Source organism: Arthrobacter sp. SIMBA_036 (genome assembly GCF_046535135.1).
Taxonomy (GTDB): Bacteria; Actinomycetota; Actinomycetes; order Actinomycetales; family Micrococcaceae; genus Arthrobacter.
The window spans coordinates 284014-341684 of record NZ_JAWRXG010000001.1; the positions used below are offsets into that span (position 1 = coordinate 284014).

Below are 57671 nucleotides of genomic sequence, written 5' to 3' on the forward strand. Positions count from 1 at the left end.
CAAGTTCGCGGGCTGCTACCACGGCCACCTTGACGGACTCCTCGCAGCGGCAGGCTCAGGCGTGGCCACCCTGGCGCTGCCCGGTTCGGCCGGCGTTACGGAAGCCACCGCAGCTGAAACCCTTGTACTGCCGTACAACGATCTCGCTGCCGTCGAGGCCGCCTTCGCCACGCACGGGAGCAACATCGCTGCCGTGATCACTGAGGCCGCTCCGGCCAACATGGGTGTGGTGACACCGGGGGACGGGTTCAACGCCGGCCTCTCCCGGATTACCACCGAACACGGCGCCCTCCTCATCCTGGACGAGGTCCTCACCGGATTCCGTACCGGCTATGCGGGCTACTGGGGCCTGACCGGCCGCCAGGAAGGCTGGGCTCCTGACCTGCTCACCTTCGGCAAGGTCATCGGCGGCGGAATGCCGACGGCGGCACTTGGCGGCCGTGCCGACGTCATGGACTACCTCGCGCCCGTGGGCCCTGTGTACCAGGCGGGTACGTTGTCAGGGAACCCGGTGGCCATGGCCGCGGGAGTGGCGACCCTCACGCATGCCACGCCGGAGGTCTACGATTTCGTCGATGCCCGCTCCGTGGAACTCGCCGACGCCCTGACCGGCGCACTCGACGCGGCAGGAGTGGACCACTCCATCCAGCGGGCCGGGAACCTCTTCTCAGTGGCCTTCGGCACGTCCACCCACGGTGTGCACAACTACGATGATGCGCAGGCCCAGGAGACGTTCCGGTACGCGCCGTTCTTCCACTCCATGCTGGACTCGGGTGTTTACCTCCCTCCGTCGGTTTTCGAAGCCTGGTTCCTCTCAGCCGCCCACGACGACGCTGCGATGAACCGCATCGTCGAAGCTTTGCCGGCGGCGGCACAGGCTGCTGCGGCCGCCACTGCCTAGCCTTCTCCTCGCCCCGGGCACCGGCTGATCCGGCCCTGCCCGGGGCAGCTTCGGTTCCCGGGGGGTAGGCTCGTAGGTGGAAACCCGACCCCAACGAAATTCACGGTTTACCATGCTCAAGACTATGTCCATTGCTTCCCTTGGCGTGAGAGTCGCTGCAGCTGGTGTCCTTTTGGCGATGGCTACGGGATGTTCAAGCAGCCCCGATAAACCCGGCCAGTCGCCGTCGGAGGTCCGCTCCTCAACGGGCCCAAGCAGCACCCCGCCGGCGTCGCCAAGCGCTACGCCGACGGTTAGTTCAACGCCATCTGCCGCCCCGTCGACCCCTGCGCCGGTGGCCCCTGTGGCTCCGCCGCCAAGCACGCCCACTGTGGCGGAGCAACACCTCGCCGCCTTGAGCCTCGAGCAACGGGTGGGCCAACTTTTCATGGTGGCAGCCAAAGCCACGGGCCCCGACCCGGCAACCTTCGATGCCCTGAAGCGCTACCACGTGGGCAATGTGTATCTGAGCGGTCGCAGCACTGCCGGCGCGGCCGCCGCTGCTTCGGTTGTCTCCTCCTTGACCGGCACTGTCGGCACTGACACAACAGGAGGGCTGCCGCTCTTCGTCGCCACCGACCAGGAAGGCGGCTTGGTTCAGGTTCTTTCCGGTCCCGGCTTCTCCACCATGCCCCCGGCGTTGGGGCAAGCAGGGGCCGGCCCGGCGAAGCTCAGGTCAAACGCGGCCGTCTGGGGCAAGGAGCTTCGCGGCGTTGGGGTGAACGTGAACCTCGCTCCGGTCCTGGACACTGTTACCAGTCCGGACTTTGCCCCCTCGAACGCGCCAATTGGGCACTTCCAAAGGGAATACGGATTCGATCCGTCACAAGTTTCTGGACTGGGAAACGCCTTTGCCCAGGGCATGAAGGATGCAGGAGTCATGCCGGTGGTCAAGCACTACCCAGGGCTGGGAAGGGTGGTACCCAACACCGATGTCAGCAGCAACGTCCATGATTCGGTGACCACGCGTACGGATCCCGATCTCGCTCCTTTCAACGCTGCGATCACCTCCGGCGCCCAGTGGGTCATGCTTTCCAACGCCTACTACGACCGCATTGACCCAGCCAACATCGCTCCTTTCTCCCCGGACATCATCCAAACGATGCTCCGCGGCGATGCCGGATTTACCGGGATCGTCCTATCCGATGATTTGTGCAGCGCGGGGCAGCTGAGGCCGTGGGGCGTGGCGGATCGCGCCCTGAAGTTCTTCGGCGCAGGTGGAACCATGCTGGTCTGCGCCGAGCCCTCCAGCATTCCGGTCATGCAGCAAGCGGTGGTGCAGAGGGCCCAGGCCGATCCCACGTTCCGGGCAAAGGTGGACGCCGCGGCGTTGACGGTGCTGCGCGTGAAATCAGGTAAATAGGCTCTTCGGAAAAGCAGCAGGCCCCGCCCTCCAAAGCTCACATACGTGAAGAGTTGGGATGGCGGGGCCTGCTGCGTGGTTGGATTTACCCTAAAGCACGTCCGACAGGAATCCTTGAAGCCGTTCTGTCCGGGGGCTGTTGAACAGCTGTTCCGGCGGACCGGATTCCACTACCACGCCGGCATCCATGAACGTTACGACGTCGGACACGTTGCGTGAGAAGCCCATCTCGTGGGTCACTACCACCATGGTCATTCCGCCCTTGGCAAGGTCGGTCATGAGGGCCAGGACGCCTTTGACGAGTTCCGGATCCAATGCCGAGGTCGCTTCGTCAAAGAACATGACCTCCGGCCGCATCGCCAAGGCACGCGCGATGGCTACACGTTGCTGCTGACCGCCGGACAACGTGGCCGGCCGCGCGTCGGCCTTGTGCTTCAGCCCGACGAGGTCCAGTTGCTCAAGGGCCTCATTCCGGGCCTGATCCTTGGACATGCCGCGGATCTTACGCAACGCCAGGGAGACGTTCTCCGCAACCGTCTTATGGGGAAAGAGGTTGAACTGCTGGAACACCATGCCGATCCGTCGGCGCAACTCGTCGGGGTTGTCCTTGAGCACAGATTGACCATCAAGCAGAATGTCGCCTTGGTCAGGCTCAATCAATCGATTCATGACACGGAGCAGCGTGGACTTTCCCGACCCCGAAGGGCCGATCACGGACGCCGTCGTGCCTTTCTCCACATGGAGGTCGATGCCACGCAGAACGTGGTTGGTACCGAACGAGAGGTGGATGTTCTTGGCCGTCAACGAACCGGACGTGAATTCACTCAAGACTGGGCTCCTTTTCCAACAACGGCTGCTGCGTCATCGGGTTCCTTCTTCTCCGGCCGTCCCACACGCATGCGGGCGTCGATCCAGTTCACGAAATGCGTCAGCGGGACGGTCAGAACCAGGTAGAACAGGGCAGCAGCAACATATGGAGACAGGTTTCCGCTGTTCGCCGCCGAGTCCTTGCCAATCTGGAAGATCTCACGTTCGGACGCCAACAAGCCAAGCATGAACACCAGGGACGATTCCTTGATCAACGCGATGAACTGGTTGACAAGTGCCGGCAGCACGCGGCGAATGCCCTGAGGCACCACCACCAGCCGCATCGAAGGACCGTAACCGAATCCCAAGGCACGTGTGGCCTCGAGCTGGCCCTTGTCCACGCTCTGGATACCCGAGCGGAAGATCTCGCCGATGTAGGCGCCTGACATCAAGGACAAGGCCGCGATGGCCATGGGATAGGGGCTCGTGGAACCAGTGAGCTGCCTCATGATCGGGCTGAAACCGAATCCGATCACCAAGATGGTGAGAACCGGCGGGAGGCCACGGAGGATGTCCGTGTAAACGCGCGCAACCCACCGGGCAGGTGCGTTCCGGGAAATCCCCATCAGGGCGAGCACCATGCCAATGGCCGTGCCTATGATGCCTGAAATCACAGCCAGCACGAGCGTGTTGGGTAGGCCAACGGTGAACATCTTGGGGATGACCTGGCCCATCGCCTCCCAGTCGAAGAAGGTTTTGGCTAATTGGTTGAGGATATCCATGGAACGTCCGGGTTACTTGGCGGGGAGCTGGACGGCCTTGCTGCCCGGCTTCCAGCCTTGGGGAGTCTGCTCGGCGGCCGTGGGGCGGTCCTTGTACCACTGGGACGTCAGCTTCGCCCACGTGCCATCCGCGATGACAGCGTCCAAGCCCGAGTTCAGGGCATCGATCAAAGGCTGGTTGTCCTTGTTCACGGCATACGCGGTGAAGTTCTGGGTATTGACAACCTTCTCGGCGATCTTGGTGTTGTCGCCGGACTTGACCTGTCCTTCAGCCTGCTGGGACGGTGCGACCCAAGCGTCGATCTGGCCGTTCTTCACGTTGCCGTAAACGGTGTTGTAATCGGGGTAGCGGACCGGTTCGAGCTTGAGGGTGTTGGTGACGTAGTCGTCCTGGACCGTACCTTGAACGACGCCGATGCGCAGACCCTCTTTAAGGTCTTTGAAGCCGGTTACCTTTGAATCGTTCTTGGTCACTACGGCCATGTAGCCAAAGTCGTAACCGTTGGTGAACCCGACTGTCTTGCGGCGGGCGTCGGTGGTGGAGATCGAGGAGGAGCCGACGTCGAACTGCTTGTTCGCCACTTGCGACAGGAGAGCCGAGAAGTCGGTGGAAGCGAACTCGACCTTGAGTCCGAGCTTGGCGCCGATTGCCCGGAGGAGCTCGTTGTCGTAGCCGGTGAACTTTCCGGAAGGATCGATGAAGATGTTCGGCGGGGCGTCAGACAACGTCCCTACCCTCAGGGTTCCATCGGTGATCAGGCCAAGCTTGGACTTATCGATCTTGTCCAACGGTGTCACGCTGGCGGTGGTGAATTTGTCAAGGGTCTTCTGGTCGCTACCGGCGAGGGCGTCGGTGGGGGAACCGCTCGGCTGTGAGGCTCCGCCGCCGCATGCTGCGAGGGAGAGCACCAAGGCTGCGGCCACCGGGGCGGCAGAGAGCCACTTAAAGGCTTTGAATTTCATGAAGAAATCACTTTCATCGGGTCACGGAGACGTTCGGCAGGGGGCCAGGAAAGTGGCTGCCGCGAAGGTTGGGCTGCGTCGCTGGGCTTCAACCTGCCAAACTTAATTATGACATCAGGGCCCAGCGGGCCCCCGAATCGAACAAATGAGTGCCTTCACTCAGTAATGCCGAATGATCCGCTGCCTGCGCGGCGTTTTGCCTAGTAGTCATTCCGACTTGCGGTCTCACCGCGGAATCCCGCCCATAACAAACTGAGCTTGGCGTTCCCTGACCCTACTGTGACTTACGTCGCAACGGGTGAACGCGCTGCGGCCTGGAAACTGCGCCCTGGAACCCGTGGCCCTAGAAGCCGCCCCGGCCCGCATCTTCCGGCGGTAAAACAGGCCACTGGCCTTCGATCACTGCTGTGGGCTTGCTGCGCCGCAGGTACTGTTGGAAATCAGCGGCTTGGCTCGCTGCCCAGTCCACCTGCAGGTGGTGGAGTTTTGAGGCGGGCATCTGCAACGTAGGAAACTTGCCTGCCATTGCGTCCAACACCCGCAACGTGGCGAGGGCATCGGCAGCGGAAGTATGCGCGTTGTCCAAGTCCACCCCGTACTCTTCGCACAGGGCGGTGAGGGTGCGCTTGCCCTTGCGGTAGCGGTCCACTTGCTTGTTCATGACATAGGGATCCAGCACCGGGAACCGGCTCAGCTGCGGGACGCCGTGGCGCGCCGATTCAGCTGCAAGCACGGTGAAATCATAACTGGCGTTGAAGGCGATGACCGGGGTTCCGGCGTCGAACAATTCCTGCAGGACTGCTGCAACTTCCCGGGTGACCTCAGCAGCCGGACGGCCATCAGCCCGGGCCATCTCGGTGGTTATCCCGTGAACTTCACTGGCCTCTGCCGGGATTTCGACGCCCGGATCAGCCAGCCACTCATGCTCGGAGATGAGTTCCCCCTGCTGATCCACAACAGTGATGGAGGCAGTGACGATCCGCGCTGAGCGGGAGTTCTTTCCCGTGGTCTCGAGGTCGAAGGCGGCGCGGGGGAGGGTATTCCAGGAACTCATATTTTTACGCTACCGGCCGGCTCCGACAGTATTGGGCACGACACTCCCTCAGGACACGACCTGGTCTGTTGAAGCGGTAGGTTGGACTGATGCGCATGGAGTACGTCACAGCGGCCCTCGCTGTCGTGGATCTCGTTCCGGCCGGTGCTGCGGTCGCTTATGGCGACGTCGCCGAACTTCTGGGCGCCGGCGGTCCTCGGCAAGTGGGTGCCGTGATGAGCCACTACGGGAGTTCGGGCCCGTGGTGGCGGGTCCTGCGCGCCAGCGGGGAGGCGCCGCCCGGTCACGAGGCGGAAGCGCTCAAGCATTACCTTGCTGAGTCCACGCCACTTCTTGGCTCCTATCAAGCGTTCCTCAGGACAGGCGAAGGCCGTTGGCGGGTCGACTTGACGGCCGCGCGGTGGGCTCCAAGTGAAGCCGACTTCGACTACCTCGATGTGATCTCCGACCAGTTGCAGCGTCAGCTCCATAAATTGTCAGTGCCGGATGATGAAATGACTGTGTGACCGCGACTCCTGCCAAACCCCGCTCCGCATCGGCATCATTGCGTCTGCTTCCGCCGCGCGAAACAAGCTTCGTGGCACCTGTCCTTTCCCCGGATCAGCGTGCCGTGGTTTCGCTCGGTCGGGGGAGCGGACCAATACTTGTCCCCGGTGGCCCCGGAACCGGCAAGTCGACCGTCTTGGTTGAAACCGCCGTGCGCCGGGTGCATCACGAGGGCGTGGACCCGGAGAGGATTCTCATCCTCGCTCCTGGCCGCCATGCTGCGGCGGCGCTTCGGGACACCTTTACCGGACGGTTGGATCGCAGCCTCAGTACCACGCCGGCACGTACCTGGGCGTCGTACGCGTTTGACGTCATCCGCCGCGCCAAGGCGGAGGGCGTCCTGCCGTTGCCTCGGCCACCCAAGCTACTCTCGGGCCCGGAACAGGACCTCATCATCAAGGAACTGCTCGAGGGGCACGTCAGGTCCGGGAATCAGTTGCCGTGGCCGGCGGACCTGGCCGCAGCCTTGCCCACACGTGGATTCCGGCATGAGATCCGCGAGCTTTTTGATCGAATTATCGAGTCGGGACGGACCGCGGAAGACCTTGTGGGGCTTGCCTATGAATGCGGACGTCCCGATTGGATGGCCGCGGCCGAGCTCTACAGCGAGTACAGGGACGTCTTGGATCTGCGCATGCCCGAAGCCTTCGACCCCGCCGGAATCATCACCACGGCCCGTCAGATTTTCCAGGATTCTCCCGCTTTTCTTGCCGCAGAAAGGGAGCGACTGCAGCTGATTCTGGTCGATGACGCCCAGGAGTCGAACCCGGCGGTATTCGAGCTCTTGGCCGACATCGCCGAGGGCAAAGACGCGGTGGTCACCTTCTCGCCGGACACTGTGGTGCAAGGCTTTCGCGGCGCCCGCCCGGATTTGGTAGCCGAACTGCCATCCCTTCTGGGAGGGAAGAAAGAATCAGTAACGCACTGTCCGCTATGGAACACCCACCGGCACTCGCCGGCGGTGGCAGAGGCGTGGGTGAGGGTGGCGGCCCGCACCTCCCAGCGCTTGGGCGGGCAACTCGCCAGGAGGCTGGAACAGCCAGCTGCCGGCGACGGGGACGCTGACCGCACTTATGGAGGAGCGGTGGAAGGACACGTCCTGCCATCGCCTGTCCATGAGTTGCGTTATGTCGCCCAGCGCATTCTCGAAGCGCAGTTGCGCGAAGGCCGGGAGTTCAGCGACATCGCCGTTATTGTGCGCAACGGCGGCCTGATTTCCCAACTCCAGCGCTACCTCGCGGGCCAAGGCATTCCGGTCCGGGTTCCTGTTGCCGACTCTGCGGTGCGGGATGAAGTCGCGGTCCGGCCCCTCCTCGAAGCCTTTGCCATCGCACTGGATCCGGACAAGTTGACCCCTGAGCTGGCGGTTTCACTTCTGACTTCCCGGATCGGAGGATCCACAGCAATCGAGTTGCGCAGGCTCCGGCAGTCGCTGAGGAGCGAGGAACTCCTCGGAGGTGGGGGTCGATCCAGCGATGTTTTGTTGGTCGAGGCCCTGCTCCAGCCTGGAGCCTTGGCCTCCCTGGGCATAGAAGGCACGTCCGCGCGCAGGTTGGCTCGAGTGATCGCCGCCGGAGTGGAGGCCGTAGGGAGGCCGGGCGCAAATGCGGAATCAGTCCTGTGGGCCCTGTGGCAGGCGACAGGTTTGTCTTCCCGATGGGCGGAGGCGGCCATCGACGGCGGTCCAGCCGGCGCCCGCGCAGACCGCGACCTCGACGCCATGATGGCCCTCTTCCATACAGCCGAGCGGTTTGTGGACCAGCTGCCCGGCTCAGGGCCGGAACAATTCCTGGACTACTTACTGAACCAGGAATTGCCCATGGATACCCTTGCGGCGAGAGCCCAGCTGGAATCGTGCGTTGAGATCATGACACCGGCCAGCGCCGCTGGCCGGGAATGGCCCGTGGTTATCATCGCCGGTCTTCAGGAAGGCGTGTGGCCGAACACTCGGTTGCGGGGAGAACTCTTGGGCAGCACTTTGTACGCGGATGCCGTGGAACACGGGGTGGAACACGCCCTCCAGCGCGGCCCGTTGAGCAGGTTGCGTGATATCCGTTATGACGAGCTCAGGAGTTTTTCAACGGCGGTCTCCCGGGCGCGTCAGGTTCTCATCTGCACGGCAGTATCCTCCGAGGATGAACAGCCCTCGGCATTCCTTGACTACGTAGCCCCGTTGGGACCAAGGGAGTACCAGCGGGACTACACCCCCGTGGACAGGCCCATGACCCTGCGTGCCCTTGTCGCTGAGCTGCGGCAACACGTCCAGTCAGCGACCGGTGCTGCCGCCAGCGAACCCGGAACGGCGTGGGAGGCTGCGCGCGTGCTGGGCCGCCTTGCCACCGCCGAACCGCCGGTACCTGGAGCTGATCCGGACACGTGGTGGGGTTTATTGGACCTTAGCTCAAGGGAACCGGTGGTACCCGTGGGAGGAACAGTTTCCGTATCTCCGTCCAAGGTCGAGACGGTGCACAAGTCCCCCTTGGATTGGTTTGTCCAAGCCGCAGGTGGAGAGGCTGCCACCGATTTCGCGCGTAGCTTGGGCAACCTGGTCCACAGCATTGCCCAAGAACTTCCTGAGGCCTCGGGCTCCGAGTATGTTTCCGAGCTGGTGAAGAGGTGGCACACACTGGGGATGAAGGACAACTGGGAAGGAAAGCTTGATTTCCAGCGGGCCGAGCTCATGGTCCGCAAGCTTGCCTCATACGTGATCATGATGCGCAGTGAGGGCAGGAGCTTGCTTGCCGTTGAACAGGACTTCCAAGTCCAGCTTCCCGATGTCACCGTCCACGGCGACGTCACTACCCACGGCGATGGCACCGTCTACGGCGACGCCAGTGCCCACGGCGATGCCACCGCCCACTGCGATACCACTGGAACGGATGAAAGCGCGGAAGTAGCCGCCCGCCATGCAGTCCTTCGGGGCCAAGTGGATCGTCTCGAAATCGACTCCGAAGGCCGGCTGGTGATCGTCGACCTGAAAACCGGCAAGCGCCAGCCCGGCAAGTCCGAGGTCGCCAGGCACCCGCAACTGGGCGCATACCAAGCTGCCGTTCTGATGGGCGCCTTCCGCGATGCCGTGGCCGGGGAATCCGGGCCAGAGGCAGTCACGCTTCCCACCGACGTCGCCCCAGGCGGTGCTGTCTTGGCCCAGTTGGGAACCAAAGCCAAGAGTCCCTCCGTCCAGCAGCAGGAACCGTTGGACCCCAGCGAGAACTGGGCCCAGGACCTTGTGACGGAGGCCGCGACTTTGATGGCTGGCGCCACCTTTGAGGCCCGTCACGACCCCGGCAAAGCAGGATACGGCGGTCATGGGTGTCGGTTGCCCGATATTTGCCCGCTGTGCGCACGAGGAAAGCAGATCACCGAATGAGTACCGAACTCCTGGCCGGCGTCGAAGGCGGACATGGCGATGCCGGTGGCCTTCCAGAGCCGCGGTTTTCGCCGTCGGACGTTGCGGACATGCTGGGCGAGAAGAACCGCCCGACGCCGGAACAGGCTCGGATTATCGCCTCACCCCTTTCTCCGCGCTTGGTCATCGCCGGTGCCGGTTCCGGTAAGACGGCCACCATGGCTGACCGTGTGGTGTGGCTCGTCGCCAACGGCTGGGTGCGTCCGGAGGAAGTCCTCGGTGTCACATTCACGCGCAAGGCTGCCGGTGAACTTGCCAGCAGGATCCGTTCCAAGCTCGCCACTCTTCAGCGGGTAGCGTCCGACGGCGGGGCTGCCATGGGGTTTCCGGGCGGGCTTCTGAGTGCTGACGACCTCGAACCCAAGGTTTCCACTTATCACTCCTACGCAAGCGCCATAGTTTCTGACCACGGCCTTCGACTCGGCATAGAACGCGACGTTGTTTTGCTCGGTGGCGCACAGTCATGGCAGTTGGCAAGCGAAGTCGTTGAATCCTACGACGGCGAGTACGAGCACTTCACGGTGGCGAAATCCACCTTGGTCAATGCCGTCCTGCAGTTGGCCGGCGAATGCGCGGAGCACCTTCAAGAGCCGGAAGGGGTGCGCAACTGGGTGCTGGAACGCGTTCAGGCTTTTGAACAGCTTCCCTATATGGCAGGGGCCCGGAAGAACCCAACGCAGGGTGCTGCGGACCTCGTGTCCATGTTGCGGACCCGTGCCAGCGTCGCGGACATGGTGGTTCGCTACCAAAGCGAAAAGAGGCGGCGTGGGGTGCTCGACTTTGGGGACTTGGTGGCTCTGGCTGCGCGGATCGCCAATGACGTTCCTTTGGCTGCCAGCACTGAAAGGGCCCGCTACAAGGTGGTGCTGCTGGACGAATTCCAAGACACGTCCCATGCTCAACTTGTCCTGTTTTCCCGGCTTTTCGGCCAGGGACATGCTGTTACGGCAGTCGGTGATCCAAACCAGTCAATCTACGGATTCCGGGGCGCCTCGGCAGGACAACTCTTTCACTTCGTTCAGGAATTCCCTGTGCGGCAGGTCGATGCCGAGGCCGGAACCGAGACGTACGCCGTGGCTCCGACCTCATACCTGACCACGGCATGGCGCAACGGCAGGAACATACTGGCCGCGGCCAACACCATCGCATCGCCGCTTAACCGCACCAGTACGCTGGCCGGACCGGCTGGTGAGCGGGGATCCGGGGATACCGTTTCTGTTCCTCCGTTGGTACCGAGCCCGGTGGCTGTGGAGGGGCGCGTGGTGATCGGCCGTTTCGGTACGGACGAAGACGAAGCAGCCGCAATTGCCCGCGATGTCCGCCGATACCGCCGGACCGTTTTCGAGGAAGAAAAAGATGGGTCAGCGGTCAGGCCCACCATGGCGGTGCTGTGCCGGCGTCGGGCGCAAATGGAGTGCATCCGCCGAGAATTCGAGCTTCAGGGCATCCCTTACGAGATCGTCGGTTTGGGCGGATTGCTGGACACACCGGAGATTGTGGACCTGGTGGCGACCCTGCGGGTTCTGGCGGATCCCGGCCGCTCAGATGCGCTGATGAGGCTTTTGGCCGGGGCCCGATGGCGAATCGGGACAGCGGATCTTATGGCTTTCGCGGATTGGTCCCGTCACTTGGCCCGCCGCCGCGCCGTCGCAGGAGGTTCCGTAGACGGTCCCGCTAACGAAGCGGGTGCTGGCGTGGAAGCCGTCACGCTGGAAAGTGACATCACCGATTCTGCAAGCCTCGTGGAGGCTCTTGACGTCCTCCCCAAAAAAGGCTGGTCGTCAGGACACGGCAGGTCTTTGAGCGACGCCGCCTTGGAGCGCCTCAGCAAGCTATCTTCCGAGCTGAGGTTCCTTCGAAGCTACATCGGAGACGATCTCAGTACCCTCCTGGGAGAGGTTGAGCGGGCAATGCTCTTGGACATCGAGGTCGCTTCCAAGCCCGGCATCAGTATTCATCAGGCTCGTCGGAACCTGGATGCGTTCCAAGATGCTGCAGCGGGTTTCCTGCAAACTTCGCAGCGCATTGACCTGCTGGCGTTCCTCTCGTGGTTGGAAGCAGCGGCCTCCGAAGAAGGCGGCCTGGATGTCGCCCCTGCAGAAACCAACCGCGAAGCTGTCCAGTTGCTGACAGTCCATGCCTCTAAGGGCTTGGAATGGGATGTCGTCTTTGTTCCCGGGATGAACTCGGGCTCCTTTCCCAGCAACAGGGACTCGCGCTGGAGCAGTGGCTCGGCTGCCTTGCCGTGGCCATTGAGAGGCGATCGAGCCGATCTCCCGCAATGGGATCTTGACCAGCCGGACCAGAAAGGGTGGTTGGACGCCGAAAAGGACTTCAAGTCGCGGGTCCAGGCTCATGGGGAAGCGGAAGAACGCAGACTTGCGTATGTCGCTTATACAAGGGCGAAACACGTTCTGTGGGTCTCGAGTGCGGCGTGGAACGGGTCGCGCTCCGGAATGGCCGAGCTATCTCCGTTCATTTCGGAACTAGCTCCGCTGACAGTTCAAGGCGATGGCCGCGACTCCGTGCTCCCGGCCTCCGACGGGAGCGCCGAGATTCACGCGGACTCGGTTGCTGAAGAAGCCCTGCCGGAATCCAGCCCGCTGACGACAATCCATGAAGTCGCCACCTTCCCATACGACCCCCTTGAGGGTCCGTCGGATCCCCGGACAGGGGCACGCCTGAGGCTCCTGCCTGGTCGTAGGGCCGCCATGGACAGCGGAGCAGCGATGGTCCGGGCTTTCATGGACGGGACGGTGCCGGACGCTCCCGTCGGTGGGCAATTTCCTGCAGTTACTGAGCGTTGGTCCCAAGAAGCAGAGCTGTTGTTGGATCGGCAGAGACAGGGCAGGGCAACCCAGGACGTTCACTTGCCCAGCCACGTCTCCGCTTCACTCTTCGTCGAACTTGGCGCAAACGCCGGAGACGTACTGTCCCGGCTTCGCAGGCCGGTTCCCCGCGAACCCGGGATCTCGGCGCGCAAGGGGACCGCATTCCACGCATGGGTCGAAGAGTTTTTCGGCACCACGGGCATGCTTGACCTCGATGAGGCACCGGGTTCGGACTCACACATTGATGAAGCCTACGGACTCGAGGAGATGGTCGCTTCCTTCAAGGAATCCGAGTGGGCCCAGCGCGCCCCCGTTTACGTCGAAGTACCCGTAGAGACCAAGATCGGGGACATCGTAGTTCGCGGCCGCATCGACGCCGTGTTCCAAGATGCCGACGGCCGCTGGCAGCTCATCGACTGGAAGACCGGACGACGACCCTCCGGGCAACAGCTCACGGAGCGAGCTGTGCAGTTGGCCGTGTACCGGCTGGCGTGGGCCCGGCTAAGGAAGGTTCCCCTTGAAGATGTCAGCGCCGCCTTCTACTACGTTGCAGAAGGATCGCTGGTGCGGCCGCACGACCTCGGCGGCGCCGATGAGCTCGAGCGGATCGTTTCCCAAGCACTGAGTAACAACGGTTAGGGAGGTCAGGAGTCTTTCGTGGCCTCGGTGCTCTTGACATCTTTTAGCTGCACAACGTTAATCGCGGCCGTGGAGGTCGAATCCTGGCTGCTGGTGCCGGCATCGGGCTCGCTGGCAGCCTCGTCAACGTCACCAGCCTCGTCAACGTCACCAGCCTCGTCAGCAACTACCGGCTCGTCCGGTATGGCTGCCACGGAAACTGCAGGGCCGACGTCGGAAATCGGGACAACCGTGACTGTCGGTTGCTGGGGAGGCGCCGCGGCGGCGTCCTCGGCAGCCTGCCGGTCCGCCTCCTCAGCTGCAGCACGCGCAGCCGCTTCGCGCTGTTCCTGCTTCTCGATATCTGCGGCCAATGATTGAAGCATCGATTCAGCTTCCGACGTCATCCCCTCGTGGCCCGCCGCCATGGCTTTGACCAGGTATTGTGCCAGCGCGAACTCGGCGAGCAGCGCGGCCCTTCGGAGCAAGTGTGAATCCGGTGTCTCGCGGCGGGCCTCGGTGTAGTGATTGAGCACGTCCTGGATGAAGGCTGATTCGTTGGACGCCACAAGCCAGGCAAAGTCATCCGCTGGGTCGCCGATCCGCAGATCGGTCCAGCCGGTAACCGCAGTCACTGTGTCGTCCTGCACCATCAGGTTGTCCTCATGGAGGTCCCCATGCACCACCGAGGTGTTGAAGCGCCACAGCGCCACATCTTCCATGGCGTGTTCCCACCGGCGTAGAAGGGTCGCCGGAATTTTGCCTGTTGTCGCCGCCTGGTCGAGCTCGTTGAGTTTCCGCTGGCGGAACTCGTTGGCTGAGTAACTGGGAAGGTCGGCATTGATCACCAAGGAGAGCGGCAGATCGTGAATTGCAGCCAGCGCCGAGCCGATTTCCTTGGCCAGGGCAGCGCTGCCCGCCGAAAGGTCCTCAATGGAGAACAACGAGCCCTGCAGGTGCGCATACACAAAGGTGGTGAGCTCGCCCTGGCGTACTGTCCCGGCGATGGTGGGGAGATGGAAAGGAAGCTCTGCCCGGATCGCGGGACTGAAAGCCCGCAGAACCATGAACTCCGTTTCCAACCGCGTGCTCGCTTCGGGATGGCGCGGGGAGCGGACGCGCCAGCGTTTCCCGTCGGCGTCGAGCAGGAGCGCCGAGTCGAAGTCGGCGTCGTCGTCGGGGGAGTAGGCTGTGCCAGTGGGCGCCAAGCCGGGCACTGCCGCGGTTGCGACGGCAGCTAGTTCAAGCGGAGTTCTTCTCACGCCTTCCACGGTAGGGTGGCTGGCGCCTGTGGCCATGATGCAGTGCGGCGAGTCTCCAGATCCGCAGGAAATCTACCGTGCCCACCCACAGAAGAACGCACGGAATGCCTTGGATATGTCCACAAGCCTTAGGCTGCCCAAATGTTTTTTGACGGTGGTAATCAGTACGGTAGGTATATGAGCTATACGGAACCATCGGCATTGGCAAACCACCTGACGGACACCGTTCTTCCCGTGCCCCCGGCCGTGGTGGATCGGGGGTCGGCTGTCAGGATGAAGCCGGGCATGGTGTCGGAGCTCATTTCGTCGGGAACGGCCAAAGCTGTGCTGATCTCCCAGCGTAAAGCGGTGGTTACTGCGGGCGGCCTGTGGTTTGGCGAGGCAGCAGAGCTGTGGGAGTCGCTGGCAGCCGCAGGGCGCGAGGCCATCTATCTGGGCAGAACTTTGCTGCCTTCGTCATTGGCGGTCGGTACGCCGGTGCTGTTGTTCACGGTCGCCGAGCCGGTTGCCCCGGGTACCGCAACACTACCTGCCCATGCCGAGTGGGCGGGTTTCCGCGAGGTCGCCGGACGTCTGGACGCCACTGACACGGCCTTGTTCATCGAGGCCAGCGCCATTTCCAACTGGCATGCCACGCACCGGCATTGCCCTCTGTGCGGTAGCCCTACGGAGGTCGAATCCGGCGGTTGGGTGCGACGATGCCCCCAAGACAACTCAGAACATTATCCGCGAACGGATCCGGCGATCATCGTTACCGTGGTGGGCCCTGACGGCCGCCTTCTCCTTGGCGGCGGAGGTCCGGTCGATGCCAAAAACTATTCGACGCTGGCCGGGTTCGTTGAACCAGGTGAGTCCCTGGAACAAGCGGTGGTCCGTGAAATAGGCGAAGAAGTCGGAGTCCGTGTCACCGCATGCCAGTACTTGGGCTCACAGTCCTGGCCTTTTCCGGCGTCCCTCATGTTGGGATTCACAGCAACAACGGAGGACACCGTCGCCAAACCCGACGGTGTTGAAGTTACGCGGGCCCGCTGGTTCAGCCGTGAGGAGCTGCAAGCTGCCGTCTTGAGCGGGGAAATCACCATCTCGACGCGGTTGTCCATTGCGCGTTCACTGATCGAGCACTGGTATGGCGGCGTCATTGAAGACCTTCAGCCGTGACGGAAGAAACGTTCGACGCCGGGAGCTCGCTTGAGGAGCGCATCCTGGGAAGCCTTGATGAAGAACAACGTGAGGTAGCCAGCACCCTGACGGGTCCGCTATGCGTACTTGCGGGGGCGGGCACCGGGAAGACGCGTGCCATCACCCACCGGATTGCGTACGGCGTCCACTCCGGCGTCTATAGTCCGCAACGGTTGCTGGCAGTGACCTTTACTGCGCGGGCGGCGGCCGAGATGCGGAGTCGGCTGAGGGACCTCGGTGTGGCGGCGGTTCAGGCCCGCACGTTCCACGCGGCCGCTTTGCGGCAGTTGCAGTTTTTCTGGCCACAGGCCATCGGCGGAACGTTGCCAAGCCTTTTGGACCACAAAGCCACCATGATTGCAGAAGCCTCCCGCCGGCTTCGGCTCAGCACTGATCGGGCATCGATCAGGGACCTCGCTGCCGAGATCGAATGGGCCAAGGTGTCCATGCTCACCCCGGCCAACTACTTGGAGAATGCGGTGGGCAGGGGAACTCCCGGTGGGTTCGACCTCACTGCCGTGGCGAGGGTGTTCCAAGCCTATGAAGACCTCAAGACCGATCGGAACGTCATCGACTTTGAGGACGTTCTCCTCATCACCGTGGGAATCCTTCAGGAGGACCCAAAAGTCGCAGCGACGGTGCGGGAGCAGTACCGGCACTTCGTCGTGGACGAATACCAGGATGTGTCGCCGCTGCAGCAACGGCTTCTGGACCTGTGGTTGGGCGGGAGGGACGAGCTTTGCGTAGTGGGCGACGCCTCCCAGACGATCTATTCCTTCACGGGAGCGTCACCAAAACACTTGCTCGGTTTCAAAAATCAGTTTCCTAACGCTACCGTGGTCAAACTTGTCCGCGACTACCGTTCCACCCCGCAAGTGGTGAAGCTGGCCAACGAGCTCCTCGGCTCGCGTCGTAGCGGCGGACCTGTGGCGGATGCTGCATGGGCGGCTCCCCTGAAGCTCGTGGCTCAGCGGCCGTCGGGCCCGGCACCCAGATTCATGGAGTGCCCGGACGATGAGGCGGAGGCTGCCGTCGTCGCCGGACGAATTCAGGAACTTCTCACCGCGGGTGTCAAGGCGAGCGAGATTGCGATCCTGTTCCGCACCAACGGACAGTCCGGAGCTTACGAGCAAGCTTTGGCCTCTGCGGGCATCGGTTATCAACTTCGGGGTGGTGAAAGGTTCTTCGCCCGGAAAGAAGTGCGTGATGCCATCTTGCAGTTGCGCGCGGCAACCAGGGCAGTAGCTGAGGGGCCCTCAGTGCCCCTGGGGCAGATCGTCCGTGACATTGTGGCCTCATTGGGTTACACCGATGCTGCGCCGCATAGCGGGGGAGCGCTACGGGAGCGGTGGGAATCGCTGGCCGCACTGGTTGCCTTGGCAGACGAGCTTGCCGTTCACCGGGGAGAATCCTTCACGCTCGCCGAATTCGTCAATGAGCTCCAGGAACGTTCCTTGGCACAGCACGCGCCAACTGTCCAGGGAATCACCCTCGCTTCGCTGCACTCCGCGAAAGGCCTCGAATGGGATGCCGTGTTCTTGGTTGGCCTCAGCGAGGGACTTATGCCGATCTCCTTCGCTGATACGCCCGAGGACGTTGACGAGGAACGGCGGCTGCTTTACGTGGGCATCACCCGCGCACGCGAGCACTTGAACCTCTCATGGTCCACCGCCCGCACGCCGGGCGGCCGTGCAAACCGGAAGCCCTCCCGGTTCCTGGAAGGACTGCGGCCGGACTCCGTCGCATCTGCCAGCGCTCGCAGTAAAACAGGGCCAGTGCGTCCAAAAGCTGCCACCCCGGCCTCATGCAGGGTCTGCGGGAGCATGCTCGCAACGGGTGCGGAGCGCAAGATTGGGCGTTGCAACCAATGCCCACCCAGCTATGAGGAGCAGACATTTGATGCCTTGCGGCAGTGGCGCAAGGACGTAGCGCAAGCTGCCGAGGTTCCCGCCTACGTTGTGTTTACGGATGCGACCCTGACTGCAATTGCTGAGGCGCGGCCCTCGTCGCTGGAGGAACTTGCGGGCCTGGCCGGTGTTGGCTCTTCCAAGCTTGAACGCTACGGCGAGGCCGTCTTGGAAGTTCTCAGCGAAAGCGCTGTCCTCTGATGGCCCGATCAACCAGCTCAGACTCACCCGTTCACCAGCTGACAGAGGATGGTGCACCCGTCGTCGTGCGTCGCTCTGCGCGACGACGCCGGACCGTAGCGGCCTTCTGGGAGGACGGCAAAGCGGTGGTCGCTATTCCGGCCAGTTTCACTCGGACCCAGGAACGGGAATGGGTGGGACGCATGCTGGCCAAGTTGAAGAAGCAGGGTCAAGGGGCCGGTGGGCGCGGCAAACGTCGTCCGGCCACCGATGAAGCCCTCGCTGAGCAGGCAACACTGCTGTCGCGGACTTACCTCGGCGGCCGCGCAATGCCGACGTCGGTACGTTGGGTTGGCAACCAGAACTCACGCTGGGGTTCGGCTACACCGGCTGATGGCAGCATCAGGTTATCGAGCAAGCTCCAGCCAATGCCGCAGTGGGTGATCGACTACGTCCTCGTCCACGAGCTGGCGCACCTCCTGGTGGCCGGTCATAACGCCGACTTTTGGAAGTTGGTTGAGGCTTACCCTGAAACCCAGCGCGCCAAAGCTTTCCTGGACGGAGTAGCTTACGCAACATCCCGGGGCCTCGGACCGGACCCCGGCACCGAGGCACCTACTCCCGAGCCTCCAGCACCACACTGAAGGCCGGGCCCCGAGTACCTCGTGCCAGGGCGAAAATGCCTAGTTGGCCGGCGGTTCGGGGTCAGTCCCGGATTCGGGCTCGCCCTTTTTTCCGTCGTCGCCTGAGCCGTCGTCGCCTGAGCCGTCGTCGCCTGAGCCGTCGTCGCCCGGTTCGGACGTTGTTTCAAAACCGCCGCTCAGCAGCTTTTGCAGGGCATCGTCAACTTCACCGTCGCTGGCTTCGGCGAGACGGCGTCGTTCCGAGAACCCCTTGGGATCGTCGAGGTCGGCACCTGTCGGCAGCAGATCCGGGTGGTGCCAGATAGCGTCCCGGCCTTCGATTCCACGCTCTTCCTTCAGGGTTGCCCACAACGTGGCGGCTTCCCTGAGTCGCCGCGGACGCAATTCCAAGCCCACCAAGGACGAGAATGCATGTTCGGCCGGTCCACCGGTTGCCCGACGACGGCGAACGGTCTCCCGCAACGCTGTGGCCGACGGCATCACCCGTGCCGTGGCTTCGGCTGTCAACTCATCCACCCAGCCTTCAACGAGGGCAAGGGCGGTTTCGAGCTTCTCCAGGGCAGCTGTCTGCACAGGGGTGCGTTCAGGCATGAACACGCCGTGGGACAGGGCCTCCTGAATGCCCTCCGGGTTGCTGGGATCCAGGTCCCGGGCAAGGTCTTCGATCCTCGACATGTCTATGTGGATGCCGCGCGCGTAGGCTTCGATCGCGCCCAGCAGATGGCCGCGAAGCCAGGGGACCTGTACAAACAACCGGGCGTGCGCGGCTTCGCGCACGGCAAGGAAAAGCCGGACATCGTTCTCCGGCAGGCTCAGGCCTTCTCCGAACTTCGCGACATTGGTGGGCAGCAAAGCCATTTCAAGGTCGGCCAGCGGAACGCCGATGTCTGTGCTGCTCACAACTTCCGCGGAAAGCGCGCCGATAGCTTGCCCCAGCTGCATCCCGAAGATGGCCCCGCCCATGTTCTGCAGCATGGACGATGCGCCGCCCATCATGGACTTCATTTCCTCAGGCATCTGCTGGGAAAGGGCTTCGGAAAGCGCGTTGGCGATACTGTTTGCCACGGGCTCGGTCAAACGCTTCCACGTGCCCAGAGTGGCTTCTACCCACTCAGCACGGGACCACGCCCGGCCAATGAGTCCGGTGGCGGAGAGATCCGTGACAGGATCCAGCCACAGCTCGGCAAGCCTCAGCGCCTCATCGATCTCCTTGGACTGGTGGGCGCTGACCGATGGATCGCTGCCCGACGCTGCCACACGGCGGGCGTTATCGTGGGCGAGCTGCCAATTTACAGGTCCTTCGGAGGTGGAACTCATCATTGCTTGGACCTGCGAGAACATTTGCTGAAGCAGTTGGGGATCGTTTGGCAGGCCGGCGGCCTTGGCCAGTTCGGCGGGATCGATGTTGCCCATCCCTTGTCCGCCCATCAGATTCTGCAGCATTTCGGCCAGCGGATCTTTGGGCGTGTCATCATCTTCTGACGGGTTGTTCGGGTTGGAAGTCATGGTGTCGCCGATCGTCGAACTGGCTGGTGATCCCTTTCACCGTACCCCGATGGGGGAGGGCTGTCTGCCCGGTTGGCGCAACGTTCGCTGTAGGCAAAGCAGCCTCCGAACTGGGGGACCGCGTAGTGTGGATGTCTGGTGCATCCTCGTCGTAGCGCCCCGGTACCAACGTCGCTGTGACGGCACAGAAAGGCCCCCATGCTTACATCGCCCCATTCAGAAGGCTCCGTGGATCCGCGCCAAGTGAACGACGCCGGTCCCGCCACAGATGCCACGGCACCTTCGCGTGACGTCAGGTACTCGATCATGGTCATCTCAGGGCTTTTGGCCTTGGGCCTCGGCGTTGGCGCTGCTGCCTTGCCGGTGCCTTACGTCGTGGAGTCAGCGGGGCCTGTTTTCAATACCTTGGGTAAAGATGGAGACAAGCCAGTCATTTCCGTTACCGGCCACGAGTCCTTCCCCGCCAAGGGAGACCTTGACTTGACCACGGTGGTCACCACAGGCGGTCCGCAAAGTCCCGCGACGATCCTGGATGTCTTTCGGGGTTGGCTGGATCCTTCCAAGGCCGTGTACCCCGAGGAATTGATTTATCCCAAGGGAAGCACTGCGCAGGACACCGCCAAGCAGGGGCAGGTTGACATGGCGACCTCCCAGGAAAACGCGGTCGCGGCAGCGTTGCGCCAACTGAAGATCCCGTTTGAGCAACGGCTTACCGTGGCTGGACTCTCCGATTCGTCACCCTCGGCGGGAAAGATCCAAGAAAGCGACCGCCTTGTTTCCATCAACGGAAAACCGGTGACGTCCTTGGCCGCAATACAAGCTGAACTCGGCGCCGGGGCAGGCGCTCCGGCAGTCGTCGTCGTGGACCGTGGCGGTAAGTCAGTGACTGCGACCATAACGCCGACCAAGAACCCTTCAGGCACGTACATACTGGGCGTGCTCCTGGCCAGCGGGTTCACTTTCCCCTTCAACGTCAACATCTCCCTGAACAATGTCGGCGGTCCCAGTGCAGGGATGATGTTTGCCCTGGGCATCATCGATACCCTCACGCCGGGTGACCTTACCGGCGGAAAGCACATTGCCGGCACAGGGACCATAACTCCCGACGGCGCAGTGGGAGCCATCGGTGGCATCGCCCAGAAGATGATCGGGGCCAAGCAGCAGGGAGCCACTCTTTTCCTCGCTCCGGCGGCTAACTGCGGGGACGTCGTGGGCCACATTCCAAACGGATTGCAGGTAGTTAAGGTTGAAACTCTGGCGGAGGCGACGGCCGCAGTAAAACAGTTTGCATCGGGAGGGGACGTTAAAGGACTTCCGACCTGCACAAACAACTAGACTGACCGTGGAACTTAGCTCGACTGCCACTCGTGGCACATATGACGGACTCTGCCAGGTTTCAACGGGCCGGGGATGTTAAGCACGCGCATACCGATTGTTCACTGACGACCCCAATGAGGTACAGAGTTTGTCTCGTCCCGCCAGCTCCAACCCGTCCGGAAGATCGCCGCTGAGACGGGGAGTCCTGACTCCCACGCTGATCGTGGTGGCGGTCGTCGTCGTCGGGTTCATCTTCTTCGCCAACGTGTGGACTGATGTCCTGTGGTACCAGCAGCTTGGCTTTTTCGAAGTGTACCTACGCGAAAACCTGGCCAAGATCATCACGTTCCTGATCGGGTTTGCGTTGATGTTCGCCGGTGTCTACTTCGCCATCCGCATCGCCTACAAAGCCCGGCCGGTCTACGCCCCGGACTCTGAAGCGCGCGAGAACCTCAACAGGTACCAAGCGCAGCTCGAGCCGGTGCGGCGCGTGGTGATGATCGGGCTCCCCATCCTCTTTGGCCTGTTCGCCGGAAGCGCGGCAGCAAGCCAGTGGCAAAAGGCCTTGCTGTTCTTCAACCAAGTGCCGTTCGGCCAGACCGATCCCCAGTTCAACCTCGACATCAGTTTCTATTTGATGTCACTTCCGTTCTTGGGATTCGTGACGGGCTTCCTCATCAGCATTGCCATCGTTGCTGGCATCGCCGGTATCTTGACGCACTACCTCTACGGCAGCATCCGCCTTTTGGAACGGGGCATCTTCACCAGCCGCGCCGCCCAGATCCATGTCGCGGTGATTGGGGCGGTTTTCCTTGTCCTGTTGGGCATCAACTTCTGGCTGGACAGGTACACAACGGTTCAGAGCTCTTCCGGTCACTGGGCCGGCGCGCTCTACACGGATGTCAATGCGGTTGTTCCCACCAAGGCAATCCTCGCTGTAGCTGCAGGTTTAGTGGCCATACTTTTCATTATCGCGGCCGTCGTTGGCCGCTGGCGCCTTCCTGTCATCGGAACGGCGATGTTGGTCATTACCGCAATTTTGGCCGGCGGTGTCTATCCGTGGGTCATCCAGCAGTTCCAGGTCCGGCCTTCGGAGAACACGCTGGAAAAGGAATACATCGGCCGCAACATCAACATGACGCGCTCCGCCTACGGCTTGGACAAGATCGACGTGTCGGCCTACAACGCGACGACGAACGCCACGAGTGGTGCGCTGGCGAAGGACGCGCAAACTGCGGCCAACATCCGGCTCTTGGACCCGAACCTCATTTCGTCCGCCTTTTCGCAGCTTGAACAGTATCGCCCCTATTACCAGTTTCCGCAGACCTTGAATGTGGACCGCTACACCGTGGGCGGGAAGGTCCAGGACACCGTCATTGCGGTCCGTGAACTGAACCCGGATGGCCTTAGCGCCAACCAGCAAACGTGGGTAAACCGCCACATCGTCTACACACATGGCTACGGCGTAGTTGCGGCTAAAGGCAACAAGTTCACCGTCGACGGCAAACCGGACTTCCTCGAGTCCGGCATCCCCTCCACGGGAGTTCTCGGTACGGACACCTCCTACGAGCCGCGCATCTACTTCGGCGAGAACTCGCCTGATTACTCCATCGTCGGAGGGCCGGAGGGTGCTCAACAGCGTGAGCAGGACCGGCCGGCCGGCAGCGGAGACACGCAGTACACCTTTAAAGGAAATGGTGGGCCGAGCGTAGGGAACTGGCTGAACCGGGTGCTGTATTCCATCAAGTTCCAGTCCTCGGACCTCTTGTTGTCGGACGGCGTTAACGACAAGTCCCAGATCTTGTACGACCGGAATCCGCGCGAACGCGTAGAGAAGCTTGCTCCCTTCCTCACCATCGATGGCAATGCCTATCCGGCTGTCGTGGACGGACGGGTGAAGTGGATCGTTGATGGCTACACCACCAGTCAGTACTTCCCGTACTCCCAGCCTCAGCAGTTGCAAAACGCGACGGCGGACTCCCTCACCACTTCGGGCCGAACAGTCGCTTTGCCCAACAGTTCGGTGAACTACATCCGGAACTCGGTCAAAGCCACTGTCGACGCCTATGACGGCTCGGTGACCCTTTACGCTTGGGACGACCAGGATCCACTCCTCAAGGCGTGGCAGAAGATTTTCCCGAACGTCATCAAACCCTATTCTGAGATGTCCGGCGATCTCATGAGCCACGTGCGGTACCCGGAGGACCTGTTCAAAGTCCAGCGCGAACTGCTGGGCCGCTATCACGTCACCAATCCGGACAGCTTCTACCAGAACAACGATGCCTGGAGCGTACCGAACGATCCCACAGTGTCCGAGGCAGTCAAGCAGCCGCCCTTCTACATGTCACTGCAGATGCCGGACCAGACCAAGCCTGCCTTCCAATTGACCTCTTCCTTCATTCCCCAAACGGTCAATGGCAACGCCAGGAACATCTTGTACGGCTTCCTCGCCGCAGATTCCGACGCCGGCAACGTCAAGGGCGTAAAGGCTGATACCTACGGCAAGCTCAGGCTCCTGCAACTTCCTACGGACACTCAGGTTCCGGGGCCGGGGCAGGCGCAAAACAAGTTCAACTCCGATCCCACCGTCTCTCAGGCACTGAACCTTTTGCGCCAAGGTGCATCGGATGTGCTGAATGGAAACCTCCTGACGTTGCCTGTAGGTGGAGGCCTCCTCTATGTCCAACCTGTCTATTTGAAGTCGACGGGGGAAACCTCGTACCCCACCCTTCAAAGGGTGCTGGTTGCTTTCGGTGACAAGATCGGCTTCGCGCCAACGCTCGACGCGGCGTTGGACCAGCTGTTTGGGGGAGATTCCGGCGCTAAGGCGGGGGACTCGGCAAACAATGGGCAAACAACCACGTCGCCGCCTGCCACGACCACCACGACTCCGCCGGCAAACACCACCGATGCCAAGGCCGAGCTCAAGGCCGCGTTGGATGATGCCAACAAGGCTATCCAGGATGGCCAGGCTGCCTTGGCCAAGGGCGACTTTGCTGGTTACGGGACCCAGCAGGCTAACCTGTCCGCAGCGCTGAAGAAGGCCATTGATGCCGAGACGCGTTTGGGTGTAACGCCCAGTACCCCGGCGACCCAAGGCGCCACCCCGAGCCCTACGCCTTCGCCCTCACCGAGCGGCTAAGCCACGGGCGGGTGAGCTGGGCCGGTGCGCGTTCGTTTCTTCGGACGGCACCGGCCCTTTTCGCTGCCCGGCAGCCGGTTGATCGCCGTCGTCGGTCCCTTAAGCGACTGCAGATCGCGTTCTCGTGAACCCTATGAGCGGGGGGAGACGCAGGTCACGTCACCAGGATTTGGTTCGCCGTTCACGGGACGGTAGTGTTGTTCTTGCGACGCGGGGTGGAGCAGTTCGGTAGCTCGCTGGGCTCATAACCCAGAGGTCACAGGTTCAAATCCTGTCCCCGCAACTGAAGAAAAGGTCCGGATCACATTGGTGATCCGGACCTTTTTGTTTGCCATCAAGTGCGGAAACCGCGACGCCGGAGGTCGCTTTGAGTCGGCAGGGGAGTCCCTTGGCGCGTTCGAGTGATCTCGAGCACCTTGCCCGCATATCGTCACCCGCGCCTCCCAGGGTGGGGTAGAGTAGTTCTTGCGACGCGGGGTGGAGCAGTTCGGTAGCTCGCTGGGCTCATAACCCAGAGGTCACAGGTTCAAATCCTGTCCCCGCAACTGAAAAGAAGGTCCGGATCACATTGCTGATCCGGACCTTCTCGTTTATCTAATCCCGGCTCCTTCTTTGCATCGATAGTGACCGCCAACCCAAAGCGCAGTGCTAGCATCGAACGCGGATTGGCGGCGCGCAGAATTGATGGGATCCAACATGGTCAGCGAAGACTACGAACTCGGCAACGGCCGGCAAGTCCTCCAGAGAGACGGCCCCATAGCTGTGTATCAGCAGGTGGCGGATGTCCTCATGGAACAGGTGAACCGTTTGGAGCCAGGCGCACGGCTTCCTACTGAAGAATCGCTGATGGATCTGTATGGTGTCAGCCGCACCACCGTCCGCAAGGCAATCGAGGGCCTGGTGGTGAAGGGCCTTGTAGTGCGTAGGCAAGGCAAGGGCACCTTTGTCATGGCCCAGCGCCCCGTGCGCATGCTCAATCGACTGGCGCCTTTCATGGAAACCTTCACCGCGGCTGGAATGAAGACCGTGAAGGGTCTCATTGAGTACAAGTGGATGGAGAAGGACCGGACGGTTCCTGCCAAGCTGGTGTCCGATGACAATCTGGTCTTGGTGATCCGCCGATCCTATTCGAGCGCGGGGTGGCCGTATGCCATTGCGGAGATCTTCATACCCTCGCACATCGGCCGGCACATCAGCCTCGCCGATGCAGAGCGGAACTCCATCTACCAGGTCATTCAAGATCGGACCCGCAAGCCCCTGCAGCGGGCCGAAATCACGGTGACAATGCAAGCACCTCCGGACCACTTGGCAGACGCCCTCAATGTTCGTGCATTCCCGGTGGTGCCTCGTCTGGAGCGAACCACCCTGGGCGCCCATGGCGAAGTCTTGGAGTGCACGGTGACGTACTTTCATCCAAAAGGGTTCGAGATCAGGGCCGAAGTGGCCACAGATACAAGCACCGGTCCGTCCGCTACGAGCGCTCCGGCTTAGACTACGAGCGCTCCCGCTTAGACAGGAGATGGTCGGACCCGAACAGGATCCGACCATCTCCTTCCTGCAGTGCGGGAATGCCTACGCAATTCCCCAAGCTGCCCTACAGCTTATCGAAGTCGGCTTCGTCGATGGTCGCCTCGGAGGCGGCGGGGGCGCCGGCAGAAATCGCGGGCTTGGAGCCGCCAGACTTCAATGCGGCCAGGCGGGCCTCGATCTCGGTCTGCTCTCCAAGATCCTCCAGCTGGTTGAATTGCGCGTCGAGGCTGGAGCTGGCCAGCTCCTGCTGGCCGAGTACCTTTGCCTCTTCGCGACGGATCTTCTCCTCGAAACGACCCACTTCGCTGGTGGGGTCCATGATGTCGATGCTCTTGAGGGCATCGTGGACCTGATTCTGTGCCGCGACCGTCTTGGAACGGGCCACCAGCTCGTTGCGCTTGGCAGTGAGCTGGTTCAACTTGTTCTTCATCTGGTCAAGGCCGGTTTTGAGCTTGTCCACAACCTCGGACTGGGAAGCGATGCTGGGCTCTGCGGTGCGCGCTTCAGACTCAGCGGCCATCTGGCGTTGAATGGCCACCTTGGCGAGGTTATCGAACTTCTCGGCGTCTACTGGATTTCCAGCGGAGCGGTACTCGTCCGCTTTCCTGGACGCCGCCAATGCCTTGTTGCCCCAGTCTTGGGCGTTCTTGATGTCCTCGTTGTAGTCCGCTTGGAGCATACGGAGGTTACCGATAGTCTGCGCGACCGCCGACTCGGCTTCGGCAATGTTGTTCGTATAGTCGCGAACCATCTGATCCAACATCTTCTGGGGATCCTCAGCCTGGTCGAGCAACGCGTTGATGTTCGCCTTTGCGAGCTGAGAGATCCGGCCGAAAATGGACTGCTTAACCATGGTGTTGCCTTTCGTCCTGCTCAGTTTTTTACTGAAGTCAGTGATCAGTTGTTGTACCGCGTCGAGGTGGGCGAAGGACCCACGTGGTCTGTTGGTTAGAAGCTGCCGGAGTCACCGCCGCCGAAGTCTCCGCCGCCGCCGCCGAAGTCGCCACCGCCGCCGAAATCTCCGCCGCCGCCGAAGTCTCCGCCGCCGCCGCCGAAGAAGCCTCCGCCGTCGTTGTGACCGCCGCCCCAGCCGCCACTTCCACCGTTGAGGATGGAGTTGATGAGGATGCCACCCAGGATCGCTCCGCCTAGGCCACCACCACCGCCCCCGCCGCCAAACATCCCTCCGCGGCCATAACCTTGGCCGGCGTAGCCGAAGTGGTCTACGTCTGCCTGGGCCAGTTGTGCCGCTTGCGCCGCTAATGAGTGCGCTTGTTGGGCATAGGTCAATGCGGTCACGGGGTCGTTGCGCGAGATGGACAGCGCGTAGTCGACGTTGCGTTGTGCCTCAGCAAGACGCGTGCGAGCTTCAGTGCCGACACCTCCACGCCGGGCCGCGATGTAGTCGGACGTTGCGCTGATCTGCGACTGCGCAGCCATGATGGTTTGTTGCATGGCGGCCTGCGCGCGCCGTGCCTGCTCTTGCTGGTCCCGGATGCCGGACAGCGCCTGATCCAAAGCCTGATGCGCCGAGGACACGCGCGCGAGGGTCGCAATGGGATCGATCTTGCCACCTTGAATCTCGGCCTTGACCTGGGCCAATGCAGCCTCGACGCCAGCAACAGGGCCGGCCAGTTCAGGGTGTTGCCCCGACTGAATCATTGCCCGGGCTTGAGCCAAGTCCTGGCTTGCCTCTGCCACGGCACCTTCGAGGGAGTTCCTTGCCTCATCGAGGCTCGCCGCTGTCTTGGAGATCGCATCGATCAGGACTGTGGTTTGATGCAGGCCCTGCTCTGCTGCACGGACGGCGACGGCGGCCAGGCTGTTCTCACCCGACGCCAGCTTCTCTTGGGCGGTCGCGGCAGCGTGCTGCACAAAGGCCAGACGCTCTTTGGCCTGCAGGATGTTGTCCGAAACTTGGGTCAAAGCCGACTCTGCGTATTTGGTACGCAGGTTCTCAAGGGATTGCTCTGTACCGGCGATCCTGGCCTCGGCGTCCCTGGCGCCGCTCGTCACGGCGGCGAGGGCTTGAGGAGCGTTCTTCTCCAACTCCCGGAGGGAGTCAAAGTCTGCCTTCTGGTCACGCAGCGAGCTGAGGGCGGCTTCCGAACGACGGATGATTTCACCGAGCCAGCTACGTTGCTGCTCTTCTGTGTCCGGGATGTGGTCATCAAGCTGTTGCTGCAGCTTGAAAGACTCCGTCATGTGGTCTTTTGCCTCTTGGAGGGCTTTGGTGAAATTGACGACGGAGGCATCACCGTATTGGGCCTGGGCGAAGCCCAGTTCCTGCTCGCTGGACTTGATGGCATCATCGGCTTCGATCAGGAGGGAGCCGCTCTTTTGGCGCAGCTCAGGAATGCTGAGGCCGGCAAGCGGATCGACTTGTTGCCCTTGGGGGCCGTAGCCGGCACCGGTTGCTGCGCCGTTCTTCTTGCGTCGGTTGCGCAAGTAGAGATACGTACCCGCACCGCCCGCGGCAACGACGCCGACGCCGACCAGCACTCCGACGCTTCCGTTTCCGCTGGGCACGCTTCCGCTTCCACCACCGGCCGCATCACCAATGGCTGCCGCTGTATCAATGGCCGCCTGGGCATAGTCCCTCTTGCCACCGCCCAGGTTTGCAGCAATAGCGTTCTGGGTGATGTTGGACCGCTTGGGATAAATGGCGCTGGCGGAGTTCGGCGCAAAATAATATTGGCCCGAGGTGGAAATGGCCAGAATGACGTCGGCCGGTCCCATGCCCTTCTTTGAGGCAACGGCCTGGCCCCACGCTTGCGGGGATGACGGGTTGTCGAAGGAGTTAACAGTTACAACATACAAGTTGTACTTGTGGTCCTTCAGGGTCTTTTGGATGGCGTCCTGGACCTCGGCCTTGCGGCCGCCCAGAACGTTGGCATTGTCAACGATGTTCTGGCCGGTTGGAATTGTCACCGGATCCTCTGCCCAGGCCGCAGCCGTTGGCAGTGCCAACATTCCAGCCAAGCCAATGACGGCGAGTACGCGTGTAATTATCGACCGCATGTGCAACCCTTCAGCACGTCTGCGACTGGGACAAGGCGTACCAATCGTCACAGAATGCTCAGCGCCCCCACGCATGGTGTGTAAAGCCGCAGGTCGCTGTGGCAATTCCTCTTGATTCTATGGTGCACCTCCGGGAGCGTCCACAGCGGTGAATATGCCACCAGCGAAACACTGGAGAGAAGTTGATGACTGGCTCGTTACTGCGGTTTGTTGCCATCGATCCCCTAGCGCCGAGACCTCGTACATGACTTCCAGCAAGCTCCCAGCGAACGTCCGCTTATGATCCAGTAATTGGGTACATAGTTATGGAAGACGAGGATGAAAGGAAGTCCCATGACGGAGAACCCAGCGCAGGGCAATGCACCAGAGAACCGCGAGGCGTCTGAGCCGCGGGACGTAGAAGGAACCGCGAACAGCGGTGCCGCTACGTCCCAGTCCGCCTGGAACTCCGGGCAGCAACAGGGTGGGCACGACGGAACCCATGCCGCCACCCCACTGCCGGCATTCCAGCCCCCGACCACCCAGATGCATCAAGCCGGCGGCGGAACACCGTATCCGGGTCCGGACCAGCAAAGCGGCCAGCCCCAGAACCCAGGGCAGCCCCAGAACCCGAGCCAACCCCAGAATCCGGGCCAGCCCCAAGCTCCCGGCCAGTTCCAAGGCCCCGCCCAGCCACAAGGCCCCTACGGCGCACATCAGGGTCCCGACCAGCGCCCGGCCTACCAGCAGCAGCAACCGTTCTACGGTGCTGCCAATCCGACCACCGGCCACACCGCCCCTCAGTTCCAGAACACCGGGCAGTACGGCGCCCAGCATGGTGGCATGCAGCAAGGCCACGGGCATTCCTCCGGGACGGCTCCCAAGCGCAAGCCGGCCTTCGGCGTCGGGACCCTGGTGGCGAGCATGCTCGCTGCAGGGCTCATTGGCGGCGGCGTGGTGGCAGGGGGCAATGCCCTGTGGGAGCACCCGGCACCCGCTGCCGCCACCGGTGCGCAGTCCAGCACGGTGATCGTCAATAACAAGGACGACGTCAATGCCATCACGGCCGCTGCAGCCAAGGCGTCGCCGAGCGTGGTGACCATCAAGGCCACCAGTGGTAGCCAAGGAGGTACGGGTTCCGGCATCGTTCTTGACGACAAAGGACACATCCTGACCAACACCCACGTAGTGACATTGGATGGCGCGGCCTCCAACGCAGCCATTGAAGTTCGGACGAGCGACGGGAAGGTGCTCAAGGGCACTGTGGTGGGCACCGATCCGTTGTCGGACCTGGCTGTTATCAAAGTCGACGGCTCCGGTTTGGTACCCGCCGCACTGGGTGACTCATCGAAGGTCAACGTGGGGGACACCGCCGTCGCAATCGGTGCACCGTTGGGCCTCACCGGAACGGTAACCGACGGCATCGTCTCCACCTTGAACCGGACCATCAGCGTGGCCTCTTCGGCAGCGCCGCAGAACGGAACCGATAACTCCCAGGGAGGCGGCCAAGGTTTCCAGTTCGCGCCCCCGAATGGTAGCCAAAGCCAGACGACGGCGGGCGCTGCTTCGATCTCCATCAACGTGATCCAGACAGATGCGGCCATCAACCCGGGCAACTCCGGTGGTGCGTTGGTGAACAGCAAGGGCGAGATCATCGGCGTCAACGTGGCGATCGCTTCGGCTGGAAGCGATACGTCAGGATCTTCTTCGAGCGGCAACATTGGCGTGGGATTCAGCATTCCGATCAACAACGCCAAGCGGGTGGCTCAGGAGATCATCGACACCGGCAAGGCCAGCCACGCCCAGTTCGGTGTGTCGGTGCGGGCGAAGACCTCCACCGGAAGTGATTCGGGCTTCTCCGTCGGGGCCGAAGTGGCGGCAGTCACCTCGGGTTCTGCTGCGGCGAAGGCCGGGATCAAAGTGGGCGACGTCGTGACCAAGTTCGGCGATTACGCCATCAGCGACCCCGATCAACTGACGGCGGCAGTTCGCGAACAACCGGCCGGTTCCAAGGTCAAGGTGACCATTCAGCGCGGGGGGCAGTCCCAGGACCTCGACGTCACTTTGGACGCCGCACAGCAGTAAGGGCTCCTGAACAAGGAGACACATGTAAAGCACGACGGCGGGCCGCACCTCTTCGGGGGCGCGGCCCGCGGTGGTATCACGGTGCCCTCTACCGGGCCATGCCGGGAGCGCCGTCATGGCCCCGGTCAAGCACTTGGCTAAACGGTCCTTAATGCGGAGAGTGGATTTCCCGTGGCAATATGCTTAGCTAGGACGAGCCCACGCGCTGGGCAGTACATGGCCACGCTGCTGCGGTTGGCCGTCCACAAGCATGGAAGGCTGCTTCGAAGACAGTGGAAGAGACATTGAAGATTGTCGTTCTGGTCAAGCACGTCCCTGACGCGCAGTTTGACCGGCACATTAATGGGCCCGGAAACACGACTGACCGCGCCGAAAGCATTTTGTCCGAACTCGATGAATACGCTCTTGAGGCTGCACTGCAGTTAGCGGAAGAGCGTGGCGGCCCCAAGGCGGGCAATGAGGTCATTGCCCTGACCATGGGTCCCGCGAGCGCCGTTAACGCGGTCAAGAAGTCGCTCCAGATAGGGGCTTCCTCCGGGGTGCACCTCAGTGATGATGCGTTGGCCGGATCGGATGCGGCCGCTACGTCCTTGGCGCTGGCGGCAGCGGTACGCCACTTGTCTGCTGATGGGCGCCCCGTGGACCTGGTGCTGACGGGGATGGCTTCGACGGATGGTGAAACTTCGCTGGTTCCGGCTCAGCTGGCCGAGCGGCTGTCTTATCCGCAACTGACTTTCGCCTCCAGTTTGGAAGTTTCCGGCAGCACCGTGGTGGGCCGCCGTGACGCCGGATCCTTCTCCGAGACCGTCGAGGCCCAGTTGCCGGCAGTTGTTTCGGTGACTGATCAGATCAACGAGCCGCGGTACCCGAACTTCAAGGGCATCCTTGCTGCCAAGAAGAAGAAGATCGCGACGCTGACCTTGGCCGACGTCGGACTGGACCCTTCGCAGGTGGGCCATTCGGGTTCCTGGACTGTCGTCGAGTCCGCGGACCCCCGTCCGCCGCGCACGGCAGGGACCATCATCACCGACGAAGGCGACGCCGGCATCAAGCTGGTCGACTTCCTGGCCGCACAAAAGCTGCTCTAAGGGGACTCTCATCATGGCAAATGCACTTGTATTCATAGACACCCCGGGGGCCGTTCTTAAGAAGAGCAGCCTCGAGCTCCTGACGATCGCCCGCTCGCTGGGGGAGACGGCCGTCGCCGTTGCCGGCGAGCTGTCCGACGACGTCGCCAAGCAGTTGGGTGCCTACGGCGCCTCAACCGTTTACCTTCCCTCGGGCGGTGACCTCGGCGAGTACTTGGTTGGTCCAAAGGCCGCCTATTTGGCTGCAGCTACGACAGCCTCCGGTGCAACCACGGTCCTTCTGGACAATTCGCCGGAGGGTAAGGAGATCGCCGGGCGCCTCAGTATCAAGCTGAACGCAGGCGTGATCACGGACGTGGTGGGCGTCGAGGCAGACGGAACGGCGCACAAGTCCGTCCTTGCCGGCTCGTACACCACCACCGCCAAGGCAACCACCCCTGTGGCTATCCTTTCGGTCAAGGCCAATAACGTGGAACCCGAGCCTGCTGCTGTCGCCGCTTCCCCCGGGACCGCCAGCATTGAGGTTCCAGCCGATTCCTTGGCCAGTGCCGCACGCATCACGGCCAGGACCGAGAAGCCTGTCAGTGGGCGCCCGCACCTGAGCGAAGCAAGGATCGTCGTTGCAGGCGGCCGCGGCGTGGACGGCGACTTTGGCCCGGTTGAGGAATTGGCGGATGCCCTGGGCGCGGCAGTGGGTGCTTCCCGCGCAGCAACCGACGCCGGCTGGATCGGGCATGATGCCCAGGTGGGCCAGACTGGCGTGACCGTCTCGCCGCAGCTCTACATCTCCGCAGGCATCTCCGGTGCCATCCAGCAGAAGGCCGGCATGCAGACCGCGAAAGTCATCGTCGCCATCAATAAAGACCCGGAGTCGCCCGTCTTCGAGATCGCCGATTACGGCATCATCGGCGACCTCTTTGACGTCCTGCCCCAGGCAACAGCCGAGATCAAGAAGCGGAAAGGCTGATTCATTTGCCTCTTGACGTTCAGTCAGCAACGAGCCCGTTCGATGCCTCCAAGGAGCGCGTCGAGCGGGTCCTTTGCTTTACGGCCCACCCTGACGACATTGACTTTGGAGCCGCCGGAACCATCGCTGCTTGGACAGCGGCCGGTGTGGAGGTGAGCTACTGCATCATGACCGACGGCGACGCCGGTGGTTTCGATCCCGTGGACCGTGAGCGCATTATCGAGCTCCGCGAAGAGGAACAGAGGAGGGCAGCAGCGCTGGTGGGCGTCCACGATATCCACTATCTTCACGAGCGTGACGGATACCTCGAGCCCTCCCACGGTGTCATCAAGCAAGTGGTGGCCCTTATCCGCAAGATCCGTCCTGACATTGTCCTCACCATGCATCCCGAGCGGAATTGGGACCGAATCCAAAAGAGCCACCCCGACCATCTGGCCGCTGGTGAGGCTGTGACCCGAGCCGTGTATCCCGCCGTCGAAAATCCTTTTGCCTATCCTGAGTTGGCTGACGCTGGACTGGAGGCCTACAAGCTTCCCTGGCTATGGTTCATCTCCAGCCCGGAGGCCTTGGAGAACCATGCCGTGGATGTCACCGAGCACGTCGACGCTAAGGTGGAGGCCATTCGTGTCCACGCCAGCCAGCACCCCGACGTCGAGCGCATGGAACGCGTGGTGCGGGACATGCTGGGGGCAAACGGCCAGCGCGCAGGATTGCCGGCAGGGTCCAGTGCTGAGTACTTCCACGTGGTTGCTGTCAACGGCAGCGCGACGATTGCCGGCTTCTGAAATTGCCGATATGTAACCTGTGTCATATGCTGAATCTCGGTTAAATCATATTTATTCAGGAGAGGCAGTGTTTGATGGCGAAGACTGCGCAACAACCCGTTCTGGTGATCATGGGAGTTTCCGGTTCGGGCAAGTCGACCGTGGCCGGTGTACTGGCCGGCAAGCTGGGGTGGGACCTTGCAGAAGGAGACGACCTTCACCCAGAAGCCAACGTGGCAAAGATGCAATCCGGGCAGGCACTCAGCGATGAGGACCGTTGGCCTTGGCTTGAGATCATTTCCCGCTGGATCAAGGAACACACTGAGGCCGGAAAGCCCGCGATCATCACGTGCTCAGCACTAAAGAAGAAATATCGCGACGTGCTTCGTGGCGAGAACGTTGTGTTCGTTTTCCTGGAGGGCAGCCGGGACAAGATTTCCGATCGCTTGGCGTCCAGGCACGGCCATTTCATGCCGCCCTCCCTCCTTGAGTCGCAGTTTGATGCCCTCGAGGAACCCTCGGAAGAAGAAAATTACATGTCATTGTGTGTTTCTGCGTCACCTTCGGAAGAAGCGGACCAGGTCATTAAGCACCTCGGGCTCAGTCCCGTCGGTCACAGCCCAGAGGAATCGGCATCATGAGTTTTATGCAAGCAGCAACCAAGGCTGAAGCCTGGACGGGCCACGATACGCAACTCCTTGTTGTGGCGGCGATCGGTATCGCGCTCATTGTGGTGCTCATTGCCAAACTGAAGTTCCATCCCTTCCTGGCGCTGGTCCTCGGGTCGGCCTTCGTAGGCCTGGCCTCCAATGTGGAATTGGCCAAGGTCGTCAGTAACTTCGAGGACGGAGTAGGCGGTGTCCTCAAAGAAGTCGGACTCCTCATCGCCCTAGGAGCGATGCTCGGGAAGCTGCTGGCAGATTCGGGCGGTGCCAACCGTGTTGTGGACAGTTTGCTGGCCAAGGCCACTGGCAACAAAGTGGTGTGGATGATCACGCTCGTGGCAGTCATCATCGGCTTGCCCATGTTCTTTGAAATCGGGTTGGTCCTTCTGCTTCCGGTGATCGTCCTTGTGACGCAGAGGTCCCAGATGAAGCTGATGCGGATTGCCATCCCTGCACTGGCCGGGCTGTCCGTGCTGCACGGCCTTGTTCCGCCCCACCCCGGTCCATTGATCGCAATCAGTGCCGTCAAGGCGGACTTGGGAACAACCTTGGGGCTCGGCATCTTGGTGGCCGTTCCAACCGTCATCATTTGTGGACCGCTGTTCTCACGCCTTGCCGCGCGTTGGGTCCCCGTTGACGCTCCGGCAGTAGCTGGCGGCATCGATACCAAGCACACGGCGGACCTTAGCGACGTCAAGCGCCAGCCCTCGTTCCCGGTGACGCTCCTGACGATCATTTTCCCTGTTGTGCTGATGCTCTTGAAGGCACTAGGCGACATCATCTGGCCCGACGCCGGCTCGGCCCCCGCCATTCGGACCTTCTTCGACTTCGTCGGCCAGCCCCTGGTTGCGATGACGCTGGCAGTGCTCTTGGCCATGGTGACGTTTGGATACGCGGTCGGTTTCAAGGGCAGCTCGATCACCACAAGGCTCGGTCAGAGCCTTGGCCCCATTGCCGGGATTCTGTTGATCGTTGGTGCAGGTGGCGGCTTCAAACAAACACTGATCGGCGCAGGCGTCGGCGACGCAGTCAAGAAGTGGGCTGAAGGTGCCAACATGTCCGTGCTGGTGCTCGGCTTCATCGTGGCCGTTGCCCTTCGCTTGGCCACAGGCTCGGCCACGGTCGCCACCGTGACAGCGGCTGGTATCGTTGCGCCGCTCGCGAGCAGCCTTAGCCCAACTCACGCTGCCCTGCTGGCCTTGGCCGTCGGTGCTGGCTCGTTGTTCCTCTCGCATGTCAATGACGCCGGATTCTGGCTGGTCAAGGAACTCTTTGGGCTGACCGTGGGGCAGACGTTCAAAACGTGGTCAGTCATGGAAACGCTGATCTCCCTGGTCGGCTTCGCGTTCGTGATGCTGCTCTCGCTCGTCATTTAGCCGAGCGACACACTTAGGCAAAGCCCGAAAAGGAAGCCAAACCAAAGTACGACGGCGGCCGCGCACCGAAAGGTGACGGCCGCCGTCGGGCGTTAAGCCTGCCGCTGGTGGCGGGGTGGCAATCGGGTGAAACCGGTTAGGCGGCCAGCGTGACCACCAGGACCGGCGGCTGGGTTGGTTGTTTCGAGCCCCCGGCGGGCTCCACGGTGATGGCCACCGAAGAAGCGGAGGACAGTCCCTTGACTACGGCCGGTTTGGTGAGGCCCTCGGCGTCCATGGTGCCTTGCGAAACCGGTGCAGAACCGTCCTTGGGGAGAGTCCAGAGCTGGTAGACCTTGCCGACCGGTGCAGGGGCCACCCCCTTCATTTGGACTACGAAGGAATCCTTGGTTGAGGATTCAGAGACCGTGGCCGTGCCCCCGCCTGGCACTGGAGCGGACTTCGCTTGGACATCCTGTGCCTGCAGGACTTGGTTAACGGGGTCGCTCTGGGTGGAGACATAGGTACCCACGCCGATTCCACCGAGCGCAATTACCGCCGCTGCGGCTGCGCCAACAATCCAGCGGCGAGCAGTGGCCGGGCTCCGTTTTTCGGCACGCTTGGCACGGGCAGCCGCGAGGTCGGCAACCACCGGTTCCCGCCCCTGGATGGAGGGGGCAGGAGTTTCGACGGCGGCATCGGCAGCAATGCGCTCCACGATGTTATTGAAGAGGCTGGCCGGCGGTTCTTCTTCCGGAGCGAAGCTGACGGCCAGGGCTTCACGCGCCTGACGGACCCGCTCATGGAACTCGGGGGCATCCGGCGCGTCCTTGATGTAAGCGTCGATCATGTCCCGCTCTTGGTCAGTCAGAGCGTCGAGGGCATATATTTCTGCCAATTCGAGGACCCTGCCCTCGGAGAGGTCGGTAGCGATGTCATTGGCAAACATTCGTCGCATAAAGCTTCCGCCCGCGTTGTCGGTCATTTCAGCTCACCCCCAAGCAGGTCTTCAGCCGCAGGAGTCCATCGCGGATGCGGGACTTAATGGTGGGAACGGCGGCGCCCAGGCGCTCAGCGACTTCCCGATAGGTCAGGCCGCCGTAGTACGCGAGGCGGACCGATTCCCGCTGCGTGTCAGTCAGGGTGCCAAGGCATCTGCTGACGGCCTCGGCTTCCAATGCTGTATCGGCCTCTTCGACAACTAAGTCCCGATCCCTGTCCTGGCTTGCCGCTCCGTATTTCGCTTCCCGGTCCGTCGCGGCCTGGACTGCCCGCACGCGGTCTATGGCGCGCCGATGGGCGATTGTCATGAGCCAGGCCAATGGACTGCCGGCGGCGCGATCGAAGCGCGCAGCACCTTGCCAGACTTGGAGGTACACCTCTTGGGTGGCGTCCTCGCTGAGGTCGGGATCCACAAGAACCCGCTTCGCCATGCCAAATACTCGCCTGGAGGTGAGGCGGTAGAACTCGGCGAAAGCCCGTTGATCGCCTGTAGCCACCAGCCCGAGCAACTCCGTCAACTGGTTGTTGAGGTCCGCGGCTGGGTTGGGGGCCTCAAAGACTGCGGGGCCGGGATTGTTGGGGGTGTCCATCACTGTCCAGCATATGTCGTCGGCATCGAAAGCGGCAGCATGCCTACTTTGTGTTGCGGGCGGCTGGGGCATTGTGGTCGCTGCGGCACGCAGGTTGGCTGTTGCGGCCCTGACCTTCAATGCGCTCACATCGGCTCCCTCATTGACCAACGATGGACGGTGTATCCATGCATAGGGTATTCGGTGCGGCGGCGCTGTTGGATGGGCCTAGATCTGCGCTCCGGAAAACCCGTTTTGCCGCCATGCCTCGAAAACTGCGATGGAGGCCGCGTTAGCCAGGTTCAAGGATCGCAGGGTGGGCCGCATGGGCAGCCGCACCCGGGCCGTGACGTGGGGGTCCTCTTTCAACCACGAGGGGAGCCCGACGGACTCCGGTCCAAACATCAGAACGTCACCGGGCCGATAGCTGATGTCGGTGTAAGAAGTGTCTCCATCGGAGGTAAAAGCGAAGACCCGCTCAGGCTCCAGTGCCTTCCACGCGGCGTCGATGTCAGGATGCACGGTGACGACGGCGAGGTCGTGGTAATCAAGCCCGGCCCGCCGGAGCTTGGCATCGGAAAAGTCGAACCCGAGCGGTTCCACCAGATGGAGCTCCGCTCCGGTGATGGCGGCCAATCGAATGGCGTTCCCCGTGTTGCCGGGAATTTCTGGAGTGTGGAAGAGGATGCGGAACACCGTCCTATCCTAGCGAGCTACGGAGGTGCACGCCGACTCATCGTTGCCCGGCTGGTCCTTCGGAGTGCGTGACTAGTGCATTCCGCGCAGCAACCTGGCAAGGACCGGGACCACCACGGTGTTGGGTGCAGGACCCGAACTGAGGAACTGCTTCAGCCCCCGGGCCAACCCGGCTCCGTTGACCACTTCCACCGCCGCGGGACTGGACGAACCTTTGCCGTGCCAATCGATAACGGGTTGGTGGAGATTGCCGTCCGGGCTGTGCAACACCACCCAGCCTGTCACGTTCAGTTCCGGAAAGATGTCCTGCATATGCCGAACGGTGCTGGCCAATTGCGGGGGTGCGACGGACCTGCTGCCATTCCTCAGCGAGATACCGTCCCAGGCATAGGCGCCCTTGGGCAGCAACATGGAGTCGACCAAGGCCAGCCGGTAACCCGAGAGGACTGCATGGTCGATGTGGCTGTTGTCCGCTGGTGCGCGCAGACCATTGATGAGCCGGGCGGCAGGGATGGCGGAGAGAACCTGCCGACTGATCAGCTGTACCGTCCGCATCTCGCGCTGGATCCGCGCCTCCGCGCCGAACAGGCCACGCTTGCGCGGCAGCCCGTGAACCTGTGTCGCCGCCTCTGACGCCGGTATGAGCGGTACTTCCCGCGGGTCCTCGAACGATGGAACGTAGACCGGGGGATCACCAGCTGTGCTGCCCGTCCTGCCAGGAGTTTGATCGCGCCGGACATGGGCCGTGGTGCTAGGTCCCGGAGCCCGAGCGCCTTGGTAATCCCCGGGGCGTGACTGATGGTGTTGAAAGTCTCCGGCGCCATACCTGCGGTCATAGTCAGCGCGCCGTTCGGGGTCGATCAGTGTTTCGTACGCAAGGGTTACCCGCCTGAACATCTCGGCTTCACCGCCGTGATCGGGGTGTGAAACCCGGGCAGCCTTGCGATAGGCCGCTTTGATTTCTTTCTCGGTCGCCGTCACCGGGACCCGGAGGACCTGGTAATGCGAACTGCTGACGTCGGCCAAGCACAGGCCCTTCTCGTTGATGATCGTTCCCCGGCAGGGGCGGTAGTGGCAAGTTTATCCAGCCACCTACTGAACGAAGCATGCATAGGTTGTGGTTCCCGATCGCCGCAAGTAAAGCAGTAGATGTTGTTTTTAGAGATATCCTTGCCCTATGAGCTCCACCCGATCCGCCTGGCGCCAACGGATCTCGGCCATCGCTTCACTGGATGATGAGATGCGGAGGCGTCTCTTCGCCTACCTCCGCCAAGCTCAGGACGCGGTGGGCCGCGATGAGGCCGCCCGCGCTATGGGCATTCCGCGCAGCACGGCGTCTTTTCACTTGGATCGCTTGGTGCGGGCAGGGCTGGCCGTTGTCGAGTTCAGGAAGCAAGCTGACAAGGGTGGCCCGGGCTCGGGGCGGCCTGCCAAGTTCTACCGCCCGGCGTTGAACGAGGTAGTGGCGTCAGTGCCCGAGCGCCAGTATGACGTGGCGGGAGACCTGTTGGCCGCCGTCGTGGCACGTTCGTTGCCCGGACGGGTTCCCGTGGGTGAGGCGCTGCTGGAGGTTGCGGAGGAGAAGGGCCGGGAGTTCGGCCGGCCGGGGGATGTGGCGGGCGCCCTAGCGGACTTGGGTTATGAACCTGCCCCGCAGGAAGACGGCGGATATCGCCTCCTCAATTGCCCCTTCCATCAGCTCTCCCAGGACCACCCGGATGTGGTTTGTGCCATGAACGCTGCCTTACTGAAGGGGACGGCGACAGCATCCGGGTTGGCTTCGGGCGTTGTCCGCCCCGATCCCGGCCCGGGCCATTGCTGTGCACGGATCGATGCGCCCGGTCATCGTCCCGAGGATGCGCACAATTCCGCGGTACCGGATCACCGGGATCGGTAGAATTACAGGGTGCCTGTATACCTTGACCACGCTGCCACCACCCCGATGTCGCCTGAAGCTCTTGCCGTCATGACACGCGAATTGGCGCGGACCGGCAATCCGTCGTCATTGCACGGGGCCGGCCGTCGCGCCCGTCGGGCGGTGGAAGACGCCCGCGAAACATTGGCCGCGGCAGCAGGTGCCCACCCCTCGGAAGTTATTTTCACCTCGGGCGGGACAGAGGCCGACAATTTGGCGGTCAAGGGCCTCTACTGGGCCCGCCACGACGAAGACCCCCGCCGGACCCGCATCCTCTGCTCCGCCGTCGAACATCACGCCGTCATGGACACCGTTGAATGGTTGGAGCGGCATGAAGGCGCCGAAGCCGTATGGCTTCCAGTGGACCACAGCGGCACTGTGGCGCTGGAGACCGTACAACGTGAAATCGACAAGGACCCGGACTCGATCGCGCTCATAACCGTCATGTGGGCCAATAACGAAGTCGGGACCATCCAGCCCATCCCGGACATCGTCGAAATGGCCAAACCGCACGGGATTCCGGTGCATTCGGACGCGGTACAGGCGTTTGGGTCCGTTGCCGTCGACTTCCGGGCTTCAGGACTGGCCGCCATGTCGGTCTCCGGGCACAAACTGGGTGGGCCAGTGGGGGTCGGCGCGCTCTTCTTGGGGAGGGCCGTGAAGTTGACGCCCGTGCAACACGGCGGCGGCCAGGAGCGCGACGTCCGGTCCGGAACGCTGGATACACCGGCGATCGCTGCTTTCGCGGCTGCTGCGGCCGCGGCAACAGCGCATCTGGGGGAGGAACGCGAGCGCATCAGCGCGCTCCGGGACCGCCTGATCCGAGGCGTCGAAGAAGCCGTACCGGACGCTGTTCTCAGGGGCGCCGCAGGAAATGGTCGCCTGCCAGGAAATGCACACTTCACGTTCCCGGGGTGTGAAGGTGATTCCCTGCTCTTCCTGCTGGACTTGGCAGGTGTGGAATCCTCAACGGGCTCAGCATGCACCGCCGGTGTGCCGCGGCCCTCGCATGTACTTCTCGCCATGGGCCTGGATGAGGATACTGCCCGGGGAGCCCAGCGTTTCACCTTGGGTCACAGCTCCACCGAGGCAGACGTGGACGCGCTCCTCACGGCACTTCCCGGCGCGTGTGCCAAGGCCAGGCAGGCGGGCATGGCCGGTCACGAATCAACCATTCAAACGGCGGCAACCCTCGCACGGCAGGGTGTTGCGCCCTCGTAGGACGCGGGACGAGCCGTTTCGGCGAGTCTGGCCGCTACCGCGGCAGTAAGTCTTCCAAGGCGGTCCCGGCATCGATAAGGCGGGCACGGTCCACCTGCACGCGCCCCGCGATCAACGCCTTGATGGGCTTTTGCACTCGGCTTTGGTTGACGCTCATCCCTGCGACCACCTGCCCCTCCCTGACCCAGAAAGCGATAAAGCTCCCCTCCTCCAGCGAACCCCTGATCAGGGGAACCAAGCCGGAGGACAGCGCCGGGAATCCCGAGTATTCCATGCTGGTGCTGAATTGGTCGGTGTAAAAATAGGGCACGACATCCAGGACGGCATCTTGTCCGAGCATCGACCGAGCCGCCACTTTGCCGCCGTTGAGGGCATTGGCCCAGTGCTCGCTGCGTTGGTGCTCACCCGTGAAGGGATGGAGGGCGTTGGCGACGTCTCCTGCCGCGAAGACGTCAGGGGCGCTGGTTCTCAGGCTCGCGTCCGCCAAGATTCCATTGCGGAGCGCCAAACCGCCGGTCTCGGCGAGCGCCGTGTCGGGGACGACTCCGACGGCGATCACAACGACGTCCGCTGGCAGTATTTCACCGGTGTTCGTGCGCACGGCTGTTACCCGGCCGTCCGTGCCTTCAATCGCGGCAGCGCTCGCCGGTAGCCGGAAGCTGACCCCTTGGGCCGTGTGTAGTTGCTGGAAATACTTGCCCAACTCCGGGCCGATCGCCGCGCTCAGGGGAATGTCTTCGAGGCCTAGGAGCGTCACGTTGTTTTCGTAAGTACGTGCCGCCGCGGCAAGCTCCATGCCGATCCAGCCGGACCCGATCATGATCACGTTCCGGCCTCCGCCCTTGATGAGCGATTGCAGTTTCAGGCTGTCGTCAAAGGTGCGGAAGGTCATGGCACCGTCGAGTTCGGACCCGGGTAGCCGGAGGTGGCGGGGCTGGGAGCCGGTGGCCAGGAGTAGTTTCGAATACGGGAGGACGCGCCCATCCGCCGTCGTCACTCGGTGCGCTGCGGGATCGATGCCCGCGGCTCGGCTGCCGAGGAGAAGTTCGACGTCGTGCTCCGAGTACCAGCCTTCTGGAACTACGGGCACAGCGTCCTCGTTCGCCTTCCCAAGGAGAAACTCCTTCGATAGGGGAGGTCGAAGGTAGGGGATGCGCTCTTCAGCGCCCAAGAGGAGGATTCCGCCGTCGTAGCCGTCCGCGCGCAGGGTCTTGGCCGCGGTGGCGCCGGCAAGCCCTCCGCCAACGATGACCATTGGTTCCTGTGTCATGTCAGCTCGATTCTAAAACCAGTAGTTTTGACTTTAGAAGCCGCGCCCGCCTCCGTCAAGGGATTTAGCGCGGGTGTGGTAGAGCGAGCTAGAATGGATGGTCGCTTGCGTCTCGATTTAGACCGATGCGACCCGATATCTACCCATCTTGAAATAACACGAAAGACAGCATGCGAGTACTTGCAGCAATGAGCGGCGGAGTGGACTCCGCCGTAGCCGCCGCCCGGGCCGTTGAGGCAGGGCACGACGTCGTCGGGGTCCACCTTGCGTTGTCGCGGATGCCCGGAACCCTGCGCACAGGGAGCCGGGGTTGCTGCACCATCGAAGACTCCCGCGATGCGTGGCGTGCCTGTGACGTGCTCGGCATACCGTACTACGTCTGGGATTTCTCGGAGCGCTTCAAAGAGGACGTCGTCCAGGACTTCATCGACGAATACGCCGCTGGCCGGACGCCCAACCCCTGCATGCGTTGCAACGAACGGATCAAGTTTGCCGCGTTGTTGGAGAAAGCCATCGCGCTGGGCTTCGATGCCGTATGCACCGGGCACTACGCCAAGGTGATCGAAGACTCCGATGGAAACCGTGAATTGCACCGCGCGGCCGACTGGGCCAAGGACCAGAGCTACGTTCTCGGTGTACTGACCCACGAGCAGCTCAAGCACTCCATGTTCCCGCTGGCCGATACGCCCTCCAAGGCGGAAGTTCGGGCGGAAGCTGAGCGGCGGGGTCTTTCCGTGGCCAACAAGCCCGACAGCCACGACATTTGCTTCATCTCCGATGGTGACACCCGCGGTTGGCTGGCCGAGAAGATCGACATGACCACCGGGGACATCGTGGACGAAACCGGCGCCAAGGTGGGCGAACATCCCGGGGCCAACGCTTTCACGGTGGGCCAGCGGCGCGGCCTCAAGTTGGGGACGCCGGCCGCGGACGGTAAGCCGCGATTCGTCCTGGAGATCCGGCCCAAGGAAAACAAGGTGGTGGTGGGGCCCGAAGCACTCCTGGCCATCGATGAACTCCGCGGGATCAAGGTTTCCTGGGCAGGGCTCCCTATCGCCGAGGTTGAAACAGGTGCCGATTTCGAGTGCTATGCCCAAGTCCGGGCACATGGGGACCCGGTCCCCGCTGTTGCTCGGGTGGAACGTGTCCCTGATGCTTCAGGTGTGGACAGGCCGGAGCTTGTGGTCACCCTGACCGATCCCTTGCGCGGCGTGGCTCCCGGCCAGACTGTTGTCCTCTACCAGGGCAGCCGCGTTCTTGGACAGGCAACCATCGACGCTGCACGCTCCCTCCAGCGACAGGTCCTCTAGCGTCACCAGCCTGCCACGGTCGCACAAAGCTACCCGTAGGTAAATTTTGTGTCTCGAATCACCAAAACTGGTCTTGGGCGCCGGTGAAGTCTGATTGAATCGTGGAATCAAGAGTGCGCCCCGTCACAAACATCTCTGTGCGGTGCGCCGATTCCATTGAACAGAAAGTTCACCAAATGGCACTGAACAAGAAGGCTCTGCACGGCGTTATCGCGCTCGCGGGCATCTCCGCGCTTGGTTTAACGGCGTGCACCGGGCCCGCTGGAGGCGGTTCGTCCTCTGGCCCCGCCGCTTCGGGCCCCGTTGCCTACGGCACCACCGACAAAGTCACGTCCCTGGATCCCGCCGGATCGTACGACAACGGTTCATTCATGGTCATGAACCAGGTTTACTCGTTCCTCCTGAACTCCAAGCCGGGAGGCGCCGATCCCGTACCCGACCTTGCCGAGTCGTCGTCGTTCACTTCTCCCACCGAGTACACCGTGAAGCTGAAGTCCGGCCTCAAGTGGGCAAATGGGCACACCTTGGACTCCAAGGACGTCAAGTTCTCCTTTGATCGCCAGAAGACCATCAATGATCCAGCCGGTCCCTCGTCGCTGCTGACCAATATCGACAGTGTGTCGGCACCCGACGCCACCACGGTGGTCTTCAAGCTGAAGAAGGCCAACGACCAAACCTTCGCCCAGATCCTCAGCAGCCCGGCAGCGCCCATCGTTGATGATGAGGTTTTCCCGGCAACTAAAGTCCTCTCGGACGATGAGATCATCAAGGCGAATGCTTTCTACGGGCAGTACACCATCGATAGCTACAAGAAGAATGAGCTCATCAGCTTCAAGGCGTTCCCGGACTACAAGGGCGTACTGGGCAAGCCTGCAAATGATGCCGCCACGATCAAGTACTACGCCAGCCCCACCAACCTCAAACTGGACATTCAGCAGGGCAACATCGACGTCGCCTTCCGCAGCCTCAGTGCAACTGACGTGGATGACCTGAGGAAAGACAACAAGGTTAAGGTAGTCACGGGTCCCGGCGGTGAAATCCGCTACATGACCTTCAACTTCGACACCATGCCGTTCGGAGCCAAGGCCGCGGGAGCCGATCCCGCCAAGGCACTCGCTGTCAGGCAGGCCGTGGCCAACCTGGTGGACCGGCAGGCGATCGCCGACCAGGTGTACAAGGGAACCTACCTCCCGCTGTATTCCAACGTTCCCAATGGGTTCCTTGGCGCCAACCAGTCGTTCAAGGACGCATACGGTGACGCCGGGAAGCCCAGCGTAGACAAGGCCAAGAAGGTCCTCGCCGACGCGGGTATCAAAGACCCGGTATCGCTGAACCTGCAGTACAACCCGGACCACTACGGTGGATCCTCGGGCGACGAATACGCGATGATCAAAGAACAACTGGAAAAGTCCGGACTGTTCAAGGTCAACCTGCAGTCCACCGAATGGGTCACCTACAGCAAGGCGAGCCGGGCGGACGAATACCCGGTCTTCCAGTTCGGGTGGTTCCCCGACTTCAGCGACGCAGATAACTACCTGACACCGTTCTTCCCGGAAGGCGGCTTCCTCAAGAACCACTACAACAACCCGGCGGTGAACGATCTCATCGCCAAGCAGCTGACCGAAGCTGACAAGACCAAGCGCGAGGCGGACATCAAGGACGTCCAAAACGCATTGGCGAAGGATATCTCCACCCTGCCGTTGCTCCAGGGCGCACAGGTGGCGGTCACAGGAAGCGGCGTCAGCGGCGTCGACAAGACGCTGGATGCTTCGTTCAAGTTCCGTCTCGGAACCGTTTCCAAGTAACCACCCCTCCCAGAAGGGAAAGAAGGCGGGACACTGATCCGGTGTCCCGCCTCCTTTGCTGACCACGTAGTGGCACGCAAGACACAGTCCCGCGCAATCCACGGGGCAGGAAATGCAGGTAACCAATGACAACTCTCATCGAAGTACCCGAGGCCGAACCCGGGCTCGTTGCTCCCAAGAGCAAGTCCAAGTCAGGCGGGGGCCTTGGCAAATACATCGTGATCAGGTTCTTCCTGATCATTCCCACCGTTTTTATCCTCGTCACGTTGGTCTTCTTCCTGATGCGGGTCATCGGAGATCCCATCACAGCGGCCCAAGGCGGCCGGCTTCCTCCCGACGTGCTGGCCCAAAGAATTCACGACGCCGGTTACGACCGGCCAGTCCTGGTCCAGTACTTCGAGTACCTCGGCCAGCTCATCACCGGCAACTTCGGCACCACGATCACGGACCGCCGGCCGGTCGTCGAAGTATTGACCACCTTCGGTGCTGCAACGTTGGAGCTATCGATCAACGCACTGATCGTCGCGCTCGCCGTGGGTATCCCTTGCGGGCTGATTGCGGCCCAGCACCGGGACAAGGTCTCCGATGCGCTACTGCGATTTTTCGCGATTCTTTGCTACGCGACACCGGTGTTCTTCTCAGGCCTCCTCCTTAAGCTGACGTTTTCCGTGTGGCTTGGATGGTTCCCTGTTGCCGGCCGCTCATCGACGCGAACAGAACTGACCATGGGAAGCCTCTCGGCGCCGTCGGGAATTTATTGGCTTGATGCGCTGCGCAGCGGAAACATGACCGCGTTGGGGGATGTAGCCTCTCACGCAGTCCTTCCCGCCGTTGCCCTCGGACTGCTGACGGCAGGGGTGTTCCTCCGGCTGGTCCGAACCAACGTCATCGGCACACTGGGCAAGGACTATGTCGAGGCCGGGCGTTCCAGGGGCGTGAGCGAATTCCGACTTGTGACCAAGCATGCCTACAAGCCGGCGCTCATCCCCATCATCACCGTCATGGGGCTACAGATCGCCCTAATGCTCGGTGGCGCCATCCTGACGGAGACCACGTTCGAATGGAAGGGACTGGGCTACCAGCTGGTTCAATACCTCAACGCCCGCGACTTCGTGGCTGTGCAAGGCATCGTTGTCCTCCTCGCCATCATTGTGGCCGTCACCAACTTCATCGTGGACATCATCGCCGCGCTGATCGACCCGCGAGTGAGGTACTAAATGAGCTCCGCAGCAGTGATCCGCACCAAACAGCCCCTGTCCTCCCGGCTGCCCGTGGTGTCCCATCTTAAGAAGAGCGTAGGGCTCCAGCGTGGAATGCTGGTGGTGGGCGTCGTGCTGAGCGGATTGTTCCTCCTTACCAGCATTTTCGCGCCACTCCTGGCGCCTTACGGATACTCCCAACTCAGTGACGCGTCAGGTTCATTCCCCACCCAGCAAGCGCCTGGTGCGCAGCATCTGTTGGGCACCACCGTGGGCGGCTACGACGTCTTGTCCCGTGTCTTGTGGGGTTCCCAAACGGCGGTTACGGTCATCGTCGTTTCAGTGACGATGTCCCTCTTCCTCGGCGTGGCGCTCGGACTCCTCAGCGGCTATTTCGGAGGCTGGCTTGACCGGATTCTCGTGGTGGTCGCAGATGCCATCTACGCATTTCCAACGCTGTTGTTGGCGATCGTGATCTCCATCGTGATCAGCAAGGGACAATCCAGTTTCTGGGGTGGCATCTTCTCGTGTGCCTTCTCGATCACCGTAGTGTTCGTTCCCCAATACTTCCGTGTCATCCGCGCAGAGACCATCAGGCTCAAGGCGGAGCCGTTCGTCGAATCGGCCAAGGTACTGGGCGCATCCAGCATGCGCATCATCGGTCGCCACATTTTCAAGAACGCCACCCGCACTCTGCCGCTCATGTTCACCCTCAACGCCTCCGAGGCGATTTTGACCCTCGCGGGGCTGGGCTTCCTTGGCTTCGGCATCGAACCGACCTCGGCTGCGGAGTGGGGCTTCGACCTCAACAAGGCCCTGGCTGACACATCGTCGGGGATCTGGTGGACGGGCCTGTTTCCCGGCATCGCCATTGTCCTGACGGTCCTCGGCCTGACCTTGGTAGGCGAGAGCATCAATGATCTCAACGACCCGCGGATCCGTGGGCGCAAGCGTGCCGGTGGCACCACAAAGTCACCGCGAAGAGCGTCCGGGACACCCACCACAACCGCTGAGGCAGGCAAGTGATGACAACCACCCCAACGAATACTCCGGACCGGGCCCGCACCGTGCCGTCGGTGCTGGCCATCGACCGGCTGCAAGTCACTTTCGCCACTGACGGCGGTGACGTCCACGCAGTCAAGGACGTCAGCCTCGATGTCAAGGCCGGGGAGGTAGTCGCCATTGTGGGGGAGTCCGGCTCGGGCAAGACAGTAACGGCCAAGACCATACTGGGTTTGCTCCCTGAAACAGCGGTCAGCTCGGGCGCCGTCGTCATCAACGGCAATAACGTGATCAGCGTCAGCAAATCGACACTGCGAAAGATCCGTGGGCGTGATGTGGCCATGGTCTTCCAGGAACCTTCCACCGCGCTGAACCCCGTCTTCACGGTCGGGTGGCAGATCGCCGAGGGGATCCGGGCGCACGCGAAGGACGGACATCGCGTCACAGCTAAGGCTGCGAAAGAGAGGGCCGTTGAGGCGCTCCGCAAGGTCGGGATCCCGGACCCCGGAACCCGGGTCAACTACTACCCGCACCAGTTCTCCGGTGGCCAGAAGCAGCGGGTGGTCATTGCTGCCGCCCTTGCGCTGAATCCGGGACTGATCGTCGCCGACGAACCCACCACAGCCTTGGATGTCACAGTCCAGGCGGAGATCCTCCAGCTGTTGCGGGACCTCCGGGATAACTACGGCACCTCGATCGTGCTCATCACCCACAACATGGGCGTAGTGGCCGATCTCGCCGACCGCGTGGTGGTGATGTACCAGGGGGACGTGGTGGAGGAGGCATCCTCGAGGATCCTGTTCGCCGAGCCAAAGCAGGAGTACACACGCAACCTCTTGGCCGCCGTACCGCACTTGGGCAGGAACTCAGCCTCCGAGGGGGCTCGAAGCCGCTTGCACCAGGACGGCAAGGTCCTGGTTGAAGCCAAGAACCTCACCATTGAGTACCCGGGGCGATTCGGCAGGAACGGGTTCAAAGCCGTCGACAACGTCAGTTTCACCATTTCGGAAAATGAGGTTTTTGGGCTCGTCGGTGAATCCGGATCGGGGAAGTCAACCATCGGACGCGCGATTGCCGGGCTTAACCGGACAACCGGCGGCAGCCTGAAGGTCCTTGGCTACGAGATGCTGGACTTTAAGGAGCGGACCTTCCGTCCCTTGCGGAAGGAGATCGGCTTTGTCTTCCAAGACCCGGCAGCCTCGTTCAATCCCCACCTCACCATCGGTGAATGCGTGGCAGAACCTCTGATCATCCACGGCAAGCCCACCGCGGCTGAGGCGAGGAAAAAAGTGGGGGAGCTGCTCGAGTCAGTCCAGTTGCCGGCGTCGTATTCGGAGCGCTATCCGCACGAACTCTCCGGAGGGCAGCGTCAGCGGGCGTCGCTGGCAAGGTCATTGGCACTGAACCCGCGCTTGTTGATCGCTGATGAACCGACGTCCGCGCTCGACGTCTCGGTGCAAGCCAAAGTCCTGGACCTGTTCAAGGACATCCAGGAACAATTTGGTTTTGCCGCCCTCTTCATCAGCCACGATCTCGCCGTTGTTGACATGCTGGCTCACTGGGTGGGCGTGTTGTACAAGGGTGAACTCGTGGAGCAGGGAATCGGCAACCACGTCATGGGTTCACCCCAGCATGACTACACCAAACGGCTGATCGCCTCCCTCCCGGTGCCGGATCCTGACGAACAGGCACGACGCCGGGAAGCGCACCGAGCGCTCCTAGGACGCTAAGCACGGCGACGTTTGTTCCCTCCAGAACCACGAAGGCCTGTTCCCTATGGAGCGGGCCTTCGTGGCGAGGGGAGTGTTGCCTGTGGATCCTTACTCGGACACAATGCCGATGTTGAACATCTTCCCTTCCGGTTGCTTCATGAAAATCCGCAGCCACAGAGGAAGCCACATCTCCATTGCACGGGCTGCGTCCAGCCCGCCCAGGTCACGGATGTTCCCGGTCGACCAGCCGAATTCCTGCAGCAGGCCAACCACCGTGGACTTGGCGTCGGCGTCGTCACCGGCCACAAAAATGTCATGGGCCCCGGGAAGCCGACCAGGGTCCACCATCACCGGGGCGCTCACTGTGTTCAGGGATTTCACCACCCGGGCTTCAGGGTATTTACGTTGGATGGTTTCCGCGATGCTGTCGGTGTTGCTGACCGTTAGGGACGGCGGGAATCCTCGGGAGAAATCCAGTGGGTTGGAGACATCCAGCAGGACCTTTCCCTGGAGGTTCGCCGGACCGGCCTCCGCCAAGGCGGCCAAACTCACTGTGCCCGGTGTGGCGTTCACCAACAGTTCCGAGTTGCTCGCGGCCTCGCTGAATGATCCTGCACGGGCAAGGGCGCCGGATCGCGCGGCCCACTCGACGCCCGTGGGATTGCCGGACTCCCGGGAACCCATAAAGACCTCATGTCCAAGGGAGACCAACGCGCTGCCCAACGTACGTCCCACCATTCCCGTGCCCAGAACAGCGATTTTCATGGTTTCTCCTTTGTCCGATCTGCCGTGGTCCTGCCATTGTGCTCCGATTCCCGGCTCGCGGCATGGAGTAGGCGTTTTGCCGCCAAGTCATACCCGCAGAGAGTCCGCCCAGCGCCCTAGACTGGGTTGCATGACCGAGCAAAACAAAGCCCTCCCTGATGACGACGATTCCTTTAACCCGGCTGCTAGTTCCTTGGCCGGGCATGTGGACCGCGCCGTCATGGACGAGCTGTTGTCCATCCGGTCCAGCATCGACAACATCGATGCCACCCTCGTTTTCCTTCTTGCCGAGCGCTTCAAGGCCACCCAGAAAGTGGGCGTGCTCAAAGCAACACACAAGCTGCCGGCCGGCGACCCTGGACGCGAAGCAGCCCAGATTTCCAGGCTGCGACGCCTCGCCGAGGACGCTCATCTTGACCCCGCGTTCGCAGAGAAGTTCCTCAATTTCATCATCAGTGAAGTGATCCGTCATCACGAAGCCATCGCAGAGGATCACCAAGTATCCAGCCGACAGGCGTAAGCGATGCAGCCAGTGAGTGAAATGCGGGCCAGCGCCACCGCCCTCGGTTCATGGCCGGGTATTGATCCGGTTGAGGCCGCAGAAGTCATCCGCGGCGAGTTGGGGGACCCCCATGCCCCCTTCCTGGCCGAACTTCCCGGCCGTGGAGTAGGCTCTGACCCCATTGGCAGGACGGGGTCAATGTTGGTGGACATGGCCATCGATGTCCAGCCGCACGGTTGGCGGCTGGTGGACAACCCCGGACGGGACGCACAGAGAGCGCGATCGGCGCTGGCAACAGACCTCAATATCCTCGCCGATACTGCCGGCGCCGAAGATTCTCGAGCCAGCGAACTGAAGATACAGCTGGTGGGACCCCTGACCATCGCAGCAAACCTCTACCTGCATAACGGCGAACGCGCGTTGCTGGACTACGGGGCAAGGAGGGACATAGCTGAGTCCCTGGCCGTTGGAGTGGCGGACCACATACGCCGCGTGTCCGGCGCCGTACCGGGAGCGGAAGTGGTGGTTCAGATTGATGAACCCGATGTTGCCGCAGTCATGGCCGGAACCATCCCCACCGCCAGTGGTTACAGGACGTTGCGATCTGTCCCGGGCGATGAAGTCTCGGGTGCGTGGCGTTTGGTCATCGACGCTCTCAAGGCGGCCGGCGTCGTCGAGGTCGTCATTTCGGTGCCCGAGATCGAGGCGCCCATCGAGCGCATCATCGGGGCAGGGGCCGACGGCGTCGCCTTACCACTGCGGGCCCTGACCAGCCGGCAGTGGGAACAGCTGGCTGCGGCAGTGGAAAGCGGTAAGCGGCTCTGGGCTGGGGCATTGCCCACGTCCGACGCCCAAGCGGAGCTGCCTAGGACCGCCGAGATCGTTGCCAGCATGGAGAGGCCGTGGCGTCAACTGGGCCTCCCGCTGTCAGGCTTGGCCGCTCTCCGGGTCACGCCGTCATCCGGGCTGGCGCACCTGACACCGGCGCGCGCCAAGGCTGTGCTGGCGAAGTTGACACAGGTGGCAGATGGGTTGGACCAGCTCGCGCGAGGTTAAACCCGCCTTTCCCATCGATCAGGCTCCGCATACCGGGGCAACGTGGTTCCGGGAGCAACCCCCGGCAAGTAAGGCACCAGCCGGTAGCTGAAACGCCCCGCATAGACCAGGACAAGGCCCACCTGCGGTTGAATGACTTTCACTTGGATGCGGTGCATGCCTTCAGCCCCGTCCCACCACTGCTCAGCGTATGCGCGCGCATCCACCGGTGCGGGCAGGGGGATCCGGAGCGGGCCCAAGAACAGCCGGCTCGCTTGCGAGACGCCGCGCAGCTTTCCGTCGGCGGTGGCACTGACATTGAGGTCGGTGACCATCCGTCGGTACCTGCCCACATGGTCAACCAAACGGGCCCTGGCGTGTGGATCGCCTCCGGAGGGAGACGGAACAATCGCGCTGGTGGTGTCATGGAACAAGCGGGTGCCTGAGGGGAAGTAGATTTCACGCCGAGCCGTGAGCGCCTGACGGCCGAACGGGTCCACGTGGGCATGGTTCTCGATTCGGAAAGGGATTTCCTCGCCGTATTCGGGAAAGAACGCCTCTTCTTTTCCGGTGAGGGCGAGTAAGGGCCTGAGCCACTTCTGCCGGCAGCCAACAACGTCAAAGATGCCTTCTCCGACGCCGTACCGGCCCGAGCCCGCAGCCAGCGAGAAGTAGTCCTGCACCTCGGGGGCCAGTTTGGCGAAGTCGCTGCCAAGGGCAAGTTGGTAGATCGGAGTGTTCATGGCGTGTCCTCCCTTTGAACCGCGGCAACTGAACTGCGACAACTGAACTGCACTCAGAAAAGCCTCAGCCTACCGTCACGTGGACTCCCTACATAGCAATGCGAGCTGGTCTGACCCACTCCACCACAGGCGAAAATACCCGACGGCGGTATCCTCGCCCGTGGTGCAGTACGGTGGAAGTGTCCTTGGGGCGCCATGCCGTGCCCCGCGCCCAAGAGGACATAGACTTGGTGATAAGGGAATATATAACTATGAAGGCACGCATCCTGGTAGTAGATGACGACGAAGCACTCGCGGAGATGATCGGCATCGTCTTGCGCAATGATGGCTTCGAGCCCGTATTCTGCGCAGACGGCGGCCAAGCTCTTGAGGTGTTCCGTTCCTCCAAGCCGGACCTGGTGCTCCTGGACCTGATGCTGCCCGGTTCCGACGGCATTGAAGTATGCCGGCAAATCCGCGGTGAATCGGACGTCCCCATCGTGATGCTGACCGCAAAGTCGGACACCTCCGACGTCGTACGTGGCTTGGAATCTGGAGCCGACGATTACGTGCCCAAGCCGTTCAAGCCCGCCGAACTGGTGGCCCGCGTCCGCGCGCGCCTGCGGCCGGGGGAGCAAAAGGCTCCGGAAACCTTGCGGATCGCTGATGTGACCATCGACGTCGCCGGCCACCTGGTCACCAGGGCAGGGGAACGAATCTCCTTGACCCCGCTTGAGTTCGACCTCCTCGTGGCATTGGCCCGGAAGCCATGGCAGGTCTTCACCCGCGAATTACTTCTTGAGCAGGTTTGGGGTTACCGGCATGCCGCGGACACCCGCTTGGTCAACGTCCATGTCCAGCGCCTGAGGTCAAAGATTGAACGCGATCCGGAAGCGCCCGAGGTTGTTTTGACGGTGCGTGGTGTCGGATATAAAGCAGGTTCCTGACCTACCGGCTGGCAAGTCCAGCCCGTCGGACCCGGAGCTCAGCTCCAGCACCCCCCAGCACGAGGGCCACCAGCAGGGCGCGCCCGGGGTGCCGGAGATGGTGTCCGCCCCGGAGGCTCCCGCCGCTCCACCCCGAAACCTCCGGTGGCTCCTGACCCGCGCCCGGATCTGGACCCGGCGCAGCCTGATCCTGGTCCTCCGGGTGTCCCGCTTGGTGGCCTTGGGCGTCCGGCAGCTCAGGCCTGCCCTTCGCTTCTTGTGGCGCTCGTTGGTGCGGCGCTGGCGGCGTTCCTTGGAGTTCCGCACGGTCCTCACCACCCTGTTGCTTGCTGTCACGTCCTTTGCCATTGTCGGTGCATACCTTTCCAACCAGATAGCGAACAACCTGTTCCAAGAACGGCTGTCACAGGCGGAATCCGAGACCCGCTACAACGTCAAACAAGTTCAAGACACGTTCGACGGCGCACAGGTCACCGATCAGTCGAGCGTCATCACCCTTGTCTATGACACTTTGAATGCGGTGGAGGGGCGTGGGTCCGTTGTTCAGCGGCGCTACGTGTTCGAGGCCATGCCGGAGCAAACCAAGCCCCGTAACCGTTGGGTTGAATCGCGGGCCTCGGACCAGCTGACCGTGCGCGTGATCCCTCCGGAACTTCGAAAGGCCGTGCAGGAGGGTGGCAAGCAGCAATTTTGGGCGTCAACGCAGTTTCCGGTCGGTAACGAGGACCACCCAGGCATCGCCGTCGGGAACAAGGTCACGTTCAACGGCACCGTCTATGAGCTGTACCTGATCTACGACCTCGACACTGCCCAAAAAACCCTGGACGAAATCCAAAGCGTGTTGTGGGCAGGCGGGGCCGTGCTCGTGCTGATGATCGCTGCCATTGCCTGGTACGTGACGCGGAACGTGGTCAGCCCGGTTAGCCACGCCGCAGTGGTCTCGGAAAAGCTCGCCGCGGGCCAGCTGCAGGAGCGCATGGTGGTTAAGGGTGAGGATGAAGTGGCGCGGTTGGGCGCCTCGTTCAATCACATGGCCGCCAGCCTCCAAGAGCAGATCACGCAGCTGGCCACCTTGTCCCAGATGCAGCAACGATTCGTCTCCGACGTATCCCACGAATTGCGCACGCCGCTAACTACGGTGCGAATGGCCGCTGAGGTCCTCTTCGATGCGCGCGAGGACTTCGATCCCATCAACAAGAGGTCCGCGGAACTGCTCTACCACCAGGTGGAACGTTTCCAGTCTCTGCTTTCAGACCTACTGGAAATTTCACGCTTCGACGCCGGTGCCGCTGTCCTCGACGCAGAACCGCAGGATATTTTCCAAGTCATCACGCACGTCATGGAGGGTGCTGCGCCGGTGGCCGCAGAATACGGCTCGGAGGTCCGGTTGAGTTCGCGGCAGAAGCACATCATTGTGGAAATGGACTCCCGCCGCATAGACCGTATCCTGCGAAACCTGCTGCTCAATGCGCTGGAGCACGGTGAAGGAAAGCCGGTCCAGATATCTGTAGCGGCAAACGCGGATGCTGTGGCCGTTTCCGTCAGGGACCACGGCATCGGTATGACTGCGGCTGAAGCTGCGCGGGTCTTTGATCGCTTCTGGCGTGCCGATCCAGCCCGAGCCCGAACCACGGGCGGCAGCGGCTTAGGGCTTTCCATCGCGGCTGAGGACACCAAACTTCACAACGGTTGGTTACAGGCATGGGGTCGTAAAGGCGCGGGCTCCAACTTCAGGTTGACGTTGCCGCTACAACAGGGCGGCGTCATCGCAAAGTCACCCTTGCTGCTCGAGCCTGCGGACATCGAACTCCCTGGAACGACGCCGGAACGCCAGATGCTCGTGTGGGGCAGCGGGTCGGGCAGCCTTGGACAAGTGGCCGGCACTGCCGGCCGGATGGCAACGGACCTTCACCCTAAGGACCTCAACACAGAGATAGGGGAGGAGAAGTGAGAACCGTTCGCCCCAGGGTTTTCATGGCCATCCTGGCGGTCCTGATGCTTTTCCTTGCTTCGTGCGCCCAGATCCCGCGGTCCGGGCCTGTGGGCAAGAGCAAAGACGAAAGTGCCGGAAATGCCAACGCGCCGGTGTTCTTTCCTGCCGCGCCACGTCCAGGGTCCACCCCCGAGGCCATTATCGAAGATTTCTACATGGCCGGCAGCGGCTATGAAGACGACTATCCCGTGGCACGGCAGTATCTGACCCAGGCCCAATCGGTGACGTGGAAGCCAGACGCACGGGCCATCGTTTTCCGGCAAGCGAAGGTGGTCAAAACCGCCGTCGAGAACGACTTCGTGTACGAGCTTGATCTGGCCTACTCGGTGGACGCCGACGGAATTGCCACGCAATTCCCTTCAGGGACCAAGGAGTCAATCCCCGTCTCCGTTGAACAGGTGGACGGACAGTGGCGTATCTCCAAAGTGCCGGACGGGACTGCGATTCCGGAGGAAACCTTCAAAGTTATCTACGGCGCCTTCCCGATCTACTTCTACGACCCCACCTTTACCTACGCGGTGCCGGACTTCAGATGGTTCATCAAGAAAAAAACCGTCAAATCGATGACGAGCGCCCTGCTGGCAGGCCCGGCACCCTACCTGCGCGGCGCCGTCGTAAGCGCTTTCCCTGCCGGAATCAAGCTGGCGCGGGAGTCGGTCCCGGTCGTGTCCGGGGCGGCGCAAGTGGACTTGTCCGCAAAAGAACTCATCGATGCTTCAGCTGAAGACCGGCAGCGCATGCAGAACCAGCTCGCTTTGACGTTCAGGAGCCAACCTGACGTGATCAACGTTGAGCTGCGCGCGGATCAAGACCTCGTTCGCGTTGACGACAACGGTTCCGTGCTGCCGCCCGTGCTGGACAAGAACGTCCCCGCACATGAGATCGCCGTCAGCAATGGAGATTTGGCGCGTTACGAGAACAACCGGGTCTCGCCCCTTCCGGACATGCAGTCCGTGGCTGCGTTGGGGCCTCGGTTGCCGGCGGAGTCGCCGGTCTCGCAGACGGTAGCGTTCCTCAATGGCGACAGGACTACCCTGTATTCCATGGAGCCGGGGCAGCCGGCACGTCTACTGACCACCCGGAGTACCCTCACCCGCCCGTCCTTTAGTCCTCGCGATTGGGTTTGGACGGCTGGCCCGGGTGCGAGCGGTGCCACGGAAGTGGTGGCGTTTCAGCCCACCAAGGTCGCACCAGGGGCCGCAGTTCCGAGCGTCACGCTGACGCCACCTTGGCTTTCCGGTAGGACCGTAACGGAGTTCAGGATTTCCCGGGAGGGCACAAGGGCCCTCGTTATCTCCAAAGCAAATGGCAAATCGGCCGTTCAAATCACGGGCATTGTCCGCAATCCCGATGGCGCCCCCAAGGACCTCACCACCCCGATCACCCTGCTAAGCAACACATCGCCTGACCAAGGAACCTGGGTGGACGGTTCCACCGTGGCGGTCATGGCCGCTTCTGCTACCACCGCTGTTGTTCCGGAGCTGTTATCGCTGGCATCCGGTGATCCACAGGAGTTGCCACCGTGGGACGGCTTGACCAGCCTCAGTGCCGGTAACGGGCCGGACCAGATTTTCGGGCAGTCACAGGCTGGGATCTTCCAGAGGGTCGGCAATGGTTGGGAACTCCAGCTGAAAGGGCCAACGGAGCCAGCCTTCCCGGGTTGATCCGTCTCCCCCCCGGGTTATTGTCCACATACGGAGATCAGCGGATTTACGATCCGGCCCTCGAGGCGCAGGCTGTTGGCATGAACCCGGCAATCTCAACTACGCCTCCCGGGGTCTCCGCTGCCCCAACTGGTCCACATGCAAGACCGGCGGCACGCCGGTTGGACCCCGACCTTTATGGTGACGATCCCGGAAGAGCACGACGTCGAGGCAGTCACCGCCGGCGCTGGGCGCGCCTTGTAAACGCAGCCCTCGGCGCAGCCCTGGATCTCCTCCACGTCTTGGTTCCTGTCGACTGCGTCTGCTGCGGCGCGGAGGATGCCGTGCTCTGCAGCGCGTGCGCAAGGCATGTCCGGAACCTATGCCGACGACCATTCAGGGCGGAGCAGGAATCGCCGGTCTTAGTCAACGTCGATGGCACGTCCAGGCTCGGGGTGG

The 57671-nt window shown here is 62.2% G+C and carries 44 protein-coding genes and 2 tRNA genes (1 of these 46 running past the window's edge); 31 read left to right on the forward strand and 15 right to left on the reverse strand.

Annotation, left to right across the window (positions count from 1 at the left end):
• A protein-coding gene (gene hemL, locus SB659_RS01385) for a glutamate-1-semialdehyde 2,1-aminomutase (RefSeq protein ID WP_410549260.1) crosses the window boundary here: on the forward strand, window positions 1-901 show its 3' portion. 419 nt of this gene lie to the left of the window's left edge; 901 of the gene's 1320 nt are visible here — the last part of the coding sequence; its start codon lies off the left edge, out of view; it ends in the stop codon at window positions 899-901.
• A 124-nt stretch (window positions 902-1025) separates the two neighbouring features.
• The gene (locus tag SB659_RS01390; RefSeq protein WP_410549261.1) at window positions 1026-2303 is read left to right on the forward strand and encodes a glycoside hydrolase family 3 N-terminal domain-containing protein; all 1278 of its coding nucleotides are present in this window, start codon (window positions 1026-1028) and stop codon (window positions 2301-2303) included.
• 90 nt (window positions 2304-2393) lie between these two features.
• Here the strand turns inward: SB659_RS01390 and SB659_RS01395 are convergent, their stop codons facing one another.
• From SB659_RS01395 to SB659_RS01410, 4 genes are all read right to left on the reverse strand, one after another.
• Window positions 2394-3131 (reverse strand): amino acid ABC transporter ATP-binding protein, encoded by a 738-nt coding sequence (locus SB659_RS01395; RefSeq protein WP_284976000.1) that lies wholly within the window; start codon window positions 3129-3131, stop codon window positions 2394-2396.
• Window positions 3128-3892: an amino acid ABC transporter permease gene (locus tag SB659_RS01400; RefSeq protein WP_284976001.1), complete on the reverse strand. Its 765-nt coding sequence runs from the start codon at window positions 3890-3892 to the stop codon at window positions 3128-3130. The genes SB659_RS01395 and SB659_RS01400 overlap by 4 nt, the downstream gene beginning before the upstream one ends.
• A gap of 12 nt (window positions 3893-3904) precedes the next feature.
• Window positions 3905-4855: an ABC transporter substrate-binding protein gene (locus SB659_RS01405; RefSeq protein WP_284978890.1), complete on the reverse strand. Its 951-nt coding sequence runs from the start codon at window positions 4853-4855 to the stop codon at window positions 3905-3907.
• 343 nt (window positions 4856-5198) lie between these two features.
• The gene (locus tag SB659_RS01410) at window positions 5199-5909 is read right to left on the reverse strand and encodes a 3'-5' exonuclease (protein WP_284978889.1); all 711 of its coding nucleotides are present in this window, start codon (window positions 5907-5909) and stop codon (window positions 5199-5201) included.
• A gap of 89 nt (window positions 5910-5998) precedes the next feature.
• On the opposite strand from SB659_RS01410, the gene SB659_RS01415 reads away from it, so the two are divergent.
• The 3 genes from SB659_RS01415 to SB659_RS01425 are packed head-to-tail and all read left to right on the forward strand — an operon-like array spanning window position 5999 to window position 13334.
• Entirely contained in the window at window positions 5999-6415 is a 417-nt protein-coding gene (locus tag SB659_RS01415; RefSeq protein ID WP_284978888.1) for an MGMT family protein, read from the forward strand.
• On the forward strand, window positions 6412-9825 hold the full coding sequence (locus SB659_RS01420) for a PD-(D/E)XK nuclease family protein (protein WP_410549262.1): 3414 nt from the start codon (window positions 6412-6414) through the stop codon (window positions 9823-9825). The genes SB659_RS01415 and SB659_RS01420 overlap by 4 nt, the downstream gene beginning before the upstream one ends.
• Window positions 9822-13334, forward strand: coding sequence for an ATP-dependent helicase (locus SB659_RS01425; RefSeq protein WP_410549263.1), 3513 nt, complete (start codon window positions 9822-9824; stop codon window positions 13332-13334). The genes SB659_RS01420 and SB659_RS01425 overlap by 4 nt, the downstream gene beginning before the upstream one ends.
• 5 nt (window positions 13335-13339) lie before the next feature.
• On the opposite strand, the gene SB659_RS01430 is transcribed toward SB659_RS01425, so the two are convergent.
• Complete coding sequence (locus tag SB659_RS01430) at window positions 13340-14575, reverse strand: macrolide 2'-phosphotransferase (protein WP_284978885.1); 1236 nt, start codon at window positions 14573-14575, stop codon at window positions 13340-13342.
• A gap of 177 nt (window positions 14576-14752) precedes the next feature.
• Here SB659_RS01430 and nudC point away from each other — a divergent pair, with 177 nt between their 5' ends.
• Genes nudC through SB659_RS01445 form a run of 3 tightly spaced genes read left to right on the forward strand, consistent with a single transcriptional unit; the run spans window position 14753 to window position 18485 of the window.
• On the forward strand, window positions 14753-15733 hold the full coding sequence (gene nudC / locus SB659_RS01435) for an NAD(+) diphosphatase (RefSeq protein ID WP_284978884.1): 981 nt from the start codon (window positions 14753-14755) through the stop codon (window positions 15731-15733).
• Window positions 15730-17862 carry an ATP-dependent DNA helicase UvrD2 gene (locus SB659_RS01440; protein ID WP_410549264.1) on the forward strand — a complete coding sequence of 711 codons (2133 nt, stop codon included), beginning with the start codon at window positions 15730-15732 and terminating at the stop codon, window positions 17860-17862. The genes nudC and SB659_RS01440 overlap by 4 nt, the downstream gene beginning before the upstream one ends.
• On the forward strand, window positions 17862-18485 hold the full coding sequence (locus tag SB659_RS01445; RefSeq protein WP_284978881.1) for a M48 family metallopeptidase: 624 nt from the start codon (window positions 17862-17864) through the stop codon (window positions 18483-18485). The genes SB659_RS01440 and SB659_RS01445 overlap by 1 nt, the downstream gene beginning before the upstream one ends.
• A 39-nt stretch (window positions 18486-18524) precedes the next feature.
• Here SB659_RS01445 and SB659_RS01450 read toward each other — a convergent pair whose 3' ends face one another.
• Window positions 18525-19991: a zinc-dependent metalloprotease gene (locus SB659_RS01450; protein WP_410549265.1), complete on the reverse strand. Its 1467-nt coding sequence runs from the start codon at window positions 19989-19991 to the stop codon at window positions 18525-18527.
• Window positions 19992-20189: 198 nt separating this feature from the next.
• Between SB659_RS01450 and SB659_RS01455 the strand changes: the two genes are divergently transcribed.
• From SB659_RS01455 to SB659_RS01475, 5 genes are all read left to right on the forward strand, one after another.
• Window positions 20190-21326 (forward strand): PDZ domain-containing protein, encoded by a 1137-nt coding sequence (locus SB659_RS01455; protein WP_410549266.1) that lies wholly within the window; start codon window positions 20190-20192, stop codon window positions 21324-21326.
• Between the two features lie 130 nt (window positions 21327-21456).
• Complete coding sequence (locus SB659_RS01460) at window positions 21457-24450, forward strand: UPF0182 family protein (RefSeq protein WP_410549267.1); 2994 nt, start codon at window positions 21457-21459, stop codon at window positions 24448-24450.
• A gap of 209 nt (window positions 24451-24659) precedes the next feature.
• Window positions 24660-24733, forward strand: a tRNA-Met gene (locus tag SB659_RS01465).
• 188 nt (window positions 24734-24921) lie between these two features.
• Window positions 24922-24995: transfer RNA gene (locus SB659_RS01470), tRNA-Met, on the forward strand.
• Window positions 24996-25146: 151 nt separating this feature from the next.
• A complete protein-coding gene (locus SB659_RS01475; protein WP_284979782.1) occupies window positions 25147-25941 on the forward strand; it encodes a GntR family transcriptional regulator in 795 nt (264 codons plus the stop codon).
• Between the two features lie 103 nt (window positions 25942-26044).
• On the opposite strand, the gene SB659_RS01480 is transcribed toward SB659_RS01475, so the two are convergent.
• Both SB659_RS01480 and SB659_RS01485 read right to left on the reverse strand, forming a co-directional pair.
• Window positions 26045-26833 (reverse strand): PspA/IM30 family protein, encoded by a 789-nt coding sequence (locus SB659_RS01480; protein WP_284979781.1) that lies wholly within the window; start codon window positions 26831-26833, stop codon window positions 26045-26047.
• A gap of 95 nt (window positions 26834-26928) precedes the next feature.
• On the reverse strand, window positions 26929-29001 hold the full coding sequence (locus SB659_RS01485; RefSeq protein ID WP_410549268.1) for a TPM domain-containing protein: 2073 nt from the start codon (window positions 28999-29001) through the stop codon (window positions 26929-26931).
• Window positions 29002-29334: 333 nt separating this feature from the next.
• On the opposite strand from SB659_RS01485, the gene SB659_RS01490 reads away from it, so the two are divergent.
• The 6 genes from SB659_RS01490 to SB659_RS01515 all read left to right on the forward strand — a co-directional run bounded on the left by SB659_RS01490 (window position 29335) and on the right by SB659_RS01515 (window position 35925).
• Window positions 29335-31065 (forward strand): trypsin-like peptidase domain-containing protein, encoded by a 1731-nt coding sequence (locus tag SB659_RS01490; RefSeq protein WP_410549269.1) that lies wholly within the window; start codon window positions 29335-29337, stop codon window positions 31063-31065.
• Between the two features lie 284 nt (window positions 31066-31349).
• Window positions 31350-32153: an electron transfer flavoprotein subunit beta/FixA family protein gene (locus tag SB659_RS01495; RefSeq protein ID WP_284979777.1), complete on the forward strand. Its 804-nt coding sequence runs from the start codon at window positions 31350-31352 to the stop codon at window positions 32151-32153.
• A gap of 13 nt (window positions 32154-32166) precedes the next feature.
• On the forward strand, window positions 32167-33120 hold the full coding sequence (locus SB659_RS01500; protein WP_410549270.1) for an electron transfer flavoprotein subunit alpha/FixB family protein: 954 nt from the start codon (window positions 32167-32169) through the stop codon (window positions 33118-33120).
• A gap of 5 nt (window positions 33121-33125) precedes the next feature.
• Window positions 33126-33905, forward strand: coding sequence for a PIG-L deacetylase family protein (locus SB659_RS01505; RefSeq protein WP_284979775.1), 780 nt, complete (start codon window positions 33126-33128; stop codon window positions 33903-33905).
• Window positions 33906-33979: 74 nt separating this feature from the next.
• Window positions 33980-34525 carry a gluconokinase gene (locus SB659_RS01510; protein WP_410549271.1) on the forward strand — a complete coding sequence of 182 codons (546 nt, stop codon included), beginning with the start codon at window positions 33980-33982 and terminating at the stop codon, window positions 34523-34525.
• Window positions 34522-35925 carry a gluconate:H+ symporter gene (locus SB659_RS01515; protein ID WP_284979773.1) on the forward strand — a complete coding sequence of 468 codons (1404 nt, stop codon included), beginning with the start codon at window positions 34522-34524 and terminating at the stop codon, window positions 35923-35925. Before SB659_RS01510 ends, SB659_RS01515 begins: the two co-directional genes overlap by 4 nt.
• A 136-nt stretch (window positions 35926-36061) precedes the next feature.
• Here SB659_RS01515 and SB659_RS01520 read toward each other — a convergent pair whose 3' ends face one another.
• The 4 genes from SB659_RS01520 to SB659_RS01535 form a co-directional block, all read right to left on the reverse strand.
• A complete protein-coding gene (locus SB659_RS01520; protein ID WP_284979772.1) occupies window positions 36062-36889 on the reverse strand; it encodes an anti-sigma factor in 828 nt (275 codons plus the stop codon).
• A 1-nt stretch (window position 36890) separates the two neighbouring features.
• On the reverse strand, window positions 36891-37496 hold the full coding sequence (sigK, locus tag SB659_RS01525) for an ECF RNA polymerase sigma factor SigK (RefSeq protein WP_284979797.1): 606 nt from the start codon (window positions 37494-37496) through the stop codon (window positions 36891-36893).
• A 207-nt stretch (window positions 37497-37703) separates the two neighbouring features.
• The gene (locus SB659_RS01530; RefSeq protein WP_284979771.1) at window positions 37704-38171 is read right to left on the reverse strand and encodes a tRNA (cytidine(34)-2'-O)-methyltransferase; all 468 of its coding nucleotides are present in this window, start codon (window positions 38169-38171) and stop codon (window positions 37704-37706) included.
• 72 nt (window positions 38172-38243) lie between these two features.
• A complete protein-coding gene (locus tag SB659_RS01535) occupies window positions 38244-39197 on the reverse strand; it encodes a J domain-containing protein (RefSeq protein ID WP_410549272.1) in 954 nt (317 codons plus the stop codon).
• Window positions 39198-39348: 151 nt separating this feature from the next.
• Here SB659_RS01535 and SB659_RS01540 point away from each other — a divergent pair, with 151 nt between their 5' ends.
• Both SB659_RS01540 and SB659_RS01545 read left to right on the forward strand, forming a co-directional pair.
• Complete coding sequence (locus SB659_RS01540; RefSeq protein WP_284979769.1) at window positions 39349-40068, forward strand: helix-turn-helix transcriptional regulator; 720 nt, start codon at window positions 39349-39351, stop codon at window positions 40066-40068.
• 9 nt (window positions 40069-40077) lie between these two features.
• Window positions 40078-41307, forward strand: a complete 1230-nt coding sequence (locus tag SB659_RS01545) for a cysteine desulfurase family protein (protein WP_284979768.1) — start codon at window positions 40078-40080, stop codon at window positions 41305-41307.
• 34 nt (window positions 41308-41341) lie between these two features.
• Here the strand turns inward: SB659_RS01545 and SB659_RS01550 are convergent, their stop codons facing one another.
• Window positions 41342-42577 (reverse strand): NAD(P)/FAD-dependent oxidoreductase, encoded by a 1236-nt coding sequence (locus SB659_RS01550; RefSeq protein WP_410549273.1) that lies wholly within the window; start codon window positions 42575-42577, stop codon window positions 41342-41344.
• Window positions 42578-42765: 188 nt separating this feature from the next.
• Here SB659_RS01550 and mnmA point away from each other — a divergent pair, with 188 nt between their 5' ends.
• The 5 genes from mnmA to SB659_RS01575 all read left to right on the forward strand — a co-directional run bounded on the left by mnmA (window position 42766) and on the right by SB659_RS01575 (window position 49623).
• Entirely contained in the window at window positions 42766-43887 is a 1122-nt protein-coding gene (gene mnmA / locus SB659_RS01555) for a tRNA 2-thiouridine(34) synthase MnmA (protein WP_410549401.1), read from the forward strand.
• A gap of 176 nt (window positions 43888-44063) precedes the next feature.
• Window positions 44064-45692 carry an ABC transporter substrate-binding protein gene (locus SB659_RS01560; protein WP_410549274.1) on the forward strand — a complete coding sequence of 543 codons (1629 nt, stop codon included), beginning with the start codon at window positions 44064-44066 and terminating at the stop codon, window positions 45690-45692.
• Between the two features lie 125 nt (window positions 45693-45817).
• On the forward strand, window positions 45818-46909 hold the full coding sequence (locus tag SB659_RS01565; RefSeq protein ID WP_284977130.1) for an ABC transporter permease: 1092 nt from the start codon (window positions 45818-45820) through the stop codon (window positions 46907-46909).
• Window positions 46910-47917 (forward strand): ABC transporter permease, encoded by a 1008-nt coding sequence (locus SB659_RS01570; RefSeq protein ID WP_284977131.1) that lies wholly within the window; start codon window positions 46910-46912, stop codon window positions 47915-47917.
• Complete coding sequence (locus SB659_RS01575; RefSeq protein ID WP_410549275.1) at window positions 47917-49623, forward strand: dipeptide ABC transporter ATP-binding protein; 1707 nt, start codon at window positions 47917-47919, stop codon at window positions 49621-49623. The genes SB659_RS01570 and SB659_RS01575 overlap by 1 nt, the downstream gene beginning before the upstream one ends.
• A gap of 90 nt (window positions 49624-49713) precedes the next feature.
• Here the strand turns inward: SB659_RS01575 and SB659_RS01580 are convergent, their stop codons facing one another.
• Entirely contained in the window at window positions 49714-50370 is a 657-nt protein-coding gene (locus SB659_RS01580) for an NADPH-dependent F420 reductase (protein ID WP_410549276.1), read from the reverse strand.
• Window positions 50371-50500: 130 nt separating this feature from the next.
• On the opposite strand from SB659_RS01580, the gene SB659_RS01585 reads away from it, so the two are divergent.
• Both SB659_RS01585 and SB659_RS01590 read left to right on the forward strand, forming a co-directional pair.
• Complete coding sequence (locus tag SB659_RS01585; protein WP_284979760.1) at window positions 50501-50890, forward strand: chorismate mutase; 390 nt, start codon at window positions 50501-50503, stop codon at window positions 50888-50890.
• Between the two features lie 3 nt (window positions 50891-50893).
• Complete coding sequence (locus SB659_RS01590; protein WP_410549277.1) at window positions 50894-51928, forward strand: hypothetical protein; 1035 nt, start codon at window positions 50894-50896, stop codon at window positions 51926-51928.
• Here SB659_RS01590 and SB659_RS01595 read toward each other — a convergent pair.
• Window positions 51925-52650: a DUF4166 domain-containing protein gene (locus SB659_RS01595; protein WP_284979758.1), complete on the reverse strand. Its 726-nt coding sequence runs from the start codon at window positions 52648-52650 to the stop codon at window positions 51925-51927. The genes SB659_RS01590 and SB659_RS01595 overlap by 4 nt on opposite strands.
• A gap of 251 nt (window positions 52651-52901) precedes the next feature.
• Here SB659_RS01595 and mtrA point away from each other — a divergent pair, with 251 nt between their 5' ends.
• From mtrA to SB659_RS01610, 3 genes are all read left to right on the forward strand, one after another.
• Window positions 52902-53576: an MtrAB system response regulator MtrA gene (mtrA, locus tag SB659_RS01600; RefSeq protein WP_284977137.1), complete on the forward strand. Its 675-nt coding sequence runs from the start codon at window positions 52902-52904 to the stop codon at window positions 53574-53576.
• Between the two features lie 97 nt (window positions 53577-53673).
• Complete coding sequence (mtrB, locus tag SB659_RS01605; RefSeq protein ID WP_410549402.1) at window positions 53674-55527, forward strand: MtrAB system histidine kinase MtrB; 1854 nt, start codon at window positions 53674-53676, stop codon at window positions 55525-55527.
• A gap of 23 nt (window positions 55528-55550) precedes the next feature.
• The gene (locus SB659_RS01610; RefSeq protein ID WP_410549403.1) at window positions 55551-57233 is read left to right on the forward strand and encodes an LpqB family beta-propeller domain-containing protein; all 1683 of its coding nucleotides are present in this window, start codon (window positions 55551-55553) and stop codon (window positions 57231-57233) included.
• Window positions 57234-57671 lie beyond the last annotated feature (438 nt).

What these genes read in the sequence shown, in the direction of transcription:
- SB659_RS01490 (WP_410549269.1), top strand. Translation starts at nt 29,335, where the DNA reads ATGACGGAGAACCCAGCGCAGGGCAATGCACCAGAGAACCGCGAGGCG.
- mtrA (WP_284977137.1), top strand. Translation starts at nt 52,902, where the DNA reads ATGAAGGCACGCATCCTGGTAGTAGATGACGACGAAGCACTCGCGGAG.
- SB659_RS01520 (WP_284979772.1), bottom strand. Translation starts at nt 36,889, where the DNA reads ATGACCGACAACGCGGGCGGAAGCTTTATGCGACGAATGTTTGCCAAT.
- SB659_RS01575 (WP_410549275.1), top strand. Translation starts at nt 47,917, where the DNA reads ATGACAACCACCCCAACGAATACTCCGGACCGGGCCCGCACCGTGCCG.
- SB659_RS01570 (WP_284977131.1), top strand. Translation starts at nt 46,910, where the DNA reads ATGAGCTCCGCAGCAGTGATCCGCACCAAACAGCCCCTGTCCTCCCGG.
- SB659_RS01475 (WP_284979782.1), top strand. Translation starts at nt 25,147, where the DNA reads ATGGTCAGCGAAGACTACGAACTCGGCAACGGCCGGCAAGTCCTCCAG.
- SB659_RS01585 (WP_284979760.1), top strand. Translation starts at nt 50,501, where the DNA reads ATGACCGAGCAAAACAAAGCCCTCCCTGATGACGACGATTCCTTTAAC.
- SB659_RS01610 (WP_410549403.1), top strand. Translation starts at nt 55,551, where the DNA reads ATGGCCATCCTGGCGGTCCTGATGCTTTTCCTTGCTTCGTGCGCCCAG.
- SB659_RS01580 (WP_410549276.1), bottom strand. Translation starts at nt 50,370, where the DNA reads ATGAAAATCGCTGTTCTGGGCACGGGAATGGTGGGACGTACGTTGGGC.
- SB659_RS01405 (WP_284978890.1), bottom strand. Translation starts at nt 4,855, where the DNA reads ATGAAATTCAAAGCCTTTAAGTGGCTCTCTGCCGCCCCGGTGGCCGCA.
- SB659_RS01450 (WP_410549265.1), bottom strand. Translation starts at nt 19,991, where the DNA reads ATGACTTCCAACCCGAACAACCCGTCAGAAGATGATGACACGCCCAAA.
- sigK (WP_284979797.1), bottom strand. Translation starts at nt 37,496, where the DNA reads ATGGACACCCCCAACAATCCCGGCCCCGCAGTCTTTGAGGCCCCCAAC.
- SB659_RS01390 (WP_410549261.1), top strand. Translation starts at nt 1,026, where the DNA reads ATGTCCATTGCTTCCCTTGGCGTGAGAGTCGCTGCAGCTGGTGTCCTT.
- SB659_RS01415 (WP_284978888.1), top strand. Translation starts at nt 5,999, where the DNA reads ATGCGCATGGAGTACGTCACAGCGGCCCTCGCTGTCGTGGATCTCGTT.
- SB659_RS01560 (WP_410549274.1), top strand. Translation starts at nt 44,064, where the DNA reads ATGGCACTGAACAAGAAGGCTCTGCACGGCGTTATCGCGCTCGCGGGC.
- mnmA (WP_410549401.1), top strand. Translation starts at nt 42,766, where the DNA reads ATGAGCGGCGGAGTGGACTCCGCCGTAGCCGCCGCCCGGGCCGTTGAG.
- SB659_RS01485 (WP_410549268.1), bottom strand. Translation starts at nt 29,001, where the DNA reads ATGCGGTCGATAATTACACGCGTACTCGCCGTCATTGGCTTGGCTGGA.
- nudC (WP_284978884.1), top strand. Translation starts at nt 14,753, where the DNA reads ATGAGCTATACGGAACCATCGGCATTGGCAAACCACCTGACGGACACC.
- mtrB (WP_410549402.1), top strand. Translation starts at nt 53,674, where the DNA reads ATGGTGTCCGCCCCGGAGGCTCCCGCCGCTCCACCCCGAAACCTCCGG.
- SB659_RS01590 (WP_410549277.1), top strand. Translation starts at nt 50,894, where the DNA reads ATGCAGCCAGTGAGTGAAATGCGGGCCAGCGCCACCGCCCTCGGTTCA.
- SB659_RS01500 (WP_410549270.1), top strand. Translation starts at nt 32,167, where the DNA reads ATGGCAAATGCACTTGTATTCATAGACACCCCGGGGGCCGTTCTTAAG.
- SB659_RS01455 (WP_410549266.1), top strand. Translation starts at nt 20,190, where the DNA reads ATGCTTACATCGCCCCATTCAGAAGGCTCCGTGGATCCGCGCCAAGTG.
- SB659_RS01540 (WP_284979769.1), top strand. Translation starts at nt 39,349, where the DNA reads ATGAGCTCCACCCGATCCGCCTGGCGCCAACGGATCTCGGCCATCGCT.
- SB659_RS01550 (WP_410549273.1), bottom strand. Translation starts at nt 42,577, where the DNA reads ATGACACAGGAACCAATGGTCATCGTTGGCGGAGGGCTTGCCGGCGCC.
- SB659_RS01480 (WP_284979781.1), bottom strand. Translation starts at nt 26,833, where the DNA reads ATGGTTAAGCAGTCCATTTTCGGCCGGATCTCTCAGCTCGCAAAGGCG.
- SB659_RS01510 (WP_410549271.1), top strand. Translation starts at nt 33,980, where the DNA reads ATGGCGAAGACTGCGCAACAACCCGTTCTGGTGATCATGGGAGTTTCC.
- SB659_RS01595 (WP_284979758.1), bottom strand. Translation starts at nt 52,650, where the DNA reads ATGAACACTCCGATCTACCAACTTGCCCTTGGCAGCGACTTCGCCAAA.
- SB659_RS01410 (WP_284978889.1), bottom strand. Translation starts at nt 5,909, where the DNA reads ATGAGTTCCTGGAATACCCTCCCCCGCGCCGCCTTCGACCTCGAGACC.
- SB659_RS01445 (WP_284978881.1), top strand. Translation starts at nt 17,862, where the DNA reads ATGGCCCGATCAACCAGCTCAGACTCACCCGTTCACCAGCTGACAGAG.
- SB659_RS01400 (WP_284976001.1), bottom strand. Translation starts at nt 3,892, where the DNA reads ATGGATATCCTCAACCAATTAGCCAAAACCTTCTTCGACTGGGAGGCG.
- SB659_RS01515 (WP_284979773.1), top strand. Translation starts at nt 34,522, where the DNA reads ATGAGTTTTATGCAAGCAGCAACCAAGGCTGAAGCCTGGACGGGCCAC.
- SB659_RS01425 (WP_410549263.1), top strand. Translation starts at nt 9,822, where the DNA reads ATGAGTACCGAACTCCTGGCCGGCGTCGAAGGCGGACATGGCGATGCC.
- SB659_RS01565 (WP_284977130.1), top strand. Translation starts at nt 45,818, where the DNA reads ATGACAACTCTCATCGAAGTACCCGAGGCCGAACCCGGGCTCGTTGCT.